Source organism: Nocardia sp. CA-084685 (assembly GCF_050955785.1).
Classification (GTDB): Bacteria; Actinomycetota; Actinomycetes; order Mycobacteriales; family Mycobacteriaceae; genus Nocardia.
The window spans coordinates 6,776,959-6,834,629 of the sequence record NZ_CP192094.1 but is presented as its reverse complement, the minus strand read 5'-3'; the positions used below and the strand labels follow the sequence as shown (position 1 = coordinate 6,834,629).

43 protein-coding genes (2 of these 43 only partly in view) are annotated in these 57,671 nt (G+C 65.2%); 32 read left to right on the top strand and 11 right to left on the bottom strand.

The features are described 5' to 3' along the window. The 7 genes in view from ACQP2U_RS30365 to ACQP2U_RS30335 are tightly spaced (at most 33 nt apart) and all read left to right on the top strand, a layout consistent with a single transcriptional unit that may run on beyond the window. On the top strand, positions 1-437 hold the 3' portion of the coding sequence (locus tag ACQP2U_RS30365; RefSeq protein WP_433710608.1) for a bZIP transcription factor. The gene continues 1,174 nt to the left of window position 1, outside the view; 437 of the gene's 1,611 nt are visible here — the last part of the coding sequence; its start codon lies beyond the left edge, outside the window; its stop codon occupies positions 435-437. Positions 438-467: 30 nt separating this feature from the next. Continuing rightward, positions 468-1,964 carry a PPE domain-containing protein gene (locus ACQP2U_RS30360; protein ID WP_433710607.1) on the top strand — a complete coding sequence of 499 codons (1,497 nt, stop codon included), beginning with the start codon at positions 468-470 and terminating at the stop codon, positions 1,962-1,964. After that, the gene (locus tag ACQP2U_RS30355) at positions 1,961-2,353 is read left to right on the top strand and encodes a YbaB/EbfC family nucleoid-associated protein (protein ID WP_397027754.1); all 393 of its coding nucleotides are present in this window, start codon (positions 1,961-1,963) and stop codon (positions 2,351-2,353) included. The genes ACQP2U_RS30360 and ACQP2U_RS30355 overlap by 4 nt, the downstream gene beginning before the upstream one ends. After that, positions 2,350-3,066 (top strand): hypothetical protein, encoded by a 717-nt coding sequence (locus ACQP2U_RS30350; RefSeq protein ID WP_433710606.1) that lies wholly within the window; start codon positions 2,350-2,352, stop codon positions 3,064-3,066. Before ACQP2U_RS30355 ends, ACQP2U_RS30350 begins: the two co-directional genes overlap by 4 nt. An 11-nt stretch (positions 3,067-3,077) precedes the next feature. Continuing rightward, a complete protein-coding gene (locus ACQP2U_RS30345; RefSeq protein ID WP_387296720.1) occupies positions 3,078-3,431 on the top strand; it encodes a hypothetical protein in 354 nt (117 codons plus the stop codon). Positions 3,432-3,464: 33 nt separating this feature from the next. Beyond that, positions 3,465-3,773 carry a hypothetical protein gene (locus tag ACQP2U_RS30340; protein WP_433710605.1) on the top strand — a complete coding sequence of 103 codons (309 nt, stop codon included), beginning with the start codon at positions 3,465-3,467 and terminating at the stop codon, positions 3,771-3,773. 7 nt (positions 3,774-3,780) lie between these two features. Then, positions 3,781-6,279, top strand: a complete 2,499-nt coding sequence (locus tag ACQP2U_RS30335) for a hypothetical protein (RefSeq protein ID WP_433710604.1) — start codon at positions 3,781-3,783, stop codon at positions 6,277-6,279. On the opposite strand, the gene ACQP2U_RS30330 is transcribed toward ACQP2U_RS30335, so the two are convergent. From ACQP2U_RS30330 to ACQP2U_RS30305, 6 genes are all read right to left on the bottom strand, one after another. Beyond that, on the bottom strand, positions 6,270-6,665 hold the full coding sequence (locus ACQP2U_RS30330) for a YbaB/EbfC family nucleoid-associated protein (RefSeq protein WP_433710603.1): 396 nt from the start codon (positions 6,663-6,665) through the stop codon (positions 6,270-6,272). The genes ACQP2U_RS30335 and ACQP2U_RS30330 overlap by 10 nt on opposite strands. After that, entirely contained in the window at positions 6,665-6,931 is a 267-nt protein-coding gene (locus ACQP2U_RS30325; protein ID WP_433710602.1) for a hypothetical protein, read from the bottom strand. Before ACQP2U_RS30325 ends, ACQP2U_RS30330 begins: the two co-directional genes overlap by 1 nt. A 31-nt stretch (positions 6,932-6,962) precedes the next feature. Further along, positions 6,963-10,097, bottom strand: a complete 3,135-nt coding sequence (locus ACQP2U_RS30320; RefSeq protein ID WP_433710601.1) for a T3SS effector HopA1 family protein — start codon at positions 10,095-10,097, stop codon at positions 6,963-6,965. Then, the gene (locus ACQP2U_RS30315; RefSeq protein ID WP_433710600.1) at positions 10,094-10,375 is read right to left on the bottom strand and encodes a hypothetical protein; all 282 of its coding nucleotides are present in this window, start codon (positions 10,373-10,375) and stop codon (positions 10,094-10,096) included. Before ACQP2U_RS30315 ends, ACQP2U_RS30320 begins: the two co-directional genes overlap by 4 nt. After that, positions 10,372-12,054 (bottom strand): hypothetical protein, encoded by a 1,683-nt coding sequence (locus ACQP2U_RS30310; RefSeq protein ID WP_433710599.1) that lies wholly within the window; start codon positions 12,052-12,054, stop codon positions 10,372-10,374. The genes ACQP2U_RS30315 and ACQP2U_RS30310 overlap by 4 nt, the downstream gene beginning before the upstream one ends. A gap of 70 nt (positions 12,055-12,124) precedes the next feature. Further along, positions 12,125-12,556: a YbaB/EbfC family nucleoid-associated protein gene (locus ACQP2U_RS30305; RefSeq protein WP_433710598.1), complete on the bottom strand. Its 432-nt coding sequence runs from the start codon at positions 12,554-12,556 to the stop codon at positions 12,125-12,127. 182 nt (positions 12,557-12,738) lie between these two features. On the opposite strand from ACQP2U_RS30305, the gene ACQP2U_RS30300 reads away from it, so the two are divergent. Then, the gene (locus ACQP2U_RS30300) at positions 12,739-14,655 is read left to right on the top strand and encodes a type VII secretion target (protein WP_433710597.1); all 1,917 of its coding nucleotides are present in this window, start codon (positions 12,739-12,741) and stop codon (positions 14,653-14,655) included. Positions 14,656-14,726: 71 nt separating this feature from the next. On the opposite strand, the gene ACQP2U_RS30295 is transcribed toward ACQP2U_RS30300, so the two are convergent. Together ACQP2U_RS30295 and ACQP2U_RS30290 are read right to left on the bottom strand one after the other, a co-directional pair. Continuing rightward, positions 14,727-15,746, bottom strand: a complete 1,020-nt coding sequence (locus ACQP2U_RS30295) for a hypothetical protein (RefSeq protein ID WP_433710596.1) — start codon at positions 15,744-15,746, stop codon at positions 14,727-14,729. Next, positions 15,746-17,050: an FAD-binding protein gene (locus ACQP2U_RS30290; RefSeq protein ID WP_433710595.1), complete on the bottom strand. Its 1,305-nt coding sequence runs from the start codon at positions 17,048-17,050 to the stop codon at positions 15,746-15,748. The genes ACQP2U_RS30295 and ACQP2U_RS30290 overlap by 1 nt, the downstream gene beginning before the upstream one ends. Before the next feature lie 69 nt (positions 17,051-17,119). Between ACQP2U_RS30290 and ACQP2U_RS30285 the strand changes: the two genes are divergently transcribed. The 3 genes from ACQP2U_RS30285 to ACQP2U_RS30275 are packed head-to-tail and all read left to right on the top strand — an operon-like array spanning position 17,120 to position 21,643. Then, positions 17,120-17,509: a hypothetical protein gene (locus tag ACQP2U_RS30285; RefSeq protein ID WP_433710594.1), complete on the top strand. Its 390-nt coding sequence runs from the start codon at positions 17,120-17,122 to the stop codon at positions 17,507-17,509. A 34-nt stretch (positions 17,510-17,543) separates the two neighbouring features. Further along, a complete protein-coding gene (locus ACQP2U_RS30280) occupies positions 17,544-19,532 on the top strand; it encodes a type VII secretion target (RefSeq protein WP_433710593.1) in 1,989 nt (662 codons plus the stop codon). Beyond that, positions 19,532-21,643: a hypothetical protein gene (locus tag ACQP2U_RS30275; RefSeq protein WP_433710592.1), complete on the top strand. Its 2,112-nt coding sequence runs from the start codon at positions 19,532-19,534 to the stop codon at positions 21,641-21,643. Before ACQP2U_RS30280 ends, ACQP2U_RS30275 begins: the two co-directional genes overlap by 1 nt. 524 nt (positions 21,644-22,167) lie before the next feature. On the opposite strand, the gene ACQP2U_RS30270 is transcribed toward ACQP2U_RS30275, so the two are convergent. Then, entirely contained in the window at positions 22,168-23,160 is a 993-nt protein-coding gene (locus ACQP2U_RS30270) for a hypothetical protein (RefSeq protein WP_433710591.1), read from the bottom strand. A 535-nt stretch (positions 23,161-23,695) separates the two neighbouring features. Between ACQP2U_RS30270 and ACQP2U_RS30265 the strand changes: the two genes are divergently transcribed. The 18 genes from ACQP2U_RS30265 (at position 23,696) to ACQP2U_RS30180 (ending at position 50,762) form a co-directional block, all read left to right on the top strand. Beyond that, positions 23,696-24,652 carry a C40 family peptidase gene (locus tag ACQP2U_RS30265; protein ID WP_433710590.1) on the top strand — a complete coding sequence of 319 codons (957 nt, stop codon included), beginning with the start codon at positions 23,696-23,698 and terminating at the stop codon, positions 24,650-24,652. Between the two features lie 5 nt (positions 24,653-24,657). Then, a complete protein-coding gene (locus ACQP2U_RS30260; RefSeq protein WP_433710589.1) occupies positions 24,658-26,142 on the top strand; it encodes a hypothetical protein in 1,485 nt (494 codons plus the stop codon). 362 nt (positions 26,143-26,504) lie between these two features. Beyond that, on the top strand, positions 26,505-28,265 hold the full coding sequence (gene eccA, locus ACQP2U_RS30255; RefSeq protein ID WP_433710588.1) for a type VII secretion AAA-ATPase EccA: 1,761 nt from the start codon (positions 26,505-26,507) through the stop codon (positions 28,263-28,265). Between the two features lie 5 nt (positions 28,266-28,270). After that, positions 28,271-29,830 carry a type VII secretion protein EccB gene (gene eccB, locus ACQP2U_RS30250; RefSeq protein WP_433710587.1) on the top strand — a complete coding sequence of 520 codons (1,560 nt, stop codon included), beginning with the start codon at positions 28,271-28,273 and terminating at the stop codon, positions 29,828-29,830. A 59-nt stretch (positions 29,831-29,889) separates the two neighbouring features. Beyond that, entirely contained in the window at positions 29,890-33,837 is a 3,948-nt protein-coding gene (gene eccCa, locus ACQP2U_RS30245; RefSeq protein ID WP_433710586.1) for a type VII secretion protein EccCa, read from the top strand. A gap of 150 nt (positions 33,838-33,987) precedes the next feature. Then, a complete protein-coding gene (locus ACQP2U_RS30240; RefSeq protein WP_433710585.1) occupies positions 33,988-34,305 on the top strand; it encodes a hypothetical protein in 318 nt (105 codons plus the stop codon). Between the two features lie 30 nt (positions 34,306-34,335). Then, the gene (locus ACQP2U_RS30235) at positions 34,336-35,673 is read left to right on the top strand and encodes a PPE domain-containing protein (protein WP_433710584.1); all 1,338 of its coding nucleotides are present in this window, start codon (positions 34,336-34,338) and stop codon (positions 35,671-35,673) included. Between the two features lie 39 nt (positions 35,674-35,712). Next, complete coding sequence (locus tag ACQP2U_RS30230) at positions 35,713-36,126, top strand: hypothetical protein (protein WP_433710583.1); 414 nt, start codon at positions 35,713-35,715, stop codon at positions 36,124-36,126. A 33-nt stretch (positions 36,127-36,159) separates the two neighbouring features. Beyond that, a complete protein-coding gene (locus tag ACQP2U_RS30225; RefSeq protein ID WP_397027789.1) occupies positions 36,160-36,471 on the top strand; it encodes a WXG100 family type VII secretion target in 312 nt (103 codons plus the stop codon). Between the two features lie 9 nt (positions 36,472-36,480). Further along, positions 36,481-37,311 carry an ESX secretion-associated protein EspG gene (locus tag ACQP2U_RS30220; protein WP_433710582.1) on the top strand — a complete coding sequence of 277 codons (831 nt, stop codon included), beginning with the start codon at positions 36,481-36,483 and terminating at the stop codon, positions 37,309-37,311. 69 nt (positions 37,312-37,380) lie between these two features. Beyond that, a complete protein-coding gene (locus ACQP2U_RS30215) occupies positions 37,381-38,874 on the top strand; it encodes an AAA family ATPase (RefSeq protein ID WP_433710581.1) in 1,494 nt (497 codons plus the stop codon). Then, positions 38,871-40,403 carry a type VII secretion integral membrane protein EccD gene (gene eccD, locus ACQP2U_RS30210; protein ID WP_433710580.1) on the top strand — a complete coding sequence of 511 codons (1,533 nt, stop codon included), beginning with the start codon at positions 38,871-38,873 and terminating at the stop codon, positions 40,401-40,403. Before ACQP2U_RS30215 ends, eccD begins: the two co-directional genes overlap by 4 nt. Then, the gene (gene mycP, locus ACQP2U_RS30205) at positions 40,403-41,752 is read left to right on the top strand and encodes a type VII secretion-associated serine protease mycosin (protein WP_433710579.1); all 1,350 of its coding nucleotides are present in this window, start codon (positions 40,403-40,405) and stop codon (positions 41,750-41,752) included. The genes eccD and mycP overlap by 1 nt, the downstream gene beginning before the upstream one ends. Further along, entirely contained in the window at positions 41,749-43,473 is a 1,725-nt protein-coding gene (gene eccE, locus ACQP2U_RS30200) for a type VII secretion protein EccE (protein ID WP_433710578.1), read from the top strand. Before mycP ends, eccE begins: the two co-directional genes overlap by 4 nt. A gap of 13 nt (positions 43,474-43,486) precedes the next feature. Further along, on the top strand, positions 43,487-43,840 hold the full coding sequence (locus tag ACQP2U_RS30195) for a helix-turn-helix domain-containing protein (protein ID WP_329411960.1): 354 nt from the start codon (positions 43,487-43,489) through the stop codon (positions 43,838-43,840). Between the two features lie 69 nt (positions 43,841-43,909). Further along, positions 43,910-44,980: a discoidin domain-containing protein gene (locus ACQP2U_RS30190; RefSeq protein ID WP_433710577.1), complete on the top strand. Its 1,071-nt coding sequence runs from the start codon at positions 43,910-43,912 to the stop codon at positions 44,978-44,980. 10 nt (positions 44,981-44,990) lie between these two features. Further along, the gene (locus tag ACQP2U_RS30185; protein ID WP_433710576.1) at positions 44,991-45,707 is read left to right on the top strand and encodes a hypothetical protein; all 717 of its coding nucleotides are present in this window, start codon (positions 44,991-44,993) and stop codon (positions 45,705-45,707) included. 156 nt (positions 45,708-45,863) lie between these two features. Further along, the gene (locus ACQP2U_RS30180; RefSeq protein ID WP_433710575.1) at positions 45,864-50,762 is read left to right on the top strand and encodes an NAD-glutamate dehydrogenase; all 4,899 of its coding nucleotides are present in this window, start codon (positions 45,864-45,866) and stop codon (positions 50,760-50,762) included. A gap of 325 nt (positions 50,763-51,087) precedes the next feature. Here the strand turns inward: ACQP2U_RS30180 and ACQP2U_RS30175 are convergent, their stop codons facing one another. After that, positions 51,088-52,158 (bottom strand): SPFH domain-containing protein, encoded by a 1,071-nt coding sequence (locus ACQP2U_RS30175; protein ID WP_433710574.1) that lies wholly within the window; start codon positions 52,156-52,158, stop codon positions 51,088-51,090. A 198-nt stretch (positions 52,159-52,356) separates the two neighbouring features. On the opposite strand from ACQP2U_RS30175, the gene ACQP2U_RS30170 reads away from it, so the two are divergent. Both ACQP2U_RS30170 and ACQP2U_RS30165 read left to right on the top strand, forming a co-directional pair. Beyond that, a complete protein-coding gene (locus ACQP2U_RS30170; protein WP_433710573.1) occupies positions 52,357-53,895 on the top strand; it encodes an amino acid permease in 1,539 nt (512 codons plus the stop codon). Positions 53,896-54,023: 128 nt separating this feature from the next. Then, positions 54,024-56,444, top strand: coding sequence for a tetratricopeptide repeat protein (locus ACQP2U_RS30165; RefSeq protein WP_433710572.1), 2,421 nt, complete (start codon positions 54,024-54,026; stop codon positions 56,442-56,444). A gap of 32 nt (positions 56,445-56,476) precedes the next feature. Here the strand turns inward: ACQP2U_RS30165 and ACQP2U_RS30160 are convergent, their stop codons facing one another. Then, complete coding sequence (locus ACQP2U_RS30160) at positions 56,477-56,833, bottom strand: DUF1707 SHOCT-like domain-containing protein (protein WP_433710571.1); 357 nt, start codon at positions 56,831-56,833, stop codon at positions 56,477-56,479. Positions 56,834-57,003: 170 nt separating this feature from the next. Between ACQP2U_RS30160 and ACQP2U_RS30155 the strand changes: the two genes are divergently transcribed. After that, positions 57,004-57,671: the 5' portion of a MerR family transcriptional regulator gene (locus tag ACQP2U_RS30155; protein ID WP_433710570.1), read on the top strand. The gene runs 67 nt beyond the window's last position; 668 of the gene's 735 nt are visible here — the first part of the coding sequence; the start codon lies at positions 57,004-57,006; its stop codon lies off the right edge, out of view.

Sequence of the window (57,671 nt, the reverse complement as noted above, 5' to 3'; positions counted from 1 at the left end):
AGAAGGTATCCGCCACTGTCGCACAGGCTTTGGATGCGGCGTTCGGCAACGCCAGCGGCACCGATGCCCAGGCGGCATACGCGAAGACCCCGGCGAAGTGGTCGGACAAGAAGCAGATCGGCACCGCGGTCGATCCGTATCAGTTGATGACCGGCGATGTCGCGGTCTGGGACGCGCGCACCGCCATCGTGGTGGCCTTCCCCGCCGATGACGGGGGCACACTGGAAGTCGTGGTCAACGGCCAGCTCAAGCAGTTCACTCCGACGGAAATGTCCGATAGTGCTGGGGAATTCGGCCAATTCGTCGGATTCAGCCATCCGAACGGTATCGACGCGACCGCGCCGGAGGACCACGATCAAGGCAAGATGTCGGGTATGCCGGTCACCGGCGATCCATCGGCGGGTGCGGCCATGCCCGCGGTGGCTGCTCCGGCGTGATCGTGAGCCGGATGGTGAGAGGAGGAGGCAATGCCGCTGAATGTCGACCCGGCGCAACTCGTCGATGTGGCCGCGAAGCTGGCCGCGCTGGCGCGTGACACCGGAGCCGAATTGCCGAACGGCTGGGTGCGGCCAGCGGGTGCCGACCCGATCTCCGGGGCGCATGTACCACGGCTCAACGCCCAAGCCGCGTCGCTGTTCAATGGCGTGCTCGGGGTGCTCAACGAGGTCCAGCGCCACGCGCACCACATCGGCAGCGCGGCAACCGATTACACCACCACCGATGATGAGGGCGCGCGCGTTATCAATGGCAGCGGCGGCGAGATCACCGCCAATCCGGTTAGCGATGTGCAGGAATTCGGTCTCCGGCAACCACCGACCTTCACCTTGCCCGCGGCTACAGGATCCGTCGACCCGCTCACGTTCGCAAAGCAGTTGCACACCGGCCCAGGTCCTGGCCCGGCGACCAGTTTCGCGGCCGATATCCGCAAGTACACCGGCGGTTTCCACGTCGCCGCCACCGAAGGCGTCGACGGTGCGGCCACGCTGATGCAGAATTGGACGCCGGTCGGCACCACCGTGGCCGAGCACCTCACCGAGCATCGGAATTGGCTGGGGCAACTCGGTGCCGGATTGGGCGCGCTGGCCGACAATGTCGATGCCTACAGCAATGCGTTCACCGTCGCGAAGGCCAAACATCCGACACCCGAGGAGATCATCGCGGCCCGCAAACGGTTACTGGCCGCGATGAAGTCGAAAAACGAGTTGGCGCTCTCGGAGGCGCTCGCCGAATTCCAGGAGCAGAACGCCCGCTCGGCTGAGGCGATCACCGGATACACCACGACCGTCAACTCGAAGCTTCCCGCCGAGGGCGGAACGAGCGACACCGGCGGCAGCGGCAAGGGCAGCGGTGGCAGTGGCAGCGACACCAGCATGCTGTCCCAGATGCTGCCGGCAATGATGAGCGCCATGTCCTCCGCTGCCGGCATGGCCCAGAACCAGGACATCTCTGACACCGGCCTCGATGACGAGTACAGCGACTATGGATACGACGACCTCGGCATCCCCAGCAGCCTAGGGTCGCTCGGTTCCGGAGGTGCGGGCAGCGCGATCTCCGGCGCTGGAATACCGGACATCTCCGGCGCGACAACCTCGGTCTCGGTGGGCGCGATGCCGATCGTCGCGACCGCGGGTGGGGCATCGAACACCGCGGTCGGAATGCCGAGAACACCGGTTATCGAGGGATTGTCGTCGGGGGCGTCGGGCGGCGCGGCCGCCGCGCGCGGTGCCGGTGCCGGGTCCGGGATGATGCCGTACATGCCGATGTCTCCCGGTATGGGCGGTGCCGGTGGCAATGGCAACGAACGCAATCGGGTGGTCGCCTGGCATCCCGACCGATTGATGTACGTCGACGACACCCCCCATACCGAACAGGTCATCGGGGAACGGCCGACAATCGCCCCGACCGTAACACCGCCGACGCCGTCGCCGGGCCAAGGCCCGACTCAATCCGGAGGTTCCGTGTGAGTGATATCCACCCCGATGTACAGGCCGCCCTCGACGCCGCCCGCGAGTTGCGGCATCGAATCGCCGATATGCGTGAGCGGATCGACGGTATCCGAGCGCGTCGGCCCTCGCCCAGCGGTGCGATCATCCCCGAGGTGGATGCGATGGGCCGACTGACGGATCTGTTTCTGGCGCCGGGCACCGTGGACCGCCTCACCAATCAGGAACTGGTCACCGAAATCATGGCGGCCATTCGAGAAAGCAGCGCTGACGCGGCACGGCAGTACCAGAGCGTGATGGAATCTGTGCCGCCGCCTGAGCCGTTCGAGTCGACCGGTTCTTACGGGCCGAAAGGGCCCTCCGGTCCGTCCGGGTCGCCCTCGGCGACAGCAGGTGCGGTGCCGTCATGACCGAACCCGGCGCGGTCACCGTTGCCGATACCGTGCGGTGGCTGCACGACGAGGGCCTGGTTCGGTTGGCCGGGGTCGCCGAACGGATGCCGAGTCTGGTGGCCGCGTACACCATCGACGTCGCGACCGGAACCGTCGTCGCCCATCCTTCGACCGGTGCGGGCGCCGGCTCAGACGTGGTGACCCTCGGCGCCGACGATCTGCCCTACCCGGTCGGCAGCGCCAAGCGGTTGGTCATCGTGGGTGTCACCACCGCCGAGGCATTACTTGTCGTCGACCTGGCGACCGCATTGACCATTGCCATCAATGCCGATCGACCGGAGCTCGCGGCTCGGGCCTGGGCGGTGCAATTGCTGCTCAACTCCGAGATCACGGTGACCACCAATAGTGCCGATATCGCGATCGGAAACAGTCCGCGCTGCCGCCAGAGCTTCATCCCCGGCGGCGGCGCGACGATCATGAATATCGACGACGGGCGCCCGCCGATCACGACGGTTACGCTCAATCCGACCAATGAGGGACCCGATCATCTCGATGTCGCCCCGGATGGAACCGCCGAGATGTATCTCGGCGCTCGATTCTGGCAACTGCGCCAGATCATGAGCATCGACGATGCCGCGTGGACCGCGCTCGCCGCGCGATTGGACGCATCCGATGAGGATCTGTCCGTGCGTAGTGCACCGTCGAATCGTCAACCTGCCGAAAGACTTTAGGAGGGATCCCGTTGACCGAGACAGATCCGGACGAATTCGATGTGGACGAAGGGGCACCGGCTCCCGACTGGCGGAGCATGGTCTATGAAGTGTTCAATCCCGACCACACCTGCGGCGTCGCCTGCGATCGCGACGGTGAGATCGTCGGTCTGCACATCACCGACGACGCTCGTGACAACGGCGATGCCTGGTTGGCCGCGGAGATTCTGAAGCTCGCGCGCCTGGCACATCTGAAGTCCCGGGTCGGACTGCGTGCCGAAATGGAGTACAAGGGCACGCGTCCCTACACGATCGACTCGTTCGATCTGCCCACCGAGGCCTCCTTCCGCGCCATGGTGAATGCCGAATTCGGCACCACCAGCTGAACCGAAACAACCTCTCGCAGACGGGATGGCGACATGCTGGATATAGACGAACCGCACGAAGTGAACGCTGCGGCAGGCAGATTCGCCGGAGCCATCGAAACGGTCTCGGGTCAGGTTTCCGGGACTGTCTCGGATCTGGTCCTGCACCATCGGCCCGAATCGGCACTCGACCGTTCGCTCGACGCGCACCGGCAGGAGATTGTGACGGCGTTCGATCAAGCTGTCGCGGCCAGTAACCATGGTGCGCGGATTACCCACGCCGGGACGGTGAGCACGACGAATGTCCTCGCCGACGCGGATGTGGCGGGCGGGACGGACGTCCGCCACTACGACTCGTTGTGATCATCGGATGGCGCCGGAGCACGAAAGTCCGTATTGGGAGCAGATAGTCCGGGACAAATGGCCGGAGGTGCCGCCCGGCGACTGGAGCGCGCTGGAAACCACCTCGCGTGACGGCGCCGCGGCGCTGGATACGCTCGGCGCCGAACAAGCCCGCCATGACTTCGATAATCGAGTCCGTGCCAGCGAGGGACTCGAACCAATAAAACAAAATATGCTGAAGCAGCGGGGTAACCCGCAGGCCTTCGCTGACGCGCTGGACGCCGCTGCCGAAATCTTCGGGTTTTTTTCCGATCTGGTCTATCGCACCCGAAACCGGATCCTCGATATCGTCGAGGATGCTACCGCCAAGATTCGTCGTGCGCAGCAGGCCGCCCAAAGCGACGAATCCGATACTGAGGCCGAACGTGAGGCCAAGTTGGCTGCCTTGGACCGCCGCGTCAAACGGATCATCGCCGAGGCTCAGGAGGAGGTCGACGATGTGGCACGGGCCGCGCAGACTTCGATCGGACCGACGATCTTGCCGAGTCTGGAGCGCCTCGAGGGTGCGCTATGGCATCCGGGGCCAGCGAACTCCGGGGGTCCCCATCGACCGGACGGACAGCGGGAAAACCGGCCCGCGCATCAGCACCCGCCCGGCCAGCAGCACGACGTCGGCCACCCTACCTCCGGACCGCATCACCAGTTCCCGGCCCCGCTAGGCCTCGGCCCGAAATTCGATGTGCCGGTGGGGGATCCGTTCGAGCATCATGGCTTGCCTGGGAATAGGCCGACGGATCTTCCCGTCGATTCGCCATCGCAGGGAACCCCGACGGACGCGCCGACCGCCCCGGGGATGCCGCCCGCGGTTTCGGCACCGACCTCGACGCCGGGTGTCACCACCGGCTATGCGCCGACGGTGCAGCCAGATGGTGGCGATCCAAGTGCTTCCACAACCGGCGTCCCGTCGCGCGCGCCGTCGACGACCGGCTCCGGTGAATTGCAGGGGCAATCCGACTCCAGCGCGTATGGCGAGACGGCAGGCGATACCACCGATTCCCAGCAGCATCAGGAAACCCGGTCAGCCGCAACCGATTCCGGTCGCGGCGCCGACTCAGGCGAGATCGCACGGGAGGCGGCGTCGACCAACTCACCAGGGCAGATGCCGCCGATGATGCCGCCGATCCTGCCACCCGCGGCCGGTTCGACTGCCATATCCGCGCAGCCAGCCTCGGCGCCGCCGGTGTCAGCGCAGTCCTCGCCTCAAACCTCGACGCAGTCTCCGGCAGCGCAGTCGCGGCCCGGGATGGAAGCAAAAGCCCCACAGGTCGATTCGCGCGGATCGGGGTCCTCGCTGGTCCCGAAGGTATCCGCCGGTCCTACCGCGCCGGTGCCGAGCGCGGCCACCCCCGCCGCGAAATCGGGTTCGCCGCAGCGCGGTCCGCAGGCCGGAGACGGGCAGCCGGACACCGGCGGCAGCGACGAACTGATTCGCGATGTCGTCGGTGGTGCGATGGTGGCCGCCGCCGCTCCGACCTTCATACTCGGTGAGCGCGTCGACGGTGATCTCGTTCTGGCCCGGACATTGCTGGGCGGTGTACTGGCCGTGGTGGATTCGTCGGTGATCGGCCTGGAGTGGGCGGTGTCGATCATGCGGCATTCCGGCGGAATCAACGCGTTCGTCGTCTCGAACGAGGGCCGCAGCTGGCTACCTGCGGGCCTCTATCTTCCCCGTGAGATTTCCACGCCTTGGATGTGGGAGGTAGCGGACCACGCATGGGAAGGTGTTTCCGATCCAGCGCGAGTGCTTGCCGAGTTCGGCGCGGCATGGGGACGCCGGACAGGTGCCAAGGTGACGGCGATCGTATCTTCGCAGGCGATCGATCCGGGTATGCGCGCTCAACTGCGTGAGGTACCGATGGAGGGGCAGGTATCCGCTTCGACGGCAATGGATATGAGCGCGGCGGCGGCGGGCTTGTCGGATCGGCTCGGTCTGGTAGCCGCGCAGCAACTACTGGAGCGGGTTGGAAAGGTGCCGGCGCAGGGGATCGGATCGCGCTGTATCGACCTCGCCTGGGATGCGCATCGGCGCGTGGGACAGGTGGGCGCGCCCGACTCACTTGGCTTACCGCGCCTGCGGCAACGGATCCTGGAGGCGATCCGGCAGCGCCGGGAGGTGCCCGGCGACTGGTGGGAGGAACTGCGTGACGCCGACGATCTGCTCGCCGCATCCATGCTGTCGCGTCGAGCCGACGTCTCCCGAGTGGCCTTGGGGGAGTTGCGATCCGACACCGACGGACGGTCGGCGACGGAGGCGATGCTGCTGCGGGCGATGGTATTCGAGCGGCGCTGTGACGAACTGGTGCTGATGCTCGTCGACGAGCCGGATCGACAGCGCTTGCGCGATGCGACCTACGCTCACGGACAGATCTTCGATCATCCATTGTTCGTGGACGCGCCACGCGCACCCGCTCCGACCACGACGGCTCGGCGACCGACGATCAGCACGGGACCTACGCGTCAGTCGTAGTAGTCGTCGTACTCATCGTCTTCGTAGGCGACCGGAGCTGGCTGCTCGACGACGTCCGGTTCCCGCAGGCTGGGCGCACCTGGTAGCAGATCCTCCGGCTCGGGCATGCGGCCGACAATATCCTCGATCGGGCCAATGGTCTCTGTGACCTTTTGGTGTGCCAGCCGCGCGGCCTCCCTGGCCGCTTCGGTGACGGCTCGGCCGAGATCTGCGGCCGCACCACGCAGCGCGCGCGGCTCCAAGCGCACATCGGTGACGATGCCGGACTGATCGACGGTTACTTCGACCGAACCATCGCGCGAACTGGCCTTGGCGCTTATGGCGGACAACTCATCCCGAATTTCGGCGAGCTGTGCTCGTTGCTGTTCGTAGTGCCAATGGTCCATCAGTGGTCGTCTGCCCCGAGTGCCGCTTGGCCTTCGGCGTAATGTCCGGGCATCATACCCGCGATATCGGCCCGTATTTTGTGCGGCCATTGCGGATTCGCGACCTGAGCTAATAACCAGTTGGTGTCGTGGCGGTCTAGGCGGGCGATCGCGAAGTACACGATGTCGTCGTCGAACATATCCGGGTTTCGGTCCGGATCTATGTCCCCGCGCAGGTAGTCGGTGACAATGTCGCGGGCGGCATCGAGCCGCCACTGATCGGTCATTTCAACGTCCTCCCATATGCAGCCCCGTCGATCATAGAGTGACATTCTGGTGTGGCAGCTCGGGATCCACCCAGTACCTCGAAAGGCGGTCCAGGACCGCATCGCGGAAGTCCGCGTAATCGCCGCCGTTCTCGCGGACCGATTGCAACGCATCGAAGATCGCGTCCGCGCGTATCCCGCCGAAGCTGCTGCGCTCTTGCAGTGGTTCGGCGCCGATGCCCACGCCCTCCATCACCTGCTGCGTCATGGCGGGGACATCCCAGAGAAAGGTATCAGGGTGTTGTGTCTGATATTCTTGCAGCCAGGCGACGACGCGGTAGGCGTCCGATATTTCGCTCACATAGACGACGAGACTGTCCGTGCTCATTCTGCGGGGGCCGCCGACTTTCGCCGCGTAGACGCCGGGGAATTGATCGGGACGGTCGACTATCTCGTCCACGATCCCACGCATGAGAGCCGGTGTCGAATCGCCTTGTGCATTCACATATACGCGATAGCCGACGCCAGCGGGATCAGCCTCCATACGGTGGTAGAAGAGAAATCCGATATCCCATGGGTCCACGTCGCGAGCGTTCTCGGGGGTGAGAACCTTCTCGGGCCCCCGTCCGTGTTGTATGGTCGCTACCCGACTATCCGGTGCGCGGTGGTCGAGAATGCGTGCCAATTCGTGGATATAGGCGGCCGGATTGGAAACGGAATGGTGCTCGGGAGAGACATGATATTTGACGTAGACGTCGTTCCGAACTCCGATAAGGTCCTGCTCTGCCCAAATCTTTTGTATAAACTGTTCGAGGTTCTCGCGAGATAGCGGCGGTGCTTCCAGTCCATGTACCTGATACGAGAGGTCCCGCACTGCCATGAGCCCATCGAAAGAAATATCCGGGTCCATGCTGTAGACGAATTCCGTTAACGGCATGTCGGGCCGTATGGCCTGATGCAATTCCTCGAACGACATATCCGGGCGCACCAGTTGCGCGAACTCCTCGGGAGACAGATCGGGACGTACCGCTTGATGGAAATCCTCGAACGACATCTCCGAACGCAGAGCGCGATGCAATTCTTCTAGTGTGCGCGGGTGGTCCAATACTTCCGGGTATTTCCGCACGGCATATTCGAATACGTCACCATCCGGATGTCCCGCTGGCCACAATTCACGGGTCGATTCGCCCGCAGCGGGCGGTGTTTCCTCGTCGAGCGGCGGGGTTCGCTGCGGATCCCCATCGCCTTGGGTTTGGTGGTCCGGTGGCGGTGTTGTCTCTTCGTCACGTGCACGCTGGGACCCGACTTCCGGATCGTGCGCTGGTGGCACGGGTTCTGCTGTACGCGGCGGGTCGCCCGGCTCCCGTGTGCCCGGTGTGTGTTCGGGTGGTGGAGTTGCTTCGTGGTCGGGCGCACGCGGTGGCCAGACGAGTTTGTCGCCCTCGGGGGGCGCGGTTTCTTCGGTGTGGGGTCGCGCCGTCGGCTGTGGCTCGGCTGGTCCGCCCTCGCCTTCGGTGTGGTCGGGTGGTGGAGTTGCTTCGTGGTCGGGCGCACGCGGTGGCCAGACGAGTTTGTCGCCCTCGGGGGGCGCGGTTTCTTCGGTGTGGGGTCGCGCCGTCGGCTGTGGCTCGGCTGGCCCTCCCTCGCCTTCGGTGTGGTCCGGTCGTGGGATCGCTTCTGGCGGCGGTTCGCCGGTGCCTGGGGAAAGCGGCTCGGGTTCGTCGGTCGACGGTTTGGCTGGTCTGCTGCTTGTCGTGCCGCCCGAACCATCGGTGCCGCCGGGGTGTGGCCCGGAGGTACCGGGTTGTGGTGGGACGGTGCCCGGTGGTGTCGCCGGTGGGGCGACATGTGGTGGTGGTGTGACCCGTGGGGTTCCGTCGGGGCCTGTGGTTGGCGGTGGTGTTGTGCCTGGTGTTGCTGGCGGCGCGCCTGGTGTTGCTGGCGGCGTGCCAGGCGCGGCCGGTGGTGTTGCGCCCCGTGGTGGTGGCGTGTGAGGAGGTGGTGTGCCCCCCGGGGGCCCGGGTGGTGTCGTGCCCGGAGGTGTGGTCGGTGGAGTGGTACCAGGAGGAGGGGCAGGTGGTGTGGTACCAGGCGGGGTGGCCGGTGGTGTCGTGGCGGGCGGTGTCGTGCCCGGGTGCGGTCCACTACCGCCTGACGGTGTGGTGCTCGGAGGCGTGGTGGAGGTGGAACTCGATGATGTCGATGTCCGGTTAGTAGACCGCACGACCCGCGGTGGCAAGGGCCGGGCGAAAATGGTCGCCGAACCGACGAAGCCGCCGACGAAACCCTGGAGTACCGCGGTTCGCATCTCCTTGGCATCCGGGATATGTCCGGTGACGAGTATTCCCGCGCCCGCACCGGCTACCGCGCCCGCGACACCGCCCACACCGCCGATCAGCACCCCCGCGGTGACATGCGCGCCGTAGCGCACGACATTGGAATCGGACTTCCCTGCCACCCTGCCGAGGAACTTGTTGATCCGGGGAGCCACGCGCGAGGCGAATCGCGCTCCGATGCCACCACCGACGCCGCCGATGATCGCGGCGTCTTGCACCAGGTCCCATTCCATCTTGTCGCGGTGGTGCAATACCTCCTTCTGATAGAACTGGGCACCGGCGTTGACGGCCGCGCCGGTACCGGCGCCGAGTGCGGCACCGATGGCGGTGGCCTTGGCCAGCGGCAGACCTCTGCGCTTGGTGGCACAGTCCAGCCCGACCTTCTTGATCCTGCCGAAGTACCGTCTGGCGCTCGCGGCCCACGACGCTTCGGCGGCCGCCCTGTCCTCAGCCGCCTTCACGACTCCCGGTGCGGACAGCATCGCGTCCACCGCCAGCTGCGTCAGCAGCGCGATTCCGGTGCCGATCACCTGCAGTTTCATGAACTCGCAGTCGTTGGCCTTCTGATAGCACTGCTCGGCCATATAGTTGCAGTACTCGGACTGGTTGCGTAGATCATCGCCGAGCTGCACATTCCTGGTCGCCTTCGTGTCGGCGCTGTAGCCGTTGAGGGCGGCCTTTTCCGCGGCAGACGCCGCATCATGCCGCTTGGCGAGTGTGCTGCAGCTGTCGCCGCCCGCCGCCCAGTGGTCACCCTCGCGGCGCAGGGCGTCCTCGTCGCAATCCGGCCAATACCCCGCCAAGGCTTCGACCAGCCACTTCGGAAAGAACGCTGGCAGCGTCAGTGTCACAGCGCCGCACCTGGTAGATCGATTTGTTCCTCGGGCAGTTCCGGAAACGCGGAATCGATATCGGTGACCGCCGACTCCGTGAGGAATGCCCGACGTGCCGTCGCGATCATGTCGTCGGTGATGTCGGGATGGGCCAGGGCAATCGTGATCAGTGCCGAGTCGGTATCCGGTCCCAACCCCACGTGCATTCGGAGAGGCCGACCGCCGGTCGCCGCCGACAGTTCGGTCTCGAAGGTGCTGTGCCGCGCGTCGGCGGTGTGTCCACCGCCGAACTTCACGGCGTTGCCGTTTTCCGTGCGGTATCGATCAGTAAGCGGTGCAAAACCTTTGCGGGCGGCGCTGCCTCGGAGCCGTTGATCTGTACCTCGGTGAACGCGTCCGCCATCGCCATCCCGGGGTCGAAATTACCGTTGTGGAATCCGTAGCCGCTCAGCTGGGCGCGCCATTGCTCGTATTCCGAACTCGACGCGCTGGTGGGGTTATCGCGCGGTGCGGTGCCTCGGGTGCGGGTGAACTCGGCGATCAGCGCGTCCTGAGCTGCCTGTCTGGCGCGGAAACTACCCGCGACATCGAGCGCGTGCCCGAGTTCACGGACCATCGTCGAATACACCGGCCGCCGGTCCGACCCGCGCGCGAGTTTTCCGGAATGTGTTGCGCTGCGGATATATTCGGCGAACACCGCGGGGCTACGGGCGACCACGGTATCGAGCACGATGCGACGGGTGAACGGCTCAGGGCCGGCGGCCCCGGCGACCCAGTCCCATTCCAGTCGGGTGGCCGCGTCGGCGGATTCGGCGATCGCTATCTGCCGCAGATCGACATACGGGTACTGAGTGAGCACGTCGTCCAGTGCGGCCGCGATCTCTCGGATCGTGTACCCGTCGACGCTCGGATCGTCGAAGCCGACCAGCTCGAGATCGTGTCGCTCGGCCAATTTCCGTGCCAGCAGTGCGTTTTCACCAACACCCATGCCATCGGCCGCCCACGGATGGCGTGCGGCGGATTTTCCTTCGGCGCCGAAGGCCTTGCCCGCTGCCTTCGGTGCCGGACGGGCTTGCTGCTGGTGCTGGTCGGGCAGGTACGGCGTGGACATCCGCGGCGGCGTACTCGACGGGGCCGATACCCGGGGTCCGGCGTCACTCGGTGCCGACGTCTGCGCAGTCCCGGCGGCGGCCGCCTTCGGCGCGGGAGTATCCGGTGTAAAACCGGTACCGGCCGTACCTCTCGACCACGGTGTATTCGGCTGCTTGCGATCGGCGGCTGGAACGTCGACGGTTGGTCGGGCAGCGGTCGGCGCCGAATTGCTCGTCGTGGGAGTCGATTCCGGTGGGGAACCGGATGCGTCGCGTGCATTCGGCGCCCCGGCGCTGTCGAATGGGCTGCCCATGTTGGGCGTGTCGTTTCCGTTCGGGCTGCCCGGGATGGTCGGTGCGGTGGAGGCGGGGCCGGGCTGCGGGCTACCCGAGGTACTCGGTGCTGGAGTCGAAGTCGGAGCGGACTGATAGCCCGGATCGGGTTGGGATCGGGTCGGCGATTGTGCTGCATCGGGCGTGTCGCTTGTGGTGATCGGAGTCTGCTGACTCTGCGAATAGGGATCGGTGGGTGCGGGCGGGGTGACGTTCTGACTGGTGGGCGGTGACTGGTCACCGGCGTCGCCGATCGAGCGAGCGGATTCGCGATCCTGGCGATCGAAGCTTTCGACGAGGTCGCTGACGACCTTGCCCTCTTCGCGCAGGCTCGCGACCGTCTTCGCCAGGCTCGCGATTCCTTTGTCCCGATCCGGCACATAGGTCTCGGCGAACGCCTGGCCCGGAGTGTCCTTGCCCCACGGTTCGCCTTCGCGCTCGAGCGCTGCCTTCAACTGATCGAGCACGCGCTGCGCGTCTGCGCCGATATCCTCGAATTCCGGCACCAGTGCACGAAGTCGCTCCTCATCGACTTCCAACGACTGTGCCACGCGGACTCCTCACGCATCCCTGCGGACAATTCTCACGCGCCCCATCGTGCCTTCCCAATGATGGGAGTACTCAGCCTGCGCGCGGACCGTCGTTCTCGGCGGATTCCCGAGCATCGCGCCAGCTCGGCGACCCGGGTACCAGATCGGGCAGATCGGGCATGAGCTCGGCGATATCGACGATCGGGGCGATCAGCGCGTCATGTTGCGAGCGTGCCGCACGCGCCGCCGCCTGTGCGGCCTCGACAATCGCCCGCCCCACATTTTCCGGCTTGGCGCGCATCGCCTGTGCGGTCAAGCGCACGTCGGTGACCACTCCGGCACTGTCCACAGTCACCTCGGCCAACTGATCGGATGAACTGGCCTGTACCCGCAGTGCATCCAGTTGCTGCTGGATCTCGGCTAGCTGGGCCTGCTGTTTCTCGTAGATATCCATGGCGTAGTCGATCTGATTTCGCATACCGTTGTTCGCCGATCGCAGGCTTTCGAGCTCCCATTGATCCATTACGGCTCCCACCTCGTTCATCGCTGTCGGCGGACCAGGCTCGGCATCCGTTCGGGGGATTCGCGGTCCGCCATCAATCGCGCGCGTCCAGCTTCCCGCAGCGGGAGTTCAGTCGGTATTTCCCGTCAGTGGGAAGGATCGACAATGTTGAGAACGGTGGCAGGAAAGGGTCTGATCGAAGAATGCCGGAACCCAGCACGAATATCGACCCCGCGGTGCTGCGTCAGTTGGCGCAGCAGCATGAGCAGGTCGGGCGCGATACTCTTGCGTGGGCGGAGCCTCCGCACGCGTGGCTGGCGAGCTTCCAGTCGACCTATGGAACGATCGCGGATCCCGTTCGCCAAGCGTTGGTGAAGTACTACGGCGCCCGTGAACGCGCCGGTAAGGCGCTGGCGCAGGAGCACTTCAACACCGCGAAGTCGCTTCGGGATTCGGCCGATTCCTATGAGAACGCCGACCACGAAATGGCGTCGAACCTTCGCACGATCGGTCAAAGCCTCGGGGACCCGCACAGTGAGCCGACGTCCAACGGCGTGGACCCGAATACTCAGCACACCCCGTCACCCGGCGGCCCCGGGGGTGGGCCCGGCGGCGGACCGGGTAGCGGACCGGGCGGAGGCCCCACGTCGACCGACAACCCGATGGCCCCTGCGGCATCGAATGGTTCGACGCCGACGAGCGCGGCGCCGGGCGGGCCCGGCGGCCCCTCCAGTTCGCCGGGCGCGATTTCGCACCCGGATCAGACGACTCCAACGGGTACATCCGGCGTAACAGCTGGAGCCGGAACCACGTCACCGTCGGTATCGGGCGGGCCACTCGGCTCCGGACCGGGCGTGGGACCGGTGTACGCCGGTTCGGCGGACGACCGCGGTTCGGGTCAGCCACCAACCGGGGCCACCGCGACGGGCGATGCCAGCCCGATGCCGGTGCCGGTGCCGGCGGGCACACCCTTCGCGTCGGCCGTGGCTGCCGCGAAGGATAAGGAGGCCGAACCGGCCTACGTGGTGGGCAACGCGGTGAACGACGATTTGGTGCTGGCCAGGACCCTGCTCAGCAGTGTGCTCGCCGCTGTCGATTCGCCGGTGGGCATGGCCTGGGCGGTCGCGGTGATGCGCGGTCCGGCCGGTGCTGGTGTATTCATCACCTCGAACGAGGGCCGCGGCTGGCTGCCCGCCAAGCTCTACTTGCCACGCGAAGTCTCGACGCCCTGGTTGTGGGATGAAGTACTCGGGCCCGATGCGGGCACCTCATCCTGGGAAAGTGTGTCGGATCCGGCTCGGGTACTGGTCGAGTTCGGCCTGGCCTGGGGGCCGAAGGCGAATGCGAGCCTGTCGGCGCTGGTCTCCTCCGGCCCGATCGATCCCGGTCTGCGCACACAGCTGAGCGAAGTGGCGATGGCAGGACTCGTCGGCCCGACCTATGACGTCGACTTGCGCGAGTTCACCCCTGATACCGCGGACCGGCTCGGTCTGGTCGGTTCCCCGACCGCGCTGCAATCCGTTGCGACCGTGTCGGATCAGCAGGTCCGCGAGCGCTGCGTGCAATTGGCGACGGATGCGCATACCCGGGTCGGCCGATCGGTAGCCGCCAGTGCCGATGCCGCCGGAGCGCGACAGTTGCGCGAGCGGATCCTGGCGAGCGTTGTGGCGGGGCAGAGCGTATCCCGGCAGCTGTGGGACGAACTGCGCGATGCCGACGATCTGTTGGCCGCGTCGATGATGTCGCGCCGGGTCGATGTGGGCCGAGTAGGACTCGGCGACTTGCGGATCGACACCGAGTCTTCCGCTCTGCGCGACATGATCTTCGAGCGTCGGTGCAACGAGCTGGTGTTGTTGCTGGCCGAGGAGGTGGAGCGGCAGAACCTGCGCGACGCGATCTACGCACACGAGCAAATCGTGGAACATCCGCAGTTCGTGGAGGTTCCGGCCGCGGTGTCGGTTGCCGAGGATGAGCGGGTTTCCCGCCCGGCAGGGGCCGCTGTCACCGGGCCAGCGGTCAGTGCTCCCGCAGTCAGCGCTCCGGTTACGGCCGGGCCGCCGACGGGCGCCGTGGTCGCGCCGACCTCGCCGTCGCCTGTCGTGGCGCCGGATCGGCAGTGAGGTCATAGGACGATGACTGCACGCGGAAGTTCGACAGCGTGCAGTCACCGTCCTGGACGTCCGGCCACTCGCTAGGCGGCACTCCAGGTGGGCGTGCCGTAGACGTTGAGTTTGTCGATGCCGTAGTCGGGGGAAAAACCTAGCCCGACTCCGGTGTAACGCCAGGTCGCCCCGAACGACTCTGCTGCACGGGCCATGGCGTCGACGCCATGGGTGGTGCCGTGGTGCCGGGCGGCGAGTTCGCCGACCAGCCCGGTCAGGTCGTCGCGTCGCTTTGCGGCCCAGTAAAAAGCGAAGGTAGTTTCGCCCGTACTTCGTGCCGCGCTGATTTCAAAGACATTTTGGTGGAGTTCCGCCGCGTCGACGCCACACCGGACCAGTTCGGATAGCACTTCCCACGCCGGATCGCCGAAGTAGCGGACCAGTTTCATCGGCACGCCGACGTCGTTGTTCCGGGCCCTCAGGTAGATCTTGTGGGTCACATTGCCGTGCAGGTCCACCTCGATCGCGACACCAGCAGGCTTGATGAGCTTCTCATGGTCGGGTACGCACGCCAATCCAGCGAAGCCGGGCCATGCACTGGACAACCGGTCCAGTGCTCCCGGGGCGATTGTCAGATCGCCGTATATTTTGAGAGTGGCCGCATGATGTGGCGCCGCGGCGTGATGGACAATCCCGATCCAGGTGGCGAAGCGATGCCCCGCCGGGACTTTCGTGGGATCGGGATACAGTGTCGCGACGAAGGATCGCAGCGTTTCGGCGACCGCCTCATCTCCGTTCGGCAACCATGCGACGAGATCCCGGATCGCGGCGAGTTGAGCGGCGACACGAGAGCTGAACGCCGTCTCCTGTGTCGCCGTCTCGGTGACGTAGCGAAGCGCGGGCGTCAGCTTCCCGCGGCGACCGGTCACACTGACTTCAAAAGGAACACCGGAGCTGGTCAACGTGCTGGCTCGGCGTCCATCCGGCCTTAGTGCGTCCAGCTGTCCGCCACACGCACGTTCCATCATGGCGCGGATGGGTGCCGCGTCATTACGCAGCGTCAACCGCTCGGCCAGGTCGATCAGGAATTTTCCGGCAGCTTCAGTCATCACCATCTGGGCAGGGCGGCTCTCGCGATCGGGAGGTGGGCGTTGACGTGTTCCAGTTGGTGCGCGGAGCGCAGCTCGCCAAGCCGATACAGGTCTGTTCCGTAGAGTTGCCGGGCCAGCGAGCCGTCGAGGTCGTTGACGCCATAAAGATAAGGACGCCCGCCCAGCTCGCAACAGCGTTCCAGCAGGTCACGAAACAGGCGGCGGATAGCAGCGGTGGTGGTGGCTGCATCGCGCTCGATCGAGGTGTACACGCCCAAACCGATCGAAACGGGGGCATTGCCGGCGGGGGCGAAAGCGAACGAGGTCGCGTCGGGAGGGCGGCGCACGATCAGGATGTACAACATCGTCAAGACATTGTTCAGCGGAGCGCGGTGCCGTAGTACTTCGACGGTCGCGAGCATCGATGCGAGCTGCCGCGCAGGCACGATGTAGTCGGTCCACAGCTGAACCTGATCGGAGAACTGGGCGTTCTTCTTTCGGGCGCGACCCGCCCCCATGAATGGCCGATCGGACACGATCCTGCAGTTCTCCTCCCGGCATCGCCGCAGACCGTTCCCGCGCCAGCCGGTGATGGATGAGATCCTGCCACGGCGCACGAACGCGGAGTAGATGTCGACGTCGTCGTGCTGTGCGATTCGTTCGGTGTGCTCGGCGAGCTCGGTCAGTGTGGCGTGGTGTGTGCGGTGCACATGTGTGTCGCGGCAGATCGGCACGGTGCGCAGCACCGCCCGTTCTATCAGCCCGACTGTGCCGAGCCCGCCGAGCGCGAATCGGAACAGCTCCGGATGATCGGCACGCGAGCACCATCGGCTGGTTCCTGTTCCGTCGATCAGCTGGATCCGCTCCACGTTGTCGACTTGCATGCCGTACCGTACCGAGTCGATCCCGACACCGCCGACCGAGAGGGTGCCGCCCACCGACGTGTGCAGGTAGTCGGTTAGCACGGGCACGGCTCTGCCGTGGCGGCTCAAGTATCGCTCCAAGCCGTACCAGCTTATCCCGGCGGGCACCTCGATCAGGCCATCGCGGAGGTTCCGCACTTGCGCGACCGCGGTGTCCGGTGCATAGGTGACGAGCAGTTCACCGTCGGTGACGGTCTGCCCATCACAGGAATGCCCCGCACCGCGTAGCGTCAATGGCCGACCGGAGCCGAGTAGTGCGGCGGGAAACGCGGCGGGCATCCGGTGCACAGCCCACGGCACGGCGTGCCGTAGACCGCCGAAGTCGGTGGTGAAGTCGTCGATGGGTGGGTACCTCTCGGAAACTTGATGGCCTCGTCGCCGTCCGGAGAGCCGATTCAAACCGCAGTATGGTCTCTTCCCATTGTCGGGAATAATGCTCGGCCACGCGTGGCGCATCCTGGAGGACCTATGAGAGAAAGTCACCCAGATGTGCGTGCGGGCCGCGCCATGCGGCGGGAGTTGCGCAACCGCATCGCCGACATGCGCGAACGGGCGGACGCGATCGTGGCGCGCCGCCCGTCCCCGAGCGGTTTGGTCATTCCCGAGGTCGATGCGATGGGACGGTTGCGGGACCTGTATCTGGCGCCAGGAACCTGCGGCCGGTTCGGCAATCGAGAATTGGCCGACGAAATCGTAGTCGCCATTGCCGAAAGCGCCGAGGATGCGCGGCTGCAGTACCAGATCGTCATGAGCGACCCCGCCAATCTGCCGCGACCGCTCGCGGAGGTCATGCGGGAATGGCGGGCCAGGCCCGGGCCGGACTGGCAGCCCCCCAATTTTGGGAAGGCAGAACAATGAATCTGAGATAGTCGGCGGGAGGAATCAGTCGAGCATGCCCGATTACATGAGTGTCGATCCGGACGAGCTGCGCAGAATCGCCGCACAGCACGATTTGGCCGCGGCAAAACTTCGGGCGTGGGGTGAGATCCCGCAGGCCTGGCTCGACGAGTACGAAGATACATACGGCACGATCGCGGCCCCGATGCACGCGGCTCTGGTGGACTACTACGACGATCGTCACAACAAGGCCGAACGTCTCGCCGAAAATCATGAGCGAACGCGAGACGAATTGCTCGCGGCGGCACAGGCGCTCGAAGACGGCGATCATTCCAGCGCCCATGACATCGCCCAGTCGGGTGGTAACGGCCACCAGTCGGGCGGTAACGGCCACCACCAGTCGGGTGGTAACGGCCACCACCAGTCGGGTGGTAACGGCCAGGGAGCCTCGCCGGGCGATCCGGCGCCCGGCGCGCCAACCGACCCCGCGGCGCGGGTAAATACCGGGCCGGACACGCCGACGGTGAATGGTGCCCAACCGTGGCAAACCGCGGTAACCACGCCCGGCGTCCCTGGCATGCCAGACGGGCCAGTCCGCTTCGATCAGGCTCCTCTGTCCCCCGCCGCGTCGGCAGCACCGACATCCGACACCGCGCGGGCCGGGACCACCCCGCCTGCGGTCGGTATCCCGGAGCGCGGCGCCGCTGGCATACCCATAGCGTCGGCGGTCGACGCAAGCATGGCCGCGATGCCCGCACCACTGGCGACAGGCCCCTATCCGACATCGGCCGCTCCCAGTGGTGCGGGCACAACTGCCCGGCCCCCCGCACCGCTGCGGGCGGGCCCGTTCGCAGCGGCGGTCCACACGGCCGACAACAGGCGGACGCTACCATCGTTGCTCGTCGGTGAACGGGTTGACGAAGACTTGGCGCTCGCCCGCACGCTGCTCGGCGCGGTCCTTGCCGCCGTGCGTGATTCGGCGCTCGGTGTGGAATGGGCGGTGGCGGTGGGGCGGTCACCTGGCGGGCCCATCGTGCTGCTGACCTCCACTGAGGGGCGTGGCTGGCTGCCTCCGGGTTTGTTCCTGCCGTTGGAGGTCGTCCTCCCATGGCGGTGGGACTCGATCCTGCGTACCGAGGGGCGGATGGCCTTCGCGGCATTGGAAGGGACCACCGACCCGGCCCGAATGCTCGCCGAGTTCGGCTTGCTGGTCGGCCGACGCAAGAAGGCTCGGATCAGCGCCCTAGTGTCATCCGCGGCAATCTCCGACGGCGTGCGCGCGGCGGTCGGCGACGATTGCGCTTTCGACGAATGGGTCGCCGCCGAGGAGTCCGCCATCGACTTCACCGCGCCCGGCGCCGGACTGGTCGATCGGCTCGCGCTGGCCGGTTCGGACGAGTTGCTGAATCAAGCGGCGACGGTACCCGACACCCAAATCAGGGCCACGTGTCTCGAGCTGGCGCGAGCCGCGGACGCGCGGGTCCGCACTATCTTCGATATCGACGGGGATGCCACCATCCGCAGCGCCCGGCGGCAGCGGATCCTCGACGTACTGAACGCCGGACAGCCCATCCCGCCGAACTGGTGGGACCAGATCCGCGCCACCGATGACATGACCGCAGCGGCAGTGCGGTCGCAGCGGGTGGACGTGTCCTACGTTCCGGTTGGTGGCATGCACCCGGGTTCATCCGGTACGGAGGCCCTGCGCGCCATGGTTTTCCAGCGCCGTGCCGATGAATTGCTGCTGTTGCTCGCCGCGGGCGAACCCGACCGGCAGACTCTGCGCGATGCGTTCTACACGTACGGCCAGATCGTTGAGCACCCGTTGCTCCCGGGGGCAACGCAGGTGGCCGCCGTGCAGACAGCAGGAACGAGCGTGGCGGTTCCGGGCGTTCGGGCTGCTCGCAGTGTCGGACCAGGTGTCCCCAGCGTCAATTCCATCAGCGTCGGTTCGACTGTCCTTGGCGGGGCCCCACCGTCCATGGCCGAATTACTGAGACGTCCGGCGGGGTTCGAGGGCTCCAGTGAGCAAAGGAGAGTCTGATGGGCGACAAAGAGGTAAATGCTGCTGTCGACCAGATATCTGGCTACAACGACAGTGGCGGCGGATGGTTTGATAATGAAATGTCAGACGACGGCGAGGCCAAGAAGTCGTTGGAAGCGCTGAACGGATTGAGTGGCCCCGACTTCAACGCGGCTGTGCAAAAACTCATAGATGACCACGGCGGTAAGTACGCTCCCGGCTCTGCGAATTTATTAACGAGGCTCGTCCACGAAATAGATGACCAGGGCTTGGTCGGCGATAACGAACGATACAGGCAGATCCGCAACGCACTCGAAACCGGCGATACGACCGACGTCGTCACAGCCAAGAATAACGAGGCGGCGGATAAGGAGGAGGTCAAAGATTCGGATTTTCAGGACGGTTACGGCGGAGAAGACTCTGACGGGGCGAAACACGCATATGTCGTAGATCTCTGGTTGCCGAAGGGCTACAGTCCGGCGCTGAAAAGCAAGATCGAGGACACCGAGTGGACGATGCAGTGGGATCTCGACACCCTCGGTAGCGGTCATACGAAGGCCAACCCCGACTTCGGTGACATGCTCAAGGGTACGGATCCCGATACTGCGAGCGGCTGGTCGGACATTCGGGAACAGGCCGCTGACGCGGAGAGGCGGCTGAAATTTCATCGGGATGAATACACCGAAAACCATGCAGTAGTTTCGGATCTCACATACGACTCGCAGAGAACGGGCTCCGACGCCTTCAAAGAACTTACGGGGCTGGTGGTAAAACTCAACGAGTTCCTTCAGTACGACCCTGAGAGCGATGAATTTGGTGTCAGGAAGGATGGTGACACGATCTATGGTGGACACTATGGGGGGGGTCCAACTTCAGATATGGCGATCCCCTTCTACAAAAAGGACACAAACGAAGGCAGTCCCAGTTACGGTAAGTATATCTTGACCCCCCAGGCCGAAATGCAATACTACGTCGCCCATATCGAAACGGTTACCGCAGAATGGGATAAGAAATATTCGGCGGCGGAACAGAAGTTAAATAAACTAGCCGACGAGACCACCCCGACGCCTACTCCCACCCCGACCCCGACTCCCACCCCGACTCCCACGCCCACTCCCACTCCCACTCCCACCCCGACGCCGACTCCCACGCCGACCCCAACCGAAGCCGACTACAGCAACACCTACGACGATCTGCTCGGCGACGGTTCGACTTCGACCACCGATGGCACGACCGACGGCACCACGGGCACGGATGCCTCCGGCTCGAACAGCGGCATCATGTCGGCGATCAATTCGGCGATCAGCGCGCTCGAGAACAGCGCGAACGGATCCAGCGGCAACCAGGCGACCCAGGCCGGATACAACAGCGGTGGCGGCGGTTCTTCGGGATCCGGCGGTATGGATATGAGCTCGATGATGCTGCCGATGATGATGTCGCAGATGATGCAGCAGATGATGGGGAACAACGGTCAGGACGACCAGAAGCAGCGCGAGGAAGAGGAGCGCGAGGAGCGGCGTCGGCGGCGCAGGGAGGAAGAGCAGCAGGCTGCGGCGCAGGCCCAGGCCCAGGCCCAGCCGGCCGTCGCCTCGAACCAGCCGACCAATGTCGTCCAGGCAGACGCCAGCGCGACCCCGCCGCCGGTGGGCGCCGGTGGTCGGTCGATGGTCGATATGAAGCTGCCCGACGGCACGACGCAGAAGGTGTCCTCGGCGGTCTCGCAGGCCGTGAACAAGGAGCTCAACAATCCGAACGGCAGCGATGCCAGGTCGGCCTATGCGGGCACGACCGGACAGCCGTCCGCGGGCAGTCCATGGGTTTCGGTCGACAGTGCGCATCTGCAGACCGGTGACGTGGTGCAGTGGGCGAATCGGAGTGCGATCGTCGTGGTGGAACCTTCGGGGCTGGAGGTCATCGTCAACGGCCAGCTCGTGCCGTTGGACCCGAACAACCCACCCGACGGCGGCACCGGCGGTTACGGCGAGTTCCAAGGGTTCTTCCACCCGAGTGGCGCCGATCTGGACAACTCCGCACAGCAGCCGCAAACGCCCCCGACGCCGAGCGCGCCCGGTGTCACCGCAGCACCGGCAGCACCGACAGCTCCGCCTGCGGTTACCGCGCCGACGATCTGATACGCCGCCGTGGTCCCCTGAACCACAGGGGACCACGGCTTTTGGGGCGCAAGTCGGTCCAAACTATGGAAACAGCTCGCGCGCGGTTTGCGCGCTAGCGGTCTGATGCGCCGTCGTGGTCGCCTCGAGTCATTGACGACCGCAGCTGTTCGGGGCGACGTCGGCTCTGCTGCGCGAACAGCTCGTGCGGGAGGGTTCCGCGCTAGTGGTCTGATGCGGCATCGTGTTGCCCTCGAGTCATAGAGGACAACGGCTGTTCGGGCGCGAGTCGCCTAGGTGACAGCCCACGTCGCGGCCCGCGTCGCCGATCTGACTTGGCACGCCGGTCGCTCTTATGACACCGTGCGGGCTACGCACGGTGGCCCGAAGCGGGAGCTGGTCCGGCGCCGATCGGTATTTGCCGCCGCTAGCCGCCGAAGTGTGCGCCCCTGCGGATGGAATCAGTTTCGCGCCGGATCAATTCGGCCGTCGCCACGACTCGGCAGACGATGTCGTCTGGCGATGCGGAACGAATAGACCTTCGATTACGCCTGTACCACAGGCGAATCCACGGTGCCCTCGTCCTCGGGATCGTTCTCCTGCGTTTCGTGGGTATCGGTATCGGTCGCAGCCGTTCCGTTCCGATTCACCGCGCGTCGGACATTGGCGCGAGCCGACACCGGGGACATATTCGACACCGGCGTGGCTGATCCAGGCGTACTCGCGCTTGCCGTCGCGGCCGGTGCGGCCGGGGCGGGTTGGCCTGCACTGGGTGCCGCCGCCGCAGGTGCGGGACTGCCCGGCGCTGCGCCGGGCGCTGCCGCTTGCGGCTGGCCCTCGCCGGGCTGGGCGCCGTCTTGTGCCGCGTCTTTGTCCTTGTCTTTGTCTTTGTCCTGCTGTTTCAGTAGTTCCGGCAACTGCGATATCAACGGCATCGCCATCATCGGCAGCATTCCGAGCATCGACACCAATTGCCCGAGCCCGCCGTCGCCGCCGCCACCCGAACCGCCCGCGCCGGACTGGCCGCTGCCGCTGGCGGGCCCGCTGCCGTCCGAGCCCTGCTTGCCGTCACCAGCCATATCGCTGTTCAGCTGGTAGACCGCCTCGACCTTGTCGTATACGAGGTCTATCGCCTCGGCGACCAGTTTCATGAGGGCCACTTCCTGAGCGGGTTTGAGTTTTCCGCTTCCGGCGGCCTTCAGCTTCGCCTGGAGTTCGGCCACGATCGCTTTGATGGCTCGCAACGTCTCATCACTGCCCGCGGCGACCACGATCGAGGTTTTCATGACCTTGGTGTCGTAGGTCAGCAGTGCGGTCTGTCGGGATTGGACCTTCGCCAAGGCTGCCTGGTACTGCTCCTTCATCAGGCTGTCGCCGATGCTCTCGTAGATCACCGGTCGCAGCAGATCGTCGACGTTCGGCGGCAGCTCGGGAGTGCCCCGTCCTAGCAGATCGACGGCGGTTTGGATGGCTTCCTCGGCCATCGCGATGAATGCCTTCAAACCCGCCGACGCGCCTGGAGGCGGCTTCAGTTCCACTGTCCAGTAGTGGCCGGTTTTGGCCTTGCTCGCCGCAGTGGTGCCAGAGCCAGGCGGTGTGCCGACCAATGTGGCATCGATTGGTGGGGTGGACCGGTCAGCTGGCGGTTGACCGGGTGGTGCGCTAGGCGGACCGCCGGGTGGTGGGCCGGATCCGTCCGTTGGCGGCTGTCCGGGTGGCGCGCCAGGCGGCTGAGCGGGGGGACCACCGGGCGGTCGGCCGAAGAGACCACCTGGTTGCCCACCGTATGAGGCCCCGGTCTCGGCGGAATTGCCAGCGGTGGGTGAGCCGAACAGTGTTTGCCATGTCTCGGCCGCGGTACCCGCCACTTCGCCCGCCATATTCTCGCCACCGCCTCCCAGAAGTTGTTCCCATTGTCGTGTCTTCCCGCCGCTGGGAAGATGAATCATTCGCGAAATTGCCGCATAGTCGTTGTCAGCACCCGACATTCGGGGTGTCCGGTGCCAACCGGCAATGCATTTGGCGAGCAGGTCCTGAGAGGCGGTCGGTGATGAGCGAGAGCGAGTCGGTCGAATGTCGCCGGCATTGACGGGCGACCTCAATGAGGTCCTGCACGCCCTGCTCGGGCTGTACGGCAACGGGCAACCGGATCCGGCGGCCGCGGCGAGCATTGCCCAATCGATGAACGCTGACCTGAGTGCGCACGGTGGATCCGGCGTCGCCCGCTACACCGACGCACGCGGCATCCAATCGACGATCGTTGAATCCCATGCGGGCAAAGACGGTGTCGTGAACAAGACCGTGGGCGAGGCCGGGGACGGCACTGTCGTCGGACGGAATCGGTTGACCAATCAGATCGCCGATCTGCAGTCGCGTATCCAGGCGATCGCGTCGGTCGGTGATACCAGGTTCAGCGGGCCGGCCCTGCTCGAAGCGGCGCATACGACCATCGCCAAGGCGGCCAAGCAGGTCGATACCGATGTCGCGGCGGCGCGTCAGCGGGCGGCGCAGATCATGCCGCCGAGTATGCCGGAATTGTCCCGCCGAAAAGCCGCGAGTTCGACGCCGCGTCGTCGTCGGCGGGCTCGTTCGCGATCCGCGGTCCTGTCGAACGGTCGACGCAGCCGACCTCGGGTGCCATCGGATGGAACCGCGGGCAGTAAGGCCGTCGCCATGGCCAGCGAATGGCTCGGCACCCCGTACATCTGGGGCGGCGGTGGCGCCGGTGGACCGTCCGGCGGTGGCTTCGACTGCTCCGGTCTGACCCAGTACGCGATCGCGCAGGCCTCCGACGGTCGTGTGGTTCTGCCACGGACGACCTATGACCAGATCTACAGCGGCGTCCAGGTTTCCGCGGCGGAGGTGCGACCGGGCGACCTGGTATTCCCCGCAAGTTCGTTCAGTGCGCGGGGGCCGGAGCATGTCCAGTTGGCCGCGGGCAACGGCATGGTCATCGAGGCGCCGTACTCTGGTTCGACCGTGAAATGGTCGCGCATGTCCAACGACGCCATCGTGGTGCGGGTGCTGTAGTGGCGGTGGATATTCCGCCGGAGGTCGCGGAGTTCCTCGACTGCTGTGGAGTTCGATACCCGGATATCGACGAAGGTGATGTGCGTGGCCTCGCGGTCAAGGTGCGCACCTTCGCCGCGAATACGCGAGGGCTTGGGGTCGATGAGAGCGGAGATGCTCTCGCAGCGTACGAGCGCCTGGTCGCGACATGGGCCGCCTCCGATGGCGACCATCAGGTCGAACTCGATCGGGTATGCGCGGTCATCGCGAAGGCACTGGATGCGGTGGCCTACGTCATTACCGTGACGAAGGCAGTGGTCCTGACCGAACTCGCCGCGCTGGCAATGACTTACGCGGCCATGACGGCCACACCCTCGGCCCGGATCGCCGGACCGCTCCTCGTCGCGGCAGCGCGGCGACTGTGCGCGCAGATGGAACGGGCCCTGATCGGTTACCTGGTCATCGAGGTGATCGGCAGGGCTGTCGAACCGCTCGGACGCGGCGCCGACAAGTTGTTCACCGGCGCACCGTCGGTCAGGACATCGCCCGCCGGACGGGTCGACGAGTCGCGCATGCCCGGCGCGCCTTCTGCTGAATCGCGGAGGTCTGATCCGGCGCCCGACCATTCGCGGGTGTCTGGTGCGGTGCCTGCCGAAGGGCAGCTTTCTGACGCGGTCGCTGCTGGACCGCGGGTGTCTGGTGCGGTGCCCGCCGAATTGCAACTTCCTGACGTGGTCGCTGCTGAATTGTGGGGCGCGGCGTCGGCTGAACCGCCACTGCCGATGTCTGGCGCGGTTCCTGCTGAACTGCCGATGTCTGGCGCGGTTCCTGCTGAATCGCCGATGTCTGGCGCGGTTCCTGCTGAACTGCCGATGTCTGGCGCGGTTCCTGCTGAATCGCCGATGTCTGGCGCGGTTCCTGCTGAACTGCCGATGTCTGGCGCGGTTCCCGCTGAACTGCCGATGTCTGGCGCGGTTCCCGCTGAATCGCCGATGTCTGGCGCGGTTCCCGCTGAACTGCCGATGTCTGGCGCGGTTCCTGCTGAATCGCCGATGTCTGGCGCGGTTCCTGCCGAACTGCCGATGTCTGGCGCGGTTCCCGCTGAACCGCGGACGCCCGGCGCGGTTCCCGCTGAACCGCCGATGTCCGGCACGTTCCCCGCTGAACCTCAGCTCCCTGACGCGGCCCCGGGCGAAGACATGCCGGTGACCGACTCCGGTGATATCCAAAGCAGTCGAGTCGGCCCCCGCATGCAGCTCCCGCTCGGCCCGAGCCGTTCGCGTGGCTTCGTGACACCGTGGGCGCACGCGGTCCGGGCATCGGAACAACGCGCAGCCTTCTCGAAAACAGTACCCGCCAAGGCATTCCAATCCTTGGACCGGCGGGCCACGACGGCACGCAAGCCGCGAGAAACGCCGTGGTCGAAGTTCGCTCGGAAATCGGAGGCCACCTCGAGCGAATTGGCCGTCACTGTACCTACGATCCGGCACCGCGAAGACGGTGATCGGTGAACAAGCCGCCGAAACGGAGAGCGGCGGCCGACGGTGTGTGGGTACTGTCGGCCGCCGCCGGACAGATCGCCGGGTTTTGGGGTGACGATCCGCCGTGTGCCAGCCGATGGCCAGCTTGCCGGATCACGGCTACCAACCATCACTGGAGGGGCTGGGTCTTCGGGATGAGGGACCGTCGACCCATCTCTAATATACCGCTAAATAACGGTACATTCAACATTGAGCCGATAAAAATGTGCGCATAGATTCGGTCGTTAGGTAACGATGCCGTCTCCCCAATCTTGGGAATAGTTCCAGGCCCCTGACCGGGGCTGAAATGGCTATCTTCGGTCCACGAGGATCGTCGGAAGGGAAGTCCCGAGTTGTCTGCGGCCGAGGACGCGTTCTACACAGGTGTGCAAAGTCTGGCGCTCGTCGCCGGGGGCGTGCGAAATGAACAGCAGGCGGCGGCTGCCTTCCGCGCCGCCACCGACCTGGATCCGGATATGTGCGATGCCTGGTTGGGCCGCGCCATGGCTGGTGAAGTCACCTCCGAGGTGATCTATGGTGCGTACCGATCGGTGCACAACCTGTACCGGGATCAGCAACGCGCCGGTCTGGTCGATCGTGCGCTGTGGTGTCAGGTCGAGATCGGCGTCTTCGGACTGCGCGTCGCCATGGCGGATCGGGATCAGATCGCCATCGCCCAGGCATGCTCTTATGCCGACGGTGGCGAATGGCAGGAAGCCGCGGCCATTCTCGCCGAAGTGCCACGCGACGATGTCGCCGACTTCGTGCGGATGTCGCTGTATTTCCGCACCAAACAGTGGCTGGATGTGCTCGCCGCTCGCAATGCCAAGCCAGCGCTCGACGATGGGCTGTTGGATATCGCCGCCGAGCTGATGACGGCACAGGCGCTGGCGCATCTGGGTCGATTCGGCGAGGCCCTGCCGCGCGCGCAGCGCATCGTCGAGGACAGTCAGTCCGGCAACCTGTCCTACATCTGGGCGGATGCGCATTTCCTGCTCGGGATGCTGCTGCGCCACGACGGCGAACACGATGCCGCCGACAAGATCCTCAAGGGTCTGCAGGGGTCCGCGCTGTGGCCGGACCGTCCCGAATGGCAGCGTGCGGTGCGGGACAAGTCTTATCGACTCGAGGTCACCACTGCCGAGGTCATCGCCTCGCGCACGAATCAGTGGGATCCGAAGTCCGGTGACGACCCGTCCGAGGTTGCCGCATCCGCGGCGCGACTCGCACGCGAGTCACTGCTGGAGGAGGCCTCCGATCTGTTGCGGGCGCAGATCGGCATGGACTCGGTCAAGGAGCAGGTCGACCGGCTCAAGTCGGGTGTGCTGATGGATCAGGTGCGGGCCAAGCGCGGTCTGGCCGTGGATTCCCGATCGCAGCATCTGATCTTCTCCGGTCCGCCCGGTACCGGTAAGACGACCATCGCCCGTGTTATCGCCAAGATCTTCGCCGGGCTCGGCGTCGTCGAGAATGCCGACGTCATCGAGGTATCGCGTAACGATATGGTCGGCACCCACCTCGGCCACACCGCGCCGAAGACGAACGCGCTGATCGATTCCGCGCTTGGTGGCGTGCTGTTCATCGATGAGGCATACACCCTGATTCAGGAGGGGCTGTCCGGCGGTGACGCATTCGGTAAGGAAGCCGTCGACACCCTGCTGGCTCGCATGGAGAACGACCGTGACAAATTGGTCGTGATCATCGCGGGGTACGAGGACCAGATCGATCGGTTCCTGGCCTCCAACGACGGTCTCGCCTCGCGTTTCACCAAGCGCATCCGCTTCTCCAGCTATGACGCCGACGAATTGGTGCGGATCGCCGATCATATTGCGCACAAGAAGGACTCGATCCTGTCCGGCGACGCCAAAGACGTACTGCGGGTGCGGTGTGAGCAACTCTCCGGGCAGAGCAAGAACGGCAGGCGGCTCATCGACCTGGCGGGCAACGGCCGTTTCGTCCGCAATGTGGTCGAGGCCGCCGAAGCCGAGCGGGACTACCGCTTCACCAGGGACAACGCGGATGTGCTTTCGATGACCAATGAGGAGTTGATGACCATCGACTCCTCGGACATCAGTGCCGCGCTCGCGGGCTTGGCGCCGGCCGCGACGGGCTGATCCGCATGGCGCGCTTCCGGGTGGTGACCAAGCACCAGATATCGGGTTGGCGGTTTCTGCTGCGCCGGATCGAGCATGCGCTGGTTCGCCGGGACGCCTCGATGATCGATGATCCGCAGCGTGGTCGCTCCACCGCGCTGTCGATCGGTATCGCGTTGGCCTGCTTGGTGATCGCTGGCGCGGCCGTCCTGGGATTCTTCAAACCCGCCAAGAAGGTGGGGGACTCGAAGATCATCGCGGAGAAGGACACCGGGGCGCTGTATGTGAAGGTCGGCGGTCGATTGTATCCAGCGCTGAATCTGACCTCGGCCCGACTCATCGCCGGTTCGGCGGAAAATCCGGTACCGGTCTCGCGCGATGAGTTGGCCAAGTATCCGCGCGGGCCATGGGTCGGTATTCCCGGCGCGCCCGGGGTGATCGCGGACAATGGGGACCGGAATTCGTCGTGGACGGTATGCGATACCGCGAAGGTCGGTGCGGCGGCGCCGGTCAATCCGCAGACCGGATTGCCCACCGTCGCTTTGTCGCCGGTGTTGACGACCGCGATCGGCGGTCCGCTGACCGTCGATGGCGATGCGATCCGCGGTTTGGGCGCTGACGAGGCCCGGCTATTGCGCGATGACACCACCACCTGGCTGGTGTACTCCGATCCACAGCAGGGCATCGTTCGCGCGTCGATAGATCTGAGTAATTCGGCGGTGATCCTGGCCCTTGGCATCGACCCGACCTCTACCGTGGTCTCGGCATCCAAGGGTTTCATCTCCGCCATACCCGAGGTCCCGCCGCTGCGTGTGCCCGATGTGCCCGGTGCGGGGAATATCGTGACATTGTCCTCGGGGCTGAGCGTGCCGGTCGGTTCGGTGCTCACGGTGTCGGCGCCGGATCGCGGCGCATTCTACTATCTGGTTTCGGAATCCGGTGTGGTGCAGATCAATTCGGTGCTGGCGTCGATCATCCGCAATGCCGACTCGCACGGTTCGGTGTCGACAAGGACGGTCGGGCCGGATGTCATCGCGGCGAATCTGCGTCCGGGTGCGTGGCCGGGGACGGCTGCCTATCCGATTCGGCCGGTGCATGTCGTCGATCCGATGCGACTGGGGGTGACCTGCTATCACTGGTGGCGCGCGGGCACCGATCAGAATGCTTCGACCGAGTTGCTGGTGGGACGGCAACTGCCATTGCAGGTCGACGAGCAGACCCGAACCGTGGGCCTGGTGACGGCCACCGGTTCACGTGGCACCACCGCCGACGCCGCGTATCTGCCGCGGACCACCGGACGCTTCGTCCAGGTGACCGGCGCGGATCCGGGATCGCCTCGGCGGGAGTCGTTGTTCTGGATCTCCGACAGCGGCGTTCGGTACGGCATCGCTGCCGTTGTGGAGTCCAACTCCGCCCCGGATTCGACCTTGACGTCGCTGGGACTGCGGACCCCGGTGCCCGCACCGTGGTCCATTGTGTCGCTGTTCGCGGTCGGTCCCACCTTGTCGAAGAATGATGCCCGGCTCCAACACGACGGCATCCCGACGAATAAGGCCGTCATCGGTCTTCCGGGCGGCACCTCGTGACAGCTACCCGCCGATTCGTTCGGCCCGCTCGGATGGTGCGTGGACCGAAAGCCCCCGCGGTGACCGAATTGCGGTTGCAGCCGCCGACCGAACTGCCCAAACCGGTGCCGCCGTCGCGGCTGAAGATGATCATGCCGGTGGTCATGGTGTCGGCCATGGTCGGGATGATGGTGATGATGTTCCGCAGCGGCGGGCAGATGTCGCCGATGATGTTGATGTTCCCGATCATGATGCTGGTTTCCATGGGCGGGATGATGGGCGGTGCGTTCTCCGGAGGCGGTGCCGGCGGTGCGGCGAGTCTGAACGAGGAACGCAAGGACTATCTGCGCAGCGTCACCGATAACCGCAAGACCGTGCACGCCGCGGAGACGGAACTACATAACTATTTGCGCTACACCCATCCCGGTCCGGCCGAAATCGCCGCGTTGATCGGTGGCAAACGGATGTGGGAAGTCCAGGTTGCCAGTCCCCAGTTCCTGCGGGTACGTATTGGGCGGGGCCGGATCGCCAACCAGGTTCGGGTCATTGTGCCCGAGGCCGCGCCCACCTCCGATCTGGACCCGGTCGGCGTCGTCGAGGTGACCCGATTCGCGAAGGCGTATTCGACTGTCGGGGGTATGCCGGTCGCGATCAATCTGCTCTCGGCTCCGCAGATCAGTGTCGATGGCGATCACGACGCGGTGGCCGCGCTGGTGCGGGCGATGGTCGCCGAGGTCGTCGTACTGCACGGCCCGGATCAGGTCGCGGTCGCCGCGGTGCTGTCGAATCCGGACGCACCGGAATGGTCGTGGCTGAAATGGCTGCCGCACACCCAACATCCCACCGATACGGACGCGATCGGGCCGAGTCGTATGGTGTATCGCAGCGTTTCGGAGTTGCGTGCCAAGGCGCTGGCCGGACTCAATCGTGGTCCGTTCTCCGCCAATTCCGAGCCGACGCTGGATCGAAAGCATTATCTGCTGATCGTCGATGACAGCGCTCCTGCCACCGATCGGGACATCTCCGGTATCGATGGTTGCACCTGGCTGCGGCTGGGTCGGACCGAGCAGACCTTGCCGCGAGCCCTGAAGTTCACCGTCGGGCCCGATCGGGCGCTGCACGAGGTGACCCCGCGCGGCCTGCGGCGGGTCGGAGCCGCCGACGCGATGTCGGTGGCGACGGCGAAGGCGTTGGCCCGCAATATCTCCCCCTATCGGCTGTCCACCGTCGTCGAGGCCGTGGTCGCGGATCAGGCCAGCGGCGGCACGTCGTGGGAGGAACTGGTCGGCATAACCGATCCGGGCGCCATCCGGGTCGAGCAGCAGTGGCCGCACCGCCGTGACTCGGACCGATCCCGGCTGAATATTCCCTTCGGCCACGATCCGGCCGGTGGCGCGGTCTATCTCGATATCAAGGAATCGGCCGAGGAGGGCATGGGCCCGCACGGCATGTGCATCGGTGCCACCGGTTCCGGAAAGTCGGAATTCCTTCGCACCCTCGTGCTTTCGGCAGTGGCGACGCATACCCCGGATCAGCTGAACCTGCTGCTGGTCGACTTCAAGGGTGGTGCGACCTTCCTCGGGTTCGACCGGCTGCACCATGTAACGGCCGTGGTCACCAACATGGAAGAAGAGGCCGATCTCGTCACTCGTATGGAAGACGTGATCAACGGCGAAATGGGCCGGCGGCAAAGGATTTTGCGCGATGCGGGCAACTTCGCCAGCGTCGCCGATTACGAGCGGGCCCGTGAACAGGGCGCGCAGCTCGCACCGCTGCCCACGCTGTTGATCATCCTCGACGAGTTCGCCGAACTGCTCGAACAGCATCCGAATTTCTCCAAACTGTTTGTCGCGATCGGCCGGTTGGGTCGTTCGTTGCGCATCCACCTGTTACTGGCCTCACAGAAGGTGCCCGCCAACCGGATGGGTGAGCTGGAGGCGCACTTGTCCTACCGAATTGCGTTGCGCACCAACCAGACCGCTGACTCCCGCGACGCCATCGGTACCGCGGACGCCTATCACCTGCCGAAGAAGCCGGGTTCGGGTTATCTGCGAGTCGGCTCGGGTGATTTGCAGCGATTCCAGGCCGCATATGTCGGCGCACCGTATGTCGCCCCAGCCCAGGTCTCGGCATCCAGTGCCCAACGTGCCAGGCGACCCGGCGGTGGCTATCGGCCGCCACAGCAATTCACCACGGCCCATATCATCGATGTGCGCCCTGCGGCCATCGAGCCCGAACCTGTTGTGCAGCCGTCGCAGACAACGGACAGTGAGCCGTTGACCGTGATGGAGACGGTGCTGCAACAGCTGGGCGGTTTCGGCACACCGGCGCACAAGATGTGGCTGCCGCCGCTGACGGTGCCGCCGACCCTGGACAAGCTGCTTCCCGCGGTCACAGCGGGCGCACTGCAGCTGCCGCTGGCGATCGTGGACAAGCCGCGCCTGCAACGCCAGGACGTGTGGTCTGTCGATCTGTCCGCGGCCGGGGGGCATGTTGCCGTCGTCGGTGGTCCTCAGTCCGGTAAATCGACCGCGTTGCAGACGCTGATCATGGCCGCCGCACTGACCCATACCCCGGAACAGGTGCAGTTCTACTGCCTCGACTTCTCCGGTGGCCTGTCGAGTGTGCGCAATGTGCCGCATGTCGGCTCGGTGGCCTCGGGCCGAGACGGTGACCGGATCCGCCGAACCTTCGCTCTGGTCACCAATCTCATCGCCAGTCGGCAGGCGCTGTTCGCCGAACTCGGCATCGACTCGATGCGTGAATTCCGCCGCCGCCGCGGCCTACCTCGGGAGTCGGCGGAACTCACCGCGCGAGGTGACGAGCACGGCGATGTCTTCCTGGTCGTCGATGGCTGGGATGTCGGGTTCGCCGTCACCGGACCGTATTTCGACGAGTACCTGCCGGTCATGGAGTCGATCGCGCTGCAGGGTTTGAACTATGGAATCCATTTGGTGGTCAGCAGCTCCAGGTGGGCGGCGATTCGTCCGGCCATCAAGGATCTGTTGCAGACCCGGCTGGAAATGCGCCTGGGTGACTTGACCGACACGGTATTCCTCGGGCAGCGTAATGTTGTCGCCGCGATCCCTCCGGATCGCCCCGGCCGCTGTATATCCAACGACGCGCTGCACATGCTGACCGCACTGCCGCGCATCGATGGCAATAGTGCGGCGGACTCGGCGGGTGCGGGTCTGGCCGCCGCGATCGAGCAGCTGCACCAGACCTACCAAGGCCGCCGAGCGCCAGGGGTGAAGCTGCTGCCTCCGCAGATCACCTTGGACGAGATCATGGCCGGCCGTCCGGGCCCGGCGAGCCCGGCCCATCGACTTGTAGTGCCGTTCGGTATTCGCGAATCCGATTTGCAGCCCGCCGCAGTCGATTTCGGCGTATCAACGCACTTCATCGTCCTGGGGGCATCCGGCTCGGGCAAGTCGACGGTGTTGGCCGCACTGCTCGAGTCGATCCGCAGGCAGTTCACCAAGGATCAAGCCCGGGTACTGCTCATCGACTACCGCCGTCAGCATATGGATGCCATCCCGGAGGAGCAGTCGATCGGCTTCCTGACCAGCGAGCGCGACCTGCTCGAGGGGCTGCCGCCGTTCGCGGAAAAGATGCGTGGCCGCCGTCCGCCGGACGGGGTTACTTCCCAGCAGCTCAAGGAACGCTCATGGTGGAGCGGTCCGGAGATCTTCGTGGTGATCGACGACTATCACATGGTCGCCCAGCGTGGTCTGCGCAATCCGCTGGAACCGTTGAAGGACATCATCATCGACGGTCGCGACACTGGCTTGCACGTGATCGTCGCGCGAAACATCGCTCAGGCCGATACCGCGATGTATGACAACGTGCTCGGTCAGATGAAGAACCTCAACTCGTCGGGCCTCATCATGGACGGCTCGAAGCTGGACGGCATTCTCATCGGGGATGTGAAGCCGACGAAGCAGCCGGTCGGGCGCGGCATCTTTGTGGAGCCCCTGCACTCCCGCAAGGATCTCGTTCAGTCCGCTTGGGTACCACCGGAGGAGTAGATCCGTGGTGGTTTGTCCCAGCTCAGCAATGGGTAGAGCGGCTCGGCCGACCGCCATTCCCATAGTTGGGAATGGCATAGCGTTCTCTATGACGGAACGGTCTTGATGTGCCACTTGTCGGCAACTGGCACCAGTCGTTAGGAGACTGCCATGAACCTCGATTTTGTTCCGGGGGAACTCCCGGTCATTGCCGCACGCCTTGGTATCAGTGCTGACGATCTGATGCTGATGCTCCACTCAAAGGCTCCGGCTTCCGTGCCGATGCAGCCTGGTCACGACGACATCAGCCCGTTCATCCCTGCCTTCTTCGGCGCTCACGCGATATCGTTCTTCCCTGCAACGGTAGACGGGGCTTTTCAGGGAGCCCGTGGCGCGGTCACTTTGCCTGAGATAGATATCTCCTACACCGTCAACGATGAGCATTACGGAGCGCACGTTGTCCGCAATGGAGTGGTATTCGACAAGTAGTCGCGAAAAGCCCGAGCGAAGGTTGATGACATGCCGCTTGGTCTCATATTCGGTGCATTGGCGCCGGAAGCAATAATTTATCCGTTGCTCACGGGTGACGGATCCGCGTCGACGACGGCCACGGCACGCGCGTATGACGCGATGGCCAAGCAATTGCGTGCGGCTGCGGCCAATACCGATGGCTCGATGGGCCAAATGGGCGGAGCGTGGGGGGGATTATCCGCCGATCAGGCGCAGGCGGCGTTTCGCAACCACGCGAACTGGCTGCGTGAGCAGGCGGAAGTTGCGGAGCGGACCGCTGACATCGCGAACAAAGTAGTCACCATTTACTCCGGGGCTCACAAAGCCATGACGGCTGTCGCGGCGTGGTGCGAGACAGTTCGGGCGCGGGAATCGGCCGCAGCCCTCGGGAGTGGGGTTTTCGGGGCAGCCGCGCTCGTGGTCGGCGAGGCCGAGGCGGAATTGCTGTTGGTCAGGGCCGCCGCGGTCGATGTGATGCTGGGCTATGCCGGCGCACTCCTGCCCACACTGGCCGCGCTGCCGACGCCGGTCGTGGCGCCGCCGATCGTGGCCGGTGGCGATCCGGGCCCGACCATGGACTTGGCGACCTATGACGACCCGACGTCTTACCGACCGACCGACACTCGTACCGGGACGACCGAAACTACCTCGTCGACGCGGCAAATCGGGTCGAATGGCGACGGTGACACCAACGGCGGTGGCGACAATGGTTCGAACGGCGGCGGTGACAACGGGTCCGGCGGTAAAGACTTGCCCACACAGCCCACCGATCCGACGGACTCGGCTACCCCCACCGACCCGCAGCAATTCGCGCCGGATCCCAGTTCGCTGCCCGGTGATTCGAGTGCGAACGGCTTCGACTCCGGAGCGTCGGATCAGTGGTTGTACGGCGCATCGCAGAACTCACCGACACTGGCTGGCCTGAATGGTGGGGTGGGCAGTCTCGTCGCCATCAACATGATGCGTGGTGGACTCGGTTCGATGCCGGGCGCCTCGACCGGATTCCGCATGCCGTCGAGCTGGCTGCGTGCACCCGGTGCCAGCTTCGGTCCCACCTCGAATCCGGTGTCGGCCGGACCCGCGACCCGCGGTGGCCCACCGCGCCGGGTGGTCGCGGCCAATGCTCGAATGCGGCGGCGTCGCCGCGACGAGGAACGCAAGCCGGGCAAGGTTTTCGTGCCGGGCGAGCAGTTCGAAGTCCCGGTACTGGAGAAGCCTCCGGTGATCGGTGTCATCGAATACACCGATCGTCCGGAGGAATCGGATACTGATCAGGACGTTCTGGTCGGAGTCATCGAGCGATCCGACGACGATGCGGATTCGAATACCCCAGTTCTTCCGAGGTAAATCGCCGAGGTCGAATCCAGTTGATGGAGAGGAACAACAATGGCTACTTTCACTCATGTCGACCCCGAGAAACTGAAGACGGGTGCCGCTAATTCGGCCGCTTGCCTCGGTGAGCTCGAGGGCCATATGAACGGTCTCTGGAGTGCCCAGGACGAGCTGGCGGCAGCGGTACCGCCCAGCAGTCTGACCGGTCGGGCGGCTCAGACAGCACTGTCCAACGCGTACAACGCGGGCAAATCTCTGGGTGGCACGCTGCAGGAGATCATCGACGCGTTGAACGATGCCCATGTCAAGATCGACGCCCATGACTTGGACGCGGCGTCGCAGGTCAGCCACAGCGGCAACGCCGACGGCTTCGTGGGTGCGGGTGGCGACCACAACTTCATGGGCGCGACGGGGCAGGCGGCTTATAACGCCGGAGCATCGAAGGTCGACTTCAACACGTGGCACTGAGTAAATAAACTAGGTTCTAGAAAGGCAATTACGATGAGCGGACCTATTCACTTCAATTACAGCGCTGCGGAGGCGGCCACCGGCAACATCGGCTCCCTTGTTGCCGCGATGCAGACCAACACGGAGAATCTGCGCGCTCTGTACAATTTGCTGATGCAGGAATTCCAGGGTTCTGCCGCAGAGGGATACCAAGGCATCATGAGTACCTTCGACAGCAAGATCACCGCCTACGACGGCCAGGTCAAGCAGCTGAACTCCGTCATGTCCCAGCACATGAACAGCGGTGGAACCATGAACCAGGTCGATATCGTCCAAGGAAACCGTTTCGGCGCGATCAAGGCGTAACGGTAGGCAGTGGAGACCGATCCGATCGCGGTCGACCTGAATGTCGATGCCGCGCTGCTGTTGCAAGACATGGCGGGCATCGACTCCTATCCTCCGGTATTGGCATTGCTGCCGAATGTCTACAAACTCGACGATCTGGACCGGGTGCGCTCGGTAGTCGCGCGGGATCTCGCGGAAGCGGGCATCATCGACGGCGATCGGGTGCACCCGGTAGTCGAGAACTGGCTGCAGTGTCTGTACCGACCGGATGTGGAACTGGTTGCGCGGGTGCTGGATTTCGGCCCGGACGGTAAACGGCAGGGCATGCTGCGGCTGTCGCTGGTCCGGCAGGGCGATACGCATGTCCTTGCGGTGCGACATGATGACGAAGTCGTCATTCAGCAGGTGTTCCAGGAGGGACGTCAGCTGGACGCCGTCTCCGCTGCACTGGCTGCGGCGTTGGGCCCCTGTCCGGCACTGCGTTTCGAGCCGGTGACCGCTTCGCAGGCGGAATTCGGCGAAGTACCCGATGATCGGGAGGAGTGTCGGCAGGCTTTGCTCGAGTTGGGCGCGCAGCCGCATACTGCGGGTGTGCTCAGTCGCATTGTCGATGAGGTTGTGCGGCGTGCGGAGGTGGTGATGATCGAGCACCGGGACGGTAGCGAGCATCGGCCGCGCGTCGGTGTCGGTGTGCTGGATACACTTTCGGGACGGGTGATTGTGACCCCGAGTGTGGCGATGGACGGGGAAGTCCGATCGACCTACGCTCCGGGTGACGACGCCGCCTTGCATGCCGCCATCGGAGCACTGGTCGAGCTATTACCGAGCCGAAGTTGGTTCGATACCAGTCGGGTCGGGTGATCGGTACGTCGGACTTGTCGCGGCGCATCGGCTTCCGGTGGTAGTGGGTTTTTCGAGAGGACGACAGATATGAGCCGAGCGCCGAGTACGAATGGTCATCCGGCCGAGTCCGTCCGACACAAGGGCGGCTATGACGCCTTTTTCATGCAGGCGGCCGAGGAGCCGGAGAGCGGCCCGGCGACCGGTAGCGTCCCCACACGCCCACAATCCGGCTATAGCGAGCCGGTGATCGGTGCGCCCGGTCAGTCGATACCACAGTCTGCGGCGAATACCGATGCTGCGGTGCCACCGCAGCGCACGACCGCCCCGGAGGCCGCTGCGCCGCATACAGCCGCGCCGAATGTGGCTGCGCCGACAGCAGATCCGGTACGCGAGACCTACGCGGCCGCCTCTTCGCCGCCCGAGATGTGGTCGGCCAACGCCGGGGCTGAGCCCACCACCGCTCGAATCACACAGACCGCATCAGGTTCGGCGAACACTCCGAGTAGTAATGCCCGACCCAGCGCCGAAACCACCGAGACACCATGGCAACCCGCGCAGGCGAGCTGGGTGCCCGATCGCATCGACCGCACGGCGACACCGCAGGTCGAGGTGCTGCCCGCGGCACTGACCTCGATGGACCTGTTGGCCGATATCTCGGCGGCCAATCGGGCCAAGCTGCAGTCCAGCACGGGTGTGCGGGGCGCGCTGAACAAGGTCGGATTCCGGCTCGGCCTCTCACCCGCCGAGCAGCGCGCCGAGGACCGGCGCGCCCGAATCCGGACCCAGCTCAATACCCCGTACCAGATCGCGGTGATCAGCGTGAAGGGCGGCGTCGGCCGCACCACCACCGCCGCGACGCTGGGTTCGACCTTCGCGGCGCTTCGCCCGGACCGGGTCGTCGCCATCGACGCGAATCCGGACTTCGGCGATCTGCCGACCCGTACGGCTCCGCACCCGTACGGCCTGACGCTGCGTGATCTGGCGCAGGCGTCGAATCTGGAGGCATTCTCGACGGTGCAATCGTTCATGTCGATCAACTCGGCCGATCTCGCCACCGTTGCCTCGCCGTGGACCATCGAGGCCAACGAGGCCCTTTCGGGGCACGAATACGCCACGGCCGTCGAGGTTCTGCGCCGCCACTTCAATCTTCTGCTCGTCGATTGCGGTACGGGCGTGCTGGATTCGGTGACGCTGAGCGTGCTGAAGACCAGTGACGCCGTCGTGGTGGTCACCCCACCCACCGTCGGTGGCGTGAAGGGTGCGGTAGCCACGTTGAATTGGCTGAGTTCGCACGGTATGCAGCATCTGATCGCGAAATCGGTCGTTTCGATCGTGCATCAGCAGCCGTCGAAGCCGGTCGTCGACGTCGCGGCGATCGAGAAGCTTTTCGCTACCGGACAGCGCCCGACCTGCATCCTTCCCTTCGACGACCACTTGGCCGAGGGCGGCGAAATCGATCTGCGCCTAGTGGACAAGGAAACCCTGCTCGCCTTCGAAGAGCTCGCTGCCGGGCTTGCCGATGGATTCCCGAACTATCTGGGTGGCGCCAGCGGCGGCCGGGCCACCGGAGGGTGGCGATGAGTACTGCCGTTGCTTCGCCACCGGGCGCGGCGCCCGCGGCATCCGCCGAGGTGGCGCGCGCTCGGATGGCGGTCCTGGTCTCCAGCTACCAGGTCGACGTCGTGGTGCCGACCAAGTTCACCATCGAGACGTTCATCGATGACCTGCTCGTCGTACTGGCCAACGCCATCGATGACGAAACAGTCGATTTCACCCCGCCGACCGGACAGTGGAGCCTGGCTCGACCGGGCGAGGCGCCGATGCCGCGCTGGCGCAGCCTCGCCGACCACGATGTCGTCGACGGCACTGTGCTGATGTTGGCCGCGGTCGAATCCGCGGAGGTCTTCACGCCGGTCGTGGAGGACATCACCGACGCGCTGGCGCTTATCAACGAGCGCGAGTTCGCCGAATTCGACTCGGACACTGCCGCGGTCGTCGGCCTGAGCACACTGGGTGTCGGCGCCCTCGCCATCGCTGCGATGTTGTCAGTGGCGTGGACCGAATCCGGGTCGATCTGGTGGTACGCATTGCCCGCGCTGCTGCTCGGCGCGGTGTGCTGGGGCGGCGCCATGCAAGCGCGGCAGCGCAACTTCGCGCCGCGGATCTGCCTCGGGTTGGCATTGTCCTCGATTCCGCTCTTATTCGCCGGCGGCGCGATGCTGGTGCCGCCGGCCTACGGTGAGCCGGGTCCGTTCGCCGCGGCCAATCTGGCCGCCGGATCAGTTGTCGCTGCCGTCGCTGCCGCGGCCATAATGCGCGTGACCAAGCTCGGGATCGCCACACTGATGGCGGTCACCGTGCTCGGCGCGACCGTGGCCGCCGCCGCGATTCCGTTGACCTATCTGGATCTGTCGGTGCGCCAGATATGTGGTGGCGCGGCACTTCTCGGACTCGTGCTGCTCACTGCCGCGCCGCGCCTTGCCGTCGTCGTGGCCCGGATTCGGCCCCCGGATCTGCCGGACCCCGGCAACGAGGTCAATCCTGCCACGTTGACCGACATCTTCGACGCTGAATCCGCGCGCGATGACGCCGAACTCGATTCCGCTGAGGACATCGAACGGCAGCGGGAACAGGCCGGGGCCGGTATCGAAGGCCGTGCCCGTCTGGCGGTAACGAGTCTGCGCGGGCTCATCGCCGCAACCTCGGCACTCTTGGCGGGCGCGGCCGTGCTGTCGGCCGCGGTGAGCCCCGGGGGTATTCGGGAAATCGTGCTCGGCGCGGCCGTTGCGGGTCTGTTGGCGCTGCGCGCACGCTGGTTCCCGGACCGGGTGCAGGCCATCGCGCTCGTCGTAGCGTCGGCGGTGACCGTTGTGGGTGTCGGCTTCGTGCTGGTCACTGCGTACGAAACGGCGCCGGCGCGGCTGGTCGTCGTCCTTATGATCGGCCTGGCGGCGGTTGCGGCATGTGTCGCGGCAGTGCAATTGCCGGGGCGGCGGCTCTCGCCGGTCACCCGGCGGATCATCGATCTGATCGAGTACGCGCTCATTCTGGTGATTCCGATCATCGCCTGCTGGATCATGGGCATCTATACCGCGATGCGGGCGATCTGATGCGAATCGGCACAACCGCGATCGCGGTGCTGGCCGGATTCGCGCTGATCGCCTCCGCCGCACCAGCATTGGCGGTGGAACCGCCGCAGGTCGTCATCGGCTCGCCTGCGGATGACCCACCCGGCCCGGAGTCGCCGACGAAACAGGACAAGGGCTGCTTGGCGACCGGCGTACTGAAGGACAGCGATCTGGCGCGCACGCCGCCGTCGGAGATTGCACTGGATCTGCCGAATGCCCGTGCACTGAGCCGGGGTGCCGGGGTGACCGTCGCGGTGCTCGATACCGGTGTCACGCCCAATGGCCGCCTGCCCGGCCTCGTCGGCGGCGGTGACTACGTCGCAGCAGGTGGCGATGGTCTGTCCGACTGCGATGCGCATGGCACCCTTGTCGCCGGAATCATCGGCGCCGCATCCGATCCCACGGACGGATTCACCGGGGTCGCCCCGGACGCCCGGATCATATCGATCCGGTACCGCTCCGGCGCCTTCAGCGCAGAGCGCTCGAGTGGCGATGCGGCGGAACGGCTCTCGATGGATATCCGGACGCTGTCCCGGGCGATCGTGCATGCGGCGAATCTGGGTGCGGGAGTGATCACGGTGTCACTGCCGGTCTGTGTTCCGGTAGGACTCGCGGTGGATCAGTCGATACTGTCGGTGGCGATCGGCTACGCCGTACACGTGCGGGGCGCGCTGATCGTCGCGGGTGCCGGCAATGTCGGCGCCGGCTGTGATCAGAATCCGGATATCGATCCGACCCGGCCGAGTGACCCGAGGAACTGGCGCGATGTCAAGAACGTTGCCGCGCCGGGCTGGTTCGGTACGGACGTGCTGACGGTAGGCTTCACGACCGCCACTGGCGCCACGATGCTCGATTCGCTGTCGGGGCCGTGGGTTTCCGTCGGCGCACCAGGTACCGCGATCGAATCGCTCGGTCCCGGTGGCACCGGTCTGATCAATGGTGTCGGTGAACCCGGCAAACTGGTGCCGGTCGCCGGCGCGTCGTTCGCCGCCGCTTACGTCAGCGGGGTGGCCGCCTTGCTGCGCTCCCGATTCCCCAACGAAACCCCGGCCGAGATCATGGCCCGCCTGACCGCCAGCGCGCACGCGCCCGCTCGTGGCATCGATAACTTCGTCGGCGCCGGTGTAATCGACCCGCTCACCGCTCTCAGCTATCGCACCGCGCCGAAGCCGCCGATCGGACTGTACCGGTCATCGGTACTGGCGATGCCGGATCCGCCGCGCGCCAAGGATCGTCGTCCGCCGTTCGCGGCCGCCGTTGTCATCATCGCCGCGGTGCTGCTAGGTGTCGGCGCCACCTATGCGAATTCCGCGGTCCGGAGGCGGCGGTGAGCCTTCCGAGTGTTCGGGTGGGCGGTGTCGAACGTGGTCCGTTCGCCGTAGCCGTGATCGGTGGCAGCCTGGTGGTCACCGCGCTGTGGACGCACACCCCGATCTGGGCAAGCGCGGCGGTGATCACCGTGCTGCTGGTAACCGTGGCGGTCCAGGTGAACGGCCGTACGACCAGCAGATGGCTGCTCGACTGGATCGATTACCGGTTCGGCCGGGCCACCAGAGCCGAAGCGCTCGCCGGTCCGGTGAATGTGGAGGACATCCAGGTCGCCGCCGGCGTCTGCGGCATTCGCTCCGAAGGCACTGTGCTCACGGCGATGATCCAACTCGCGCCCAACCTCGACCTGCCAACTGTCATCGCGGAGAAATCCATCTACACCGAGGACACCGTCCCCGTCGACGCCCTGATAGGTCTGCTCGATCAATTCGGTCTGGCGGTCGATATCGATATCGTGACCACCGGTCAGCGGGTTCGTCCGACGGGCAACTACAGCATGCTCTACGACCAGCTGATCGGCTCCCATCCGGTCGTCGGCCATCGTCTCACGTGGTTGGTCGTCCGGCTGGACATGGAACGGAATCTGGATCTGCTGCAGCGCCGCGGACTGGTCGCGATGGTCGCGCCGAGAGCGCTGGCCACCGCGGCGCACCGCATCGCGGGCCGATTGCGAGAACGAGGTATCGCCGCGCACGCACTGCCTGCGGCGGCGATGCAGGAGGCCACCAGGGTCCTGCATGCAGGCGTCGAACTCGGCGATCTGCGTGAGACGTGGACCTGTATGGAGTCCTCGGTGCCGGGTCGCTGTGTGACCAGTTTCTTGATCGACTGGACGCGGATGGACGGCGCCGGCATGGACGATTGCTGGTCGTGGAACCGCGGCCGGACCACATTGGTCGTCAGCCTCACCGATGCCACGACCGGGCCGCGGGCACTCGCACGGTATGTCGGCCCACCGGTCACGACCGAGCCACCGGATTATCTGCGTCGTTTGACCGGTCGGCAGGCCATCGCATTGCTGGCCACCATGCCGACCGGAACGTCGATCCGTGCGGTGCCCTCCGATGAATCGGGCCGCGATATCGCCCCCGACGAGCTCCTTGCGGATCTCACCATCGCGATCGGTCCCAATGGCCAGATTCTCGGTTCCATCAGCGGTCAGCCCCGACATACCTTGGCGCTACCGCTGTTCGACCCGGCTCGCTACAACCCGCGCCGGCGCACCATCGATGTGCACGCCGATCTGCCGGTGGCACAGCAGATCGTGTTGCGTGCCATGGTGGTCGGCGCGGATGTCGAAGTCCATTCGGTGCGTCCGCACCGCTGGTGGCAGTTGGTCGCCGCGGTCGGTGATCCGGAATCGCTGCGGCTGGCTCCGGCGGCCGGTGCCGCGACCGCCACCGCGGGACAAGTCGGTTCGGGTTCACCACCATCTTCGGCTACAATCACGGTCTTCGACAATCTGCCGCCGCAGGTATCGACCGCGCACACCACCGTCACCATCAGTGAGCCCGGTGGGCCGCGGCGGCGGTCGGTCGATCTGGCGATAAATCAGGTCAGCGCGACCGCGGTCGATGTCAGCATTCCGATGCGGACCGTGCGCGTCGATTTGATCGAGCCGCGCGGTGAAACCCGCTATTTCGATTCCGCCGCCGAACAACCCGCGATCACCGCGGGTGGCAATGGTGCCACGCCAGAGCCCGACGTCCGGCGCATGAGCTGATGGGAGACAGGTAGTGTCTATCAGCGTGGTTGTGGACTCCCAGCCGAATGACGGCGAATTTGTGCAGGAGGATAACGGGGAGGCACTGACCCCGAGACAGGCCGCGGTAGCGATCTTCTCGAGTCGGCTGTCGGAATTGATCGCGGAATCGGTGGTATCGACCGAGGATGGTTCGACGCGGTCTTTGACGCTCTATTCGCTTGCTCAGCATTTGGAACAGGCGTACCCGGATGTTCCGGTCTCCCAGTCGGGTCTGTACCGGCTCATTCATGGAGACGCGGTACCCCGGCTCGATCTGATTATTGCTCTGGCACGGGTATTCGATGTGCCGCCGGAACATTTCGTCACCGAGCAGAAGAAACGCTGATTGCGTTATTCCCGCCAGCGGGAATAACGGCGCGCCGAGGTGCGGGCCGGTCTGGATACGATCCGGACCATGGCTGCCGAGGATCCGGGAGATGTGTTTCTCCGCCATCGAGGCGCGGTCCTGGAGGCACTGCTTTCGGATCCGTCCTTCGGAGAAAACGATCCGGGTACCGGGTCTGTGCTGAGTGGCCCCCTCGTCGACGATCCAGCATTCGAGGAATCCGGTTTCGGCGGTGATCCATTTTCTAGTGCCGCGATGTCGGCTGGTTCGGCCCAGGGCGCGCTGCCCGACACGGATCCGCCGCCGCGGCGGTCCTCCGATGGGCCGAAGGCCAGTGAGCGGATCATCGCGCTGCTGAACGGGCAGCAGTCGAATGCCGCACCGGCAATGGACTTTTCAGCGGACTACTCCGATGTCTCGGCCAAGCCGCCACCGCCCGAAGAGCCGGCGCGGTCCACCTCCAGTCCGCCGAAGAAGCGCGGGCCCGATACCGCGGAGCAGATCGCTCTGCTGGCGAAGAAGCTCAAGAATCCCAAGGTCGCGTTGGCGGTCTGCGGCGTCCTGGCCCTTCTGCTGATCATCGCGCTGGTTTCCACCGGCGGGAAGGACGATTCGCAGGCGCCGGACCGGATAGCGGTTATCACTCCGTCGCCGACCGCGGCGGCCCCGACGTCGAAGCCGGAATCGTCCACGCCCGCTTCCGGAACGATTACGCCGAAATCCGCCACCGCCAACTGCCCGCCGGGCAGCACCCCTGGCATGGATGCCTTCGGCGGGCAACAGGGCAAGGCCTGGTCATGTGTGCGCGCGTACAAGGTCGACGGGCAGGTGCTGACCATCGACCTCGGTAAGACCTATCAGATCGATTCGATCGGCATCGTCCCAGGCTGGGACAGCGTCGGCAGCGACGGTGTGGACCAATGGACGAAATACCGGACCGCCAGCCGCGTCAGGTATACGTTCGACGATCCGAACAAGACGAGCTATACCCAACAGACCCTGGATCAGCGCACCCTGGTCGTTACCAAGTTCGAGGTACCCGTGCAGGCGACCAAGGTCGTATTGACGGTTCAGGAATCGAAGGGTGATCCGACGATCAATACGACCGCGATTTCCTCCATCGTGATCACCGGGCATTGAGGCCGCTGTCATGTCAGTAGCCGAGTTGGTCTGCCAATACTGCTCACACCGCAATGCCGGTAATCCAGCGCAGTGCGGGCACTGCGGTGCGCCGCTGCCCGCGGTGCACCGACTATCCAGCCTGACCGGGCATCCAGAGCAGGTAGAGCGGGTGGTGGCGGGCGCCGAGCGGGCCGCGGCGGCCACCGAGAGTGTGGTGGCGGGCGCGGAGAATGCCGTGGCGGGCGCGGAAAAGCTTGCTGCGCAACAGTATCCGCGCTGGCAGTGGGGTGCCGCTATCGCCGCCGTAGTGGCCACGGTGGTCGGGCTCGGCTTCACGGTCGTCCGTTCGTGTTCGACGCCGCTGGCCTCGATGCCCGATATGGGAATCGAGCAGGCGCTGCCTGGCCAATTGCGTGCGGCCGCTTCCTGTCAGCGCGTCGATTCAACGACCGAGAACTGTGTCGTTCCGGCGGCCGACCCGTTGCTCGCCGGTGGAATCACCGGCGGCAAGGATTTGACCCTCTCGGTGGCATTGGATCCGCCGCAGCGCCGGGCCGATACCGTGCGCAACTGGCGCACGGCCGGCGGAACCGTCCTGGCCGACGGTGTCGTCTTCATCGCGATCAGCCCGACGGCAACCCTGCGGTATGCGAATACCCTTGTCGGGCTTCGGGTCGAGACCGGTTCGTTCAACGGGCGGGCTGCGGCGCAGACCTTCATGGCGCGCGCCGGTCTAACCCCGTGACCGACCGGATTCCGGTCGGTCTGGGCGCTTGACCAGTGCTGATCTCTTTCGACTTAGGTTACGCATTCAACGTGCCGCTATACAACGGCACATCAAATCATGTAATGTATGGGAACCGTACGGTTACGGGCTCAGATCTCGGGAAGGCACGAGTCGATGGTGGCAACCACCCAGCAGACGATTTCATTCAAACGGTTCCGCGACGATCCGACCGATCTGGAGGCGGCCTACTTCCGATGGATTCAGCCGGGCGCCACCGCGCCGACGATCACCGATCGGGCCGAACAGATCTTCCGAAACCACTTGGAACTGGCGGCGATCCGGCTGCCCGGCGCGGCCATCACCCGGGTGTATCGCCCCGACGACGGCAGCGGATTGGGTGCGGCAATCCAGATCGTCAATGACGATATGCCGCTGCTGGTCGATTCGGTGACCACCGCGCTGCGCCGCCTCGGCGCCGCGGTGACCGAGGTCGTCCACCCGGTCTTCGATATCGCGCGGGACCGACGCGGGCGGCTGCGGGCGATCGCCGCCAAGGAGCCCGACACCGTACCGGCGAATGGCAGCCAAACCGTCACCGAATCGTGGATCCATGTGCAACTGGCGCCGAGCGTCGGCGCCGCACTGCTGGACCGGATCGATCAAGAGCTGCCCGCGCTGCTGCGGGTGCTGCGCAAGGTTGTCGACGATACGCCGGGCATGGCCAACGCGATGGTCGCGTTGGCGGGACGGCTCGACCACATCGCGCACCGATCAGACGACCCGGAAGTGCCCGAATGCGCGAAATTGTTGCGCTGGTTGGCCGATGGACATTTCACCGTGCTCGGGTACGGGTATTACCGCACCGGCCGCACCGATGCAGGTAACGAACCGCAGCAGGTGCCGGGCACCGGCCTCGGCGTGCTCTGGAACGGTTCGAACGTCGATCTCGATGTCCCCGTCCTCGGCAACACTCGACCGGTCCTGCGGCTGGCCAACGGATCGGTGGATTCGCTGATCCCCGGATCGGGTGAGCTGTACTTCGTCAGCGTCGCCGATTATGGCAGTGGCGGTACCGGCGTCGGCGCCGTGCAGGGCGAGCACGTTTTCGTCGGCACCTTCACCGTGACCGGTCTGCACGAGAACATTCTCGATATCCCCGTTATCTCCCGCCGCGTCCACCAGGTCATCGAATGGGCTGGCTTCGAACTGAATTCGTTCTCCGGGCAGGCGATGCTGGAGATGATGCAGTCTTTCCCGAGGGTCGAACTGTTCTCCACCGACGCCCGGCGGCTGTTCGAAACCGTCTCCGCGGTCATGAATTTGGGGCTGCGCAGGCAGGTTCGGCTGTTCATCCGGCGCGACGGACGCAGCGGTGCGGTCTACTGCCTGGTTTACCTGCCCCGCGATCGGTACTCGACCGAGGTCCGGCTGCGCATGGAGGAGATCCTGCGCGCCGAATTCGACGGTGAGCAGGTCGCGTACTCAGCGAGGGCCAGCGAATCCGAATTGGCCGTGGTGTATTTCACCGTGCATCGCGGTCCCGACGCGGAGCCTGCCGATATCTCCGAATCCAATCGCGAGCGCATCCAGGAGCTGCTTTTCGCGACCACCCGGAGTTGGGCCGACCGCTTGGTGGCGGCCGCGAGCGGTGTACCGGCGATCTCGTCGAAGGTCGCCAATGCCTACGCGAGCGCCTTCCCGGTCGGCTACCAGCAGGAGTACGAGCCGGAGCATGCGCTGGTCGATTTGCAGCGGCTCGACCGTCTCGCCGACGGCACCATCGATACGAATCTGTATCGGAATGCCGAATCACCCTCGGGGGAGTGGCGTTTCACACTCTATGTCGCGGGCGAGGGTGTCTCACTGAGCCGAGTGCTTCCGGTACTGCAAAGCCTCGGGGTGGAGGTGGTCGACGAACGGCCGCACCGCATCACCCTGCCGGATAGTACCCACAAGTGGATCTACGATTTCGGGTTGCGTGTCCCGGCGGCATTGCTCGGCACCGCGATCGATGCGGATCTGGAGGTCGATCTCACCCGCTCCGCCGACGAATCGTCGGTCGCAGGCGGTGTGCGGCAATATTTCCCGGAAGCCTTCGCGGCGATGTGGAACGGCAGTGCCGAAGTCGACGGACTGAACGAACTGGTGTTGCGCGCCGGATTGCACTGGCGGCAGATCTCCATACTGCGTGCCTACGCGAAATATCTGCAGCAGGCGGGGTTCGCCTACACCCAGGGCAACATCTCCAGGGTTCTGTTGGCACAACCGACGATGGCTCGGTTGTTCACCGAACTTTTCGACGCATACTTCGATCCCGAGGGTGTCGGGGCGGTGGCATCGGCGCGGGCCGCAGGCATCGCCGAACGACTGCAGGCCGAGATCGATGCGGTCGTGAGCCTCGACACCGACCGCATCCTGCGCGCCGTACTCGGTCTGATCACCGCGACGTTGCGCACCAACTACTACCGCCGCGACAGTGACGGCAACGTACCCGAGTACCTGTCGTTCAAATTCGATCCGCACGCCATCGCCGAATTACCGCGGCCGCGCCCGCAATTCGAGATCTTCGTGTACTCGCCGCGGGTCGAGGGCGTGCATCTGAGGTTCGGTCCGGTGGCACGAGGCGGATTGCGCTGGTCCGACCGTCTGGAGGACTTCCGCACCGAAATCCTGGGCTTGGTGAAGGCGCAGGCGGTGAAGAACGCGGTCATCGTGCCGGTGGGCGCCAAGGGCGGTTTCGTGGTCAAGCAGCCGCCGACAGCTACCGGTGATCCGACGGCGGATCGGCAGGCGCAGTTGACCGAGGGCATCGCGTGCTACCGCACCTTCATCTCCGGTCTGCTGGACGTCACCGACAACATCGACCACGTCTCCGGCGAGGTGCTGCCGCCGGAGCGGGTGGTACGCCGCGACGGTGACGACACCTACCTCGTCGTCGCCGCCGACAAGGGCACGGCCACCTTCTCCGATATCGCCAATGATGTTGCGCGCCAATATGGTTTCTGGTTGGGTGACGCCTTTGCCTCGGGTGGTTCGGTCGGCTACGACCACAAGGCGATGGGCATTACCGCCAAGGGTGCGTGGGAGAGCGTCAAACGGCATTTCGCCGAGATGGACATCGACACGCAGACAACAGATTTCACCGTTGCCGGAGTCGGCGATATGAGTGGTGACGTGTTCGGCAACGGCATGCTGCTGTCCGAGCACATCCGCTTGGTGGCCGCCTTCGATCACCGGCACATCTTCCTGGATCCGAATCCTGATGCCGCGAAGTCGTTCCGGGAGCGGCAGCGGATGTTCACACTGCCGCGCTCGTCCTGGGCCGACTACGACAAGTCGCTGATCAGCGCGGGCGGCGGTGTCTATGATCGATCCGCCAAGGCCGTTCCGGTCAGCCCGCAGGTGCGCGAGGCGCTGGACTTGGATCCGAGTGTGACCACTCTGTCTCCGCCGGAGATGATCCGGGCGATTCTGCTCGCGCCGGTGGATCTGTTCTGGAACGGTGGCATCGGCACCTACATCAAGGCCTCCACCGAGACGAATGCCGATGCCGGTGACAAGTCCAACGACGCGGTGCGTGTGGACGCGAACCAGTTGCGCGCCAAAGTGATCGGCGAGGGCGGCAACCTCGGGGCGACCGCGCTGGGCCGAATCGAATACTGCGCGAACGGTGGCCGGATGAACACCGACGCCCTGGACAACTCCGCGGGAGTCGATTGCTCCGACCACGAGGTCAATATCAAGGTCCTGCTCGACGCGGTCATCTCCAGCGGCGAGCTCGCTGCGGCCGATCGCACCGAATTGCTCGCAGCGATGACCGATGAGGTCGCCGAACTTGTACTGCGCGACAATATTTCGCAGAACTTCCGGATGGGCCTTTCGCGCGCCCAGTCGGTGCCCTTGGCCGGCGTGCACCGCAGGCTGATTGCCGACCTGGAACTCCGGCGCGGTGTGGACCGGCGGCTCGAGGCACTGCCCTCGGACGTCGAGTTGAAAAAGCGGATAGCGGAAGGGCGTGGGCTCACCTCTCCGGAACTGGCGAATCTGCTCGCGCATGTGAAGCTTTCGCTCAAGGACGATTTGCTGGCCGGGGATCTACCCGACAACGCGGCCTTCGAGGCCGTGCTCCGGTCGTACTTTCCGGAGCCGCTGCGGGTACGGTTCGCCGACGCGATCGGCAGGCATCCACTGCGCCGTCAGATCGTGGCCACGATGGTGGTCAACGACATGGTGGACCATGGCGGCATCACCTATGCGTTCCGTCTGGCGGAGGAGTCCGGTGCGAGCACTGACGACTCGGTGCGCGCCTTCACCGTCGCTACGCAGATCTTCGATCTGCACACGCTCTGGCAACGCATTCGGACCACGCCGATGCCGGCGGCGGCCCGCAACGCACTCGAGCGGGAGACCAGGCGCACCCTCGATCGCGTATCCCGCTGGCTGCTGACCAGCCGTCCGCAACCGATCGCCATCGGCGCCGATATCGCCCGCTACCGCGACGGTGTCCGCCAGCTCGCAGCCCACATGCAGCCTGCCCGGCTCCCCGCGGCGCACGCCGAGGATCTGGCGACGAATGCGCGCGCGGCCGTCGAGTGGGGTGCGCCCGCGGAATTGGCCGAGGAGGTGTACCGGCTCATCCACCTGTTCCCGCTGTTGGACATCCTCGATGTGGCCGATATCGCCGAGCGCGATGCACAGGAGGTGGCCGAGCTCTACTACGCACTCGACGATCACTTCCAGATCGAGCGTTTGCTGACCGCCGTGAGCAACCTGGTTCGCGACGACCGGTGGCGTACCCTGGCCCGGCTCGCGGTCCGAGACGATCTCTACGATTCGCTGCGCTCGCTCACCCTGGACGTGATCACCGCATCCGAACCGAACGAGAGTACCGCCGACAAGATCGCCGAATGGGAGTCGGTCAACCGCCCCCGTCTGGCTCGCGCGGGTGCCTCACTCGGCGAGATCTTCGCCGCGGGCACCCACGACCTGGCAACCCTCTCGGTCGCCGCACGACAGGTACGCAGCATGGTCAGCAGCGGCGAATCCGCCGCGGCAGCACCGGTTTCGAACTAGCACGGTTGTGCCCCGCGGTCTCGGTGGACATCCGAGACCCGCGGGGCAATCGGCGAACTACTGCCCCCGTCGTTCCGGCGAACATCGGGATCCACACCTCCGCACTGGATCCCGGTGTTCGCCGAGGCGACGGGGTTTCGCGCCCACCCTCGGACGTGCACCGCCCCCAACCTGTCGATCCCACGCCTGCACAGAGCGTCGAGTTTTAGCACCGGTGTGTCACGCGGAGAGTCGATGTGCGCCAGCGTCGAAGATATGCGACAGCTTCAGATGGCGGGCGTCAGGAGCTGATGGCGGGGCCAGGGCGGAGACTGGGGGAGTGCGGTCAGGTTGTGGCGGAGGTGCCGCAGTTGCCACAGAACTTGGCTGTGGCGGTTAGATCCGCGCCGCATTCGGTGCAGTGACGTGGGCGGGGGGCGAGTGGGTCACCGCAGTTCATGCAGAATCGGGCGTTTGCGGGGTTGTCGGTTCCGCAGTTGGCGCATACCGGCTGCGTGGGGGTCGTAAGCGCTTGTGGGGCAGCCGGAGTCGCCGGGCGTTGCCACGGATTGCTCGGGGCACTTTGTTGGATGGCGTTCAAACCCAGTGCGGCGCCGAGGAATCCGTCACCGCCGTGGGCATGACCGTTCGCGAAGCTTTGGCCCGCGCCAAGTGCCATTTCGCCTGCCGCATAACGTTGGAAGTCGCCAGCCAGTCGAATATAGGTGACATCCTTGGCAAGTCGCTTGATGCGGTCGGCATCTTCGGGCGCCAAGGTGATATCGAAGTTGCCCAGGCGCGGGATGCGCAGGCCGTACTCGTAGAGCGTCAGGTTGGTCTGGCGCACAACAGCGGCCTCGATCGGCTCCAACTGTCCGGACAAGCCGAGCACCGGCCAGTCGCCCCGGGAAATACCCTGTGTAACAGCGACTTTCATGGACTTGAGCAGAAGGTCCGAGCTCCAGGACTCCACCGTCGCCGGGACACTCAGATCGGTAGTGCCCGCCAGTGAGGTGACCAGTTCGGCCGGATCTCGCACCGACAGTGCGAATTCCCCGAAGACCCGCAGTGTTACGACTTGTTCGCTGACCGGGTCGGCGATATCGGCCAGGCGGCCGCCGAACTTGACGCCGGGAAACTCGCGGGTGGAGACGAAATACAGTTCGGCGCGGTAGAAGTTGTTGCCGGTCAGCGTATCCACGAGCGCGCCGAGGACCGGCAGCTCATCGGCATCGATCCGATGCCGACCAGGCCCCATCGCGGCCACGACCTGCCCGGACTTGACGAATAGGGCGATCTCGTCGGCATTGACGGTGGCACGGCTGTAGCGACGGATGTTGACATCCGGCCACTTGTAGACCAGTTGATTCTTGCGGTCCTCAGGGACCGCGATGAACTCCCGTTCGAACCATGCCATGCTCGCGCTCCATCAGCCGTAAACGTCTCCAGCGTACCGATGTTCAGCGGTACGATCAACTAATGCCGAGGTCACGGCGGGTAGAGCGGGTCCTCAACATTTCCACGCGGTTACAAGTCTTGACTCGCTATTGAACGTGCCGTTGAATAGCGTTACATTAAGCAGCGATATGATCGCCGTCACGTGAAAGGCTTCACCATGACAACCGTTCAACACTCCGCGGAAGTGCCGGCGCCCGCGGATGCTCTGCATGCTGAGGATGCGGGCTATCACAAGGCGTTGCGCCCGCGCCAGCTGCAGATGATCGCGATCGGGGGCGCGATCGGGACCGGACTGTTCCTTGGTGCGGGTGGTCGGTTGCACACGGCCGGTCCCGGACTGTTCATCGTGTACGCGGTCTGCGGCATCTTCGTATTCTTCATCCTGCGGGCGCTGGGCGAGCTGGTGCTGCATCGTCCGTCCTCCGGATCGTTCGTCTCCTACGCGCGTGAGTTCTACGGCGAGAAGCTGGCTTTCGCGGTCGGTTGGATGTACTTCTTCCACTGGTGCATGACCGGCATCGTAGACATCACCGCGATCGCCACCTATGTCCATTTCTGGGGAGCCACCGAGGCGATACCGCAGTGGTTGATCGCGCTGGTGGCGCTGGCCATCGTGGTCAGCATCAACCTGATCTCGGTGAAATGGTTCGGTGAGCTGGAGTTCTGGGCCGCGCTGATCAAGGTCATCGCACTCGTCGCCTTCCTGATCGTCGGCACCATCTTCCTGGCGGGCCGATTCAAGGTCGACGGCCAGGCCACCGGTTTCACCGTGCTCTCCGATAACGGCGGCCTGTTCCCGACCGGTCTGCTGCCCCTGGTCACCGTCACCACTGGCGTCGTATTCGCCTACGCCGCAGTGGAATTGATCGGTACTGCGGCCGGTGAGGCGGAGAACCCGGAAAAGATCATGCCGCGGGCCATCAATTCGGTCATCGCCCGCATCGCGCTGTTCTACGTCGGTTCGCTGGTGCTGCTCGGCCTGCTGCTGCCCTATGTCGTCTTCAAGTCCGGTGAGAGCCCGTTCGTCACCTTCTTCTCCAAGCTCGGTGTCAACGGCGCGGGTTCGATCATGAACCTGGTGGTGCTGACCGCGGCCTTCTCCAGCCTCAACGCGGGTCTGTACTCGACCGGCCGCATCCTGCGCTCGATGTCGATGAACGGCAGTGCACCCAAGATCGCCTCGCGGATGTCCAATGGCGGTGTGCCTTACGTCGGCATTCTCGCCACCGGTGCGATCGCGCTGGTCGGTGTCGGGCTCAATGCGATGGTGCCGGACAAGGCATTCGAGATCGTGCTGAATATGTCCGCGCTGGGCACCATCGCGGCCTGGGGTGCGATCGTGATCTGCCAGTTGCAGCTGTTCCGTTGGTCGAAGAAGGGGCTGGCGAAGCGTCCGTCGTTCCGACTGATCGGTGCGCCCTACACCAGCTACGCCACACTGGCATTCCTGGTCGCGGTGATCGTGCTGATGGCATGCAGCCACGAAATCGAGCAGCGCGGTGCCGTGATCGCCATGTTCCTGATCGTGGTTCCGGCCTTCGTCGGCGGGTGGTTCCTGGCCCGCGGGCGGGTGCTGCAGGTCGCTCAGGAACGCGAGGGCATCACCGGTCAGTTCCCGGTGCTGGCCGAGCGGCCGCCGCGCAAGCGCGAGGGCGAGGCGGTGGTCGTCCTGGACAAGCCCGACGAGGAGGAGTAAATCCGAAGCTCCGCCCCGGACAACATGTCCGGGGCGGAGCTATTCCCATAGGAGGGAATAAGGCAGGCGCGCGGTGGCGGAAGGCGGAAGAGAATGGGTCCCCTATTCACCGGGCTCGAAAGGTTCCCATGCCGGAACAACCCAGCGCCTCCGAGAATCCGCTGCCGCACCCGTGGGCGAACCGGCGGATGCGCGGTACCGAGGTTCCGCGACGGACGCCACATCCCTGGGCTACCCGTGGCATGTCGAAACTCGAACCGTCACAACGCCGACAGCATCCATGGTCGGGGCCGAGCACCATGGAACGCCCTCCGTCGCAACGGATCTCCGCGCCCGCGGACCCCGGCGATACCATGCCGGTGCGCGATCCGCTGACCGGTGCCGAGGAGGCCCTCGAACTCGACGAGCCGGTCTCCGGCCGCAGCGGCCGTTCCCGGCCGAGTGTGCGTCGGCTCGGCGCGGGCCTGGTACCGATGCCGCGGGTGGCGCCGGTCGATCCGCGCGCTGCCATCCTCGACGATCCGGAAGTGCCCGAACTCAAGCGGTTCTGTTGGAAATGTCAGGAACCGGTCGGTCGCCGCACCGCCACCGAGCCGGGCGCGGTGACCGGCGAATGCGGCCGTTGTAGCTCGCCGTTCAACTTCCGGCCCCCGCTGCAGCGCGGCGAACTCGTCGCCGATCAATACGAGGTGCAGGGATCGCTGGCCCACGGTGGACTCGGTTGGATTTATCTCGCGGTCGACCGCAATGTCAGCGATCGCTGGGTCGTGCTGAAGGGTTTGCAGAATCCGCTGGACTTCGAGGCGCATGTGGTCGCGCTTGCCGAGCGGCAATTCCTTTCCGAGGTGGCCCACCCCGGTGTGGTCAAGATTTACAACTTCGTCAAACATAGGTCTGCCCGCGATATTCCGGACGGTTACATCGTCATGGAATACGTCGGTGGACAATCGCTGAAAAAGATGCTCGATTTGCGCGGCGAGGAGCGCATTCCGGTCGTCGAGGCCATCGCCTACATCATGGAAATCCTGCCGGCGCTGGACTACCTGCATTCCTTCGGGTTGGCGTACAACGATCTGAAGCCCGACAACATCATGGTCAGCGAGCACGAGGTCAAGCTGATCGACTTGGGTGCGGTCGCCGCGATGGACTCCTACGGCAGCATCTACGGCACGCCCGGCTATCAGGCGCCGGAGATCACCGAGACCGGGCCGACCGTGGTTTCGGATATCTACACCGTCGGCCGGACCCTTGCGGCGCTTGCCCTGGATCTGCCGCGCGACCGCGATGGACACTTTCTCGGCGGCATACCCGAACCGGATGAGGAGCCGCTACTGGCGCGCTATCCGTGTTTGTACCGGCTGCTGCTGCGCGCCACCGATCCGGAGCCGGAGCGGCGCTTCCCATCCGCGTATTCGATGTACTGTCAGCTCGCCGGTGCGTTGCGCATGGTGCTCGCGATCGATACCGGCCTCGAACATCCGCAGCCTTCGGTCGAATTGAGCTCCATGCGAGACGATTTCGGCATCGATACGCTCATCGGCCAGACTGACGGCATCGTCGACGGTATGGCCCGCATGCCGGTGCTCGAAGCCCGCGATGTCGTCGCGGCCCTGCCGACGCCGTTGATCGATAGCGAGGATCCCAGTGCCGAACTGCTGTCCTCGCTGCTGCACGGCGAACCGCGGCACGCCTTGGACGCGCTGCGCCGGGCACACGAACGCATTCGCTCGGGCACGATCGTCGCCCCCGAATCTTTCGACCTGGAGGGGCCGCTGACCGCGGTCCGCGCCTATCTGGATCTCGGAGAAACCGTTCCGGCCTGCCAACTGCTCGCCGATCTGCGGCCCGACTACGGCGCGGACTGGCGCATCGAGTGGTACGTCGGTGTCGCCGCGCTCCTCGACGGCCATTACGAGCGCGCCTGGGAGCATTTCGAGACCGTGCACGGGATGCTGCCCGGAGAGATCGGACCGGAACTCGCCCTCGCCGCTACCGCGGAGCTGGTGTTGCAGCATCTGGACGATCCGGGCGAATCCGATCGCTGGCACCGCGCCGCGGCCGAGCACTACCGTGCGGTATGGCGGACCAACCATGGCGTGGTCAGCGCGGCCTTCGGCCTGGCCCGTCGGCTCGCCGCCGACGGCGAATTGCTCGAGGCTGTCGAGGTGCTCGAACAGGTACCCGCCGCATCCCGGCATCACAGCGTCGCGCATACGACGGGCTGTCTGCTGCTGGTCTCGCGGCCGATCGCCGATATCACCGAGGAAGATATCTGTTCGGCGGCGGGGCGGTTGGAGGCGCTGCCCGACGATGCGCGAACACTGCAATTGCAGGTCATCGTGGTCGGTGCGGCCCTGGAGTGGCTGCGGGTCGGCGGCCGGCCACGGAATCCGAATCGGACGATCCTCGGCTTCCCGGTCACCTCGGCGGGACTGCGGCAGGGATTGGAAACCAGCCTGCGTGCCCTGGCCAGAACCGCGCCGGATCGCTGGCACCGCTACCGGCTGGTCGATCTGGCTAATTCCGTTCGGCCACGCACCCGCTGGTAGCTCGGGGTATCAATCGGCGAGGCCGACGGAGCTCAGCGCAGCTGCTGCACCACGAACGCGACGATGGTTCCGGTGCCCGCCAGCAGCCACAGCCAGTTGCCGGTGGCGACCGCGAGCACGACCGCGACGATCGAGACCACCGCGGCGATTGTCCGCAGTCGCTGCAGCGCATTACCGCGGGTGGGTGCGGGCGGCGCGAGCGGCGTGGTGCCCGGCAGGTCGACGAATAATTCCGCCAATTGTCCTTTGGTGGTCGCCGCCGCGGCAATGGCGCTGCGTTCGTCGAACTCGGTCAGGCTCAATCGCCCGGTGCCGAGATGGTGCGACAGCTGTTCCAGCGCCCGTTCCCGTTGCGTCACGGTAATTCGAGAAGCCTGCGCCTCGGTCATATCCGAAGGATAAGCCCCGCCATCTATGCGTCGGTGGAACGAATTGCCAAGGGCGGGAATAGTTAGGGGGTGTCATTGGGGGTTGACGACGCCCTTGCTGACCATAGGTGCCCGACATCACTGACGTATGCTTACCTGTGAGTAATGTTTCTGTGTGGTTTCCTAGACATATGGCAGGGGACGTGGAGTACACGATCGACGAGCTGGCGCGCGAGGCCGGTACGACCGTGCGCAGCCTGCGCGTTTACGCCGAGCGCGGCATCCTGCCCCCACCACAGGTGAAGGGCCGCACCGGTTTCTATGGACCGGATCACCTCAATCGGGTGCAGACGATCAGTCGTCTGTTGGACCGAGGGATCAAACTCAACGGGATCAGGGAGTTGCTCGAGGCGTGGGATCGCGGTGACGATCTCGGCGACATCCTCGGCGTCGCGGAGCCTGGCGCCCCGCAGTCCACCGCGCCGCCCTCTGGCGATACGATCGCGGCCACCGATCTCGAGCAGCGCTATCGCGACGTGCCCCACGGATTGGCCCGCGTGGTCTCGGCGGGGCTGTACGAACCGGTCGACGCCGCGACTTATCGCATTGCCGATCCACAGCTGATCCGCATCCTCGATCAGTTGGAGGGCGCGGGCATGCCGGGCGATGCCCTGCTCGGCGAATTGGAGCGGTTGCGCGCCGACTGCGACCGGATCGCCCGCCGTTTCGTGGATCTGTTCCATCGGTCGGCGTGGGAGCCATATCAGAACTCCGAACGCACGCCCGCGGATAAGGCGGTACTCGCGGACCGAGTGGCCGAGACTCGGATCCGCCCGGGGCAGGCGACCGCCGAACTCGT

Coding starts and splice junctions, on each gene's coding strand:
- ACQP2U_RS30360 (WP_433710607.1), top strand. CDS start 468: ATGCCGCTGAATGTCGACCCGGCGCAACTCGTCGATGTGGCCGCGAAG.
- ACQP2U_RS30350 (WP_433710606.1), top strand. CDS start 2,350: ATGACCGAACCCGGCGCGGTCACCGTTGCCGATACCGTGCGGTGGCTG.
- ACQP2U_RS30340 (WP_433710605.1), top strand. CDS start 3,465: ATGCTGGATATAGACGAACCGCACGAAGTGAACGCTGCGGCAGGCAGA.
- ACQP2U_RS30335 (WP_433710604.1), top strand. CDS start 3,781: ATGGCGCCGGAGCACGAAAGTCCGTATTGGGAGCAGATAGTCCGGGAC.
- ACQP2U_RS30330 (WP_433710603.1), bottom strand. CDS start 6,665: ATGGACCATTGGCACTACGAACAGCAACGAGCACAGCTCGCCGAAATT.
- ACQP2U_RS30325 (WP_433710602.1), bottom strand. CDS start 6,931: ATGACCGATCAGTGGCGGCTCGATGCCGCCCGCGACATTGTCACCGAC.
- ACQP2U_RS30305 (WP_433710598.1), bottom strand. CDS start 12,556: ATGGATCAATGGGAGCTCGAAAGCCTGCGATCGGCGAACAACGGTATG.
- ACQP2U_RS30300 (WP_433710597.1), top strand. CDS start 12,739: ATGCCGGAACCCAGCACGAATATCGACCCCGCGGTGCTGCGTCAGTTG.
- ACQP2U_RS30295 (WP_433710596.1), bottom strand. CDS start 15,746: ATGACTGAAGCTGCCGGAAAATTCCTGATCGACCTGGCCGAGCGGTTG.
- ACQP2U_RS30285 (WP_433710594.1), top strand. CDS start 17,120: ATGAGAGAAAGTCACCCAGATGTGCGTGCGGGCCGCGCCATGCGGCGG.
- ACQP2U_RS30280 (WP_433710593.1), top strand. CDS start 17,544: ATGCCCGATTACATGAGTGTCGATCCGGACGAGCTGCGCAGAATCGCC.
- ACQP2U_RS30275 (WP_433710592.1), top strand. CDS start 19,532: ATGGGCGACAAAGAGGTAAATGCTGCTGTCGACCAGATATCTGGCTAC.
- ACQP2U_RS30265 (WP_433710590.1), top strand. CDS start 23,696: ATGTCGCCGGCATTGACGGGCGACCTCAATGAGGTCCTGCACGCCCTG.
- eccB (WP_433710587.1), top strand. CDS start 28,271: ATGGCGCGCTTCCGGGTGGTGACCAAGCACCAGATATCGGGTTGGCGG.
- ACQP2U_RS30240 (WP_433710585.1), top strand. CDS start 33,988: ATGAACCTCGATTTTGTTCCGGGGGAACTCCCGGTCATTGCCGCACGC.
- ACQP2U_RS30235 (WP_433710584.1), top strand. CDS start 34,336: ATGCCGCTTGGTCTCATATTCGGTGCATTGGCGCCGGAAGCAATAATT.
- ACQP2U_RS30230 (WP_433710583.1), top strand. CDS start 35,713: ATGGCTACTTTCACTCATGTCGACCCCGAGAAACTGAAGACGGGTGCC.
- ACQP2U_RS30225 (WP_397027789.1), top strand. CDS start 36,160: ATGAGCGGACCTATTCACTTCAATTACAGCGCTGCGGAGGCGGCCACC.
- ACQP2U_RS30215 (WP_433710581.1), top strand. CDS start 37,381: ATGAGCCGAGCGCCGAGTACGAATGGTCATCCGGCCGAGTCCGTCCGA.
- eccD (WP_433710580.1), top strand. CDS start 38,871: ATGAGTACTGCCGTTGCTTCGCCACCGGGCGCGGCGCCCGCGGCATCC.
- mycP (WP_433710579.1), top strand. CDS start 40,403: ATGCGAATCGGCACAACCGCGATCGCGGTGCTGGCCGGATTCGCGCTG.
- ACQP2U_RS30190 (WP_433710577.1), top strand. CDS start 43,910: ATGGCTGCCGAGGATCCGGGAGATGTGTTTCTCCGCCATCGAGGCGCG.
- ACQP2U_RS30185 (WP_433710576.1), top strand. CDS start 44,991: ATGTCAGTAGCCGAGTTGGTCTGCCAATACTGCTCACACCGCAATGCC.
- ACQP2U_RS30180 (WP_433710575.1), top strand. CDS start 45,864: ATGGTGGCAACCACCCAGCAGACGATTTCATTCAAACGGTTCCGCGAC.
- ACQP2U_RS30175 (WP_433710574.1), bottom strand. CDS start 52,158: ATGGCATGGTTCGAACGGGAGTTCATCGCGGTCCCTGAGGACCGCAAG.
- ACQP2U_RS30170 (WP_433710573.1), top strand. CDS start 52,357: ATGACAACCGTTCAACACTCCGCGGAAGTGCCGGCGCCCGCGGATGCT.
- ACQP2U_RS30165 (WP_433710572.1), top strand. CDS start 54,024: ATGCCGGAACAACCCAGCGCCTCCGAGAATCCGCTGCCGCACCCGTGG.
- ACQP2U_RS30160 (WP_433710571.1), bottom strand. CDS start 56,833: ATGACCGAGGCGCAGGCTTCTCGAATTACCGTGACGCAACGGGAACGG.